This window comes from Nocardia sp. NPDC051990 (assembly GCF_040680755.1).
In the GTDB taxonomy this organism is placed as follows: domain Bacteria; phylum Actinomycetota; class Actinomycetes; order Mycobacteriales; family Mycobacteriaceae; genus Nocardia.
Window position 1 is genome coordinate 114,088 of record NZ_JBFAXH010000014.1, and the last position, 57,671, is coordinate 171,758.

Genomic DNA, 57,671 nt, shown 5'->3' on the forward strand with positions numbered 1-57,671 from the left:
TTGCCGCGGAGTGGGACTTCACCAGGAACGCGCCGCTGACGCCTAGGCAGGTTGCCGCACGATCGGATCGCACGGTGTTTTGGCTGTGCCCGAACGGACACAGCTACCAGATGCGGGTCGAATGGCGGACAAAAGCGGTACGGCCGTTGGGCTGCCACTGCGAGGCGAGGGTCTGGAGCGCTCGACGCCTTCAAGGATTCGTCGCAGATCTCATAGACCACACCGGTGCGATGACCCCGGCCATGCTGTACGTGGTTTGTCAGCAGGCCGGGGTATTGCAGTCCTCGAAAGCCGATGTGATCAGTGAGGTGTTGTCAGATCCTGTCGTTCTGAAGGAGCTGATCGATCAGCGCAGGACCCAACTTGAGCAGGACACACCAGCTATTGAAGAGCCTGAAGAACCGAGTGATTCGTCGGCGCTACCTGAGGATCAGAGCCTCGTTGTCCTGGATCCCACCGGGCAGATTCCAAGCGCGGCGCAGATCGCAACCGCAACGACGGGTGCAGCTGAAGACGCTACTCACGGTGAACAATCGGTAGATGGAACCGTGTCCCTTCCCCGCCTGAGCGTCGAGGATGTTCTGGGGGTCGGGGACAGGTTCTTCGCCAGTTTGGATGCCGAGGCCGCGGACTTCTTGACCGCTGCGGCGGCTGCCCAGATCTGGCGTATTGCGTACCGGCTGGACTCGGCGAGCATTTCCGATGGTGAACGGTGCCGGTTGCAGGCGGAGTTGGATAAGACGATCGCACCGCGCGAGGGGGAATACGCCGAGCGTATTCGTGAGAGGTTCCGCTCGGAGTATGAACAGGCGATCGCGCTTGCGGTGCCTGAGGATTGGTCGTTCCGTCCTGCCGGTGCCCGCGCGATCACTGCACCCAATCTGATGCAACGACACGTTGCCGCCCAGGTTCTGGCCCGTAAGCGTGTAGGCAACTGGTCCGGGCCGGGTGCGGGCAAGACCGTGTCGGCGATCCTGGCAGCAAGGTTATTGGAAGCGGGCCGAGGTGACGGACTCGTGCTGGTGATTTGCCCGAACAATGTAGTGGCCGGCTGGACGGCTGCGATCAGCAACTGCAACCCGCACGCGCGCATCGCAGCCAAGACACTCACTCCAGTGTGGGGCGAAGGTGCGGGTCCTCGGTGGCTGGTGCTGAACTTCGACCGACTGCCGGGCCACGAGGGCACCATCCGGGAACTGATAGCGGATCATCGCGTGGACATGCTGATCATCGACGAGGTGCATTACGTCAAGGAACGCGAGAACGTCGCTCCGTCGCTCCGTCGCGCGGTGCTGACCGGGATCGCTGTACACGCAGCGCAATCCAACCCCAATCTGGCCGTGTTGGGGATGTCTGCCACTCCGGTGGTCAACGACCTGCACGAAGCTCGCAGCTTGCTGGAATTGATTGAGGGGGTGAAGCTCGAGGATCTACCAACGACGAAGAATGTGCCGAACGCGATGCGCATTCATCAGTTTCTGGTGCGGGTTGGCTCGCGGTGGATACCTGACTACGCTGCCCATCTCGAGGCGATCACCGTACCCATCGACGTGAGCGAACGTCTCGAACAAGTACTCGCACTGGGCAATACACCCACTCCGGCGGCACTGGATCAGCTGCTGTTGACCGACAAGCTGGACGTCATTGTCGAAAGCTGCGATCGTAGTCGCAAGAGCTTGATCTACACCCAATTCGTCACCGATGTCGTGGAGCCATTGACGGACGCGTTGGAGAAGGCTGGACTGCGAGTCGGGCTGTTCACTGGTCACGAAAAGAACGGGTATCACCGATTTGTGGGCACGTGGCCCAACGGTGACCCGGTCGCCGCCGAGGATCAGGTCGATGTGCTCATCGGCTCCGAAGCCGTCGCCACCGGCGTAGACGGTCTGCAGCACGTGTGCGACACACTGATTTTCGCGACATTGCCGTGGACACATGCGAATTTCCAGCAGATCGTCGGTCGTATCCACCGGCAAGGGCAGAGCGCCGAGACTGTGAAAGTCATCATTCCCACAACATTCGCGACCCTCACCACGCCAGAAGGAGAATTCCAGCAATGGTCGTGGTGTGCTCAGCGTTGGGCGCGGGTTGAGATGAAAGAGACGTTGTCGGACTGCGCGGTCGATGGGGTGTTGCCCAAAGGTGTGCTGATCTCCCCGACCCAGGCCGCGCGGGCCTCGGTCCAATGGCTACGACGGCTCACCGAGTCAGGCCCCCGTTCCGCTGCGCGTGAACCTCTCGATCAGTTGTTGGGCGAGGACGTCGACCGCTTGAGCACGCCGGCGAAGCTCAGCCGCTTCAGTGATCTGTCAATGGTGCACGGCGCGTGGGCGTCGACGAATTCCACTGTCACACACAGCAGATTGACTGACAACCCGTCAGAGTGGCAGCGATATCACGACCTTTACACCCAAGCGCGCCGAAGTTGGGAGATTGTGCCCGCCTACATATTTGCCAACTGGCTCGACCAACGCCGCCGGCCGTGCATAGTCGCTGATCTCGGGTGCGGGCAAATGCTGCTCGCAGATCGGATCACGGTCGATCACACGATATTGCCGTTCGACCATGTGGCATTCGATGAGCGTGTGACCATCTGCGATATTGCTGAGGTCCCGCTGGATGACGCGTCGGTGGACATTGCGGTGTTGTGCCTGGCACTCATGGGAAAGAACCACCTCGACTATTTGCGCGAGGCCCACCGGATCCTGCCGGTCGATGGATACCTGTGGTTGTGTGAACCGACATCGAGCATCGGTGATGACCAACATCGACTCGGAAACGTTCTGGCGGAGTACGGTTTCGACCTGCATCGGATGCACATCGCAGGGCAGTTCACGTTTATACGCGCGATCAAGTCCGACCGCGCATCTGGGGATACGACCGCGAAGATCAAGTTGGGTTCCGCCTAATCTCGCAGTTCTCCGCAGCGCGAGGGCTTGCGTTCTATTTGCAGCGTATGGGCGATCGGATTCGGTCGCCCACACGCTTCCCATTCAGTAGTTAGCTGACTCTGCCTTCTTCGGTGCCACCATAGAACCACTGTATCGGCAACTAGGCATCTAGTATCGCGAGAACAGTCTTATGAGTACATCTGTGCGGCATTGCGTTGATCCAGAGTGGGACCAAAAACCGACGTGACCGCAGCGGCTCTGGGAGAAATACTTCCGCATCCTGCCACGATAGGTCCACGAGCTCTCGCCACGATTGAGTTGCATTTGGGAATACATCCAACACGTGACCCCCCTTGTCAATATTCCACAAGAGCAAGTCGTTAGTGACATCCGCTATCACCTCTTGATTGGAGATATAGCTGATCAGGAGCCAGTGATGTTCTAGGAGCTCACGAAGATTGCACCGCGCGGCAAGCAGGATTGCAGCCCACAAACAGTACGAACGATTCTGAAAACTCTCGGTTATCGTTTCCCTGTCTAATCCAATTAGCCATTCCGCCGTCTGCTGGATAGTATAGTACGGACTGGGGAGGCCAGAACCTTCGTCGGCATACATGGACAATAGACCATTGAGTAGACCAACGACCTCAGCTTCAGAAACCTGCTGCTGCTCTGACCGAAGCAAAGACGCAATGTAGTTGTACAGTAAAGGAGCGGAGACTTCACCAAAAATAGCCTTGTAACCTGATAGCTGCCCACTTTTTTCATCGAGAGCCACAGGATAGTTCGGTGTCACGTCCCGGATTCCGCAGTAGTTCAAGTATGCAGACATGTGACCGAGCAGTTCAGTACAGCGAAGCTTGTGCGTGAGCACGCCTTCAGAGAAGAACCCGTATTTGGATTCAACGAAATTGCCCGAGTCTGCCGCCACCTCATTGATGAGTTTGTTGTATACGACCTCTATCTCACCCAGAATCGTGGACTCAAGTGGCGCAATACGTCGATCGGATATTTCCCATTTGTGAGCAAAATGCAGGATGGTTACGAGCGTTAGTACCCATGCGTTCACTATCTCTATATAGTTCTGAGCTACGTACTTGTTCGTAAGGAGGTAGCCGCAAAGAACGCCCGCCGCCTGCAGCGCTTCGAACCTTTTCTGTTTCGACTTCTCTTTCGAATACGAGTCAAGCCAATTCTCCAGAAAAAGTTTGAATTCTTCCCTATTTAGAGTACTGTCACCGTTACGGCAGTAGATGTTGAGAAAGAGATTGAGGTCCTGAGGGTCGGCCGGGAAGAAGCTTCCATAGCCGTCAACAAATCGCGCAACCAACTCTTCTTTGTCGATGGTCTGAACAGCCATATGGCCGGATCGCTGCTGTACGTTCGAGTAGTCAACAATGGTCTGGGGGACCGTCCCGAGGAACGCGCCATTCGTAACTATATAGCATTTCCATTCTTTGGGAGGAGTGCGGAACGAGGAGTGGACAGGCGGCAGTTGAGTGAGATCGTTCACTTGGCCATTAATCTCGGCCCATTCTTTAGCCTTTACGTTTCCGCATTTCAATTGGAAGCAGCAGATCTCACCTTCGCGGTTCCGTGCAATTACATCCTTCCCCTGCTCATTGAGTCCACCCTGTGCACGCAGGACGGTGTAGCCTTCCTTAATGAGCAGCTGCACGAAGGGAGTGGTAAAGCTGAGTTCTTTGCAGCTAATCAACCAGCTTTCGACGAGCCTGTTCTGCATCATACTCCCCCTTCTTCTGGGCAAGAATTTCGTTCAATCGCCGCTCGATATCCTCATCATTATTAGCTTCTTCGATCAAAGCTCGATACTTCTCCGCCATACTCGGGTGTATGACAATAGTAGGCATCTGCGGGTTGCCAAACTTGTCAAACGTCAAGCTAATCTTGCTGATTGTTTCCAAAAATAGATCAACAGTCAGCGGCTTGCCGCCAGCATCGATAACGTTTCCCGTCTCTGTGGTGACCCGATCCAGCGCCATGTAACTCTGCTGCGCCTGCTGCGCGCCGAACTCCTTGGCCTTCTCTTCCAGAAGAGCACGCACATCATCCACTGTCATCTCGGCCATTTCCTCATGGGATATGGCGAATTCAACTGAGCCAACTTCATAGGCCATATGCCCGCGGTCTTCTTGGTTGTCCAGCGTGTTGTGAACGAGCTTCCGGCCCTCGTGCACGGAAAATCTTCGGACATCCCTGAGCGGACCGAGCTCCTCACGGGCTTTCTGCTCAAAGAACTTTAGTAGCATTTTTTCTACTTTGCTCTTCAGCTCGGGGTACAACGGAAATGCCACTACCGCAACCTCCAATCTTCTCTGCGCTACACCGGCCATGCGTACTTCACTATAAACCGAAGGTCTGACACAGTTTAGAAGCTAGTCTATGGATTGAAGTCAGGGCGCAAGCGTCCGAAAAATGCTAGAAGCTGGTTTCGAACAACATCGAACGGGTGCTGGCGCACCGGCACCCTCATCCGGCAAAGGTGAGCACTAACCGGTCTGCCGCTGTATCGAGAACTTCATGGCTCACTCGCAGACCGACAAGTCTCGATCATTCCCCCGCCCGGCATTCAGCCTTCAGTTTTACTTCCACCTGTTTGACGGTCAGGACCTCGCTCGCGAAGCCACTGTTGAGAAATGATCAAGAACTGTGGATGATGGGAAGGAAGCACCTTCCCGGATGATCTATCAGTCCGAAGTCTTGATCATGCCGGCGCGCCAACGCCGGTCGGGAAGGTACGTCCGTGCTTACGGTAGTTCAGAACGTCGTCGCTGCCGACGAGGAGGCCGGTTCGCCCCGGTCGGTGCTCGATGAGATTGTCCGCGACGGTGCCCGCCAGATGCTCGCCGCCGCGTTGAAGGCCGAGGTCGCCGCCTATATCGCCCAGTTCGCCGACCAGGTCGATGAGAACGGCCACCGCCTGGTGGTACGCAACGGTTATCACGCCGAACGGGAAATCGTCACCGCGGCGGGCGCGGTGACGGTGCGGGCGCCCCGGGTGAACGACAAGCGGGTCGATCCCGAATCCGGTGCGCGGCAACGGTTTTCCTCCGCGATCCTGCCAGCCTGGGCACGCAAGTCACCGGAGGTCACCGAGGTGTTGCCGCTGCTGTACCTGCATGGGCTGTCCACTGGCGATTTCGGTCCCGCCCTGGAACAGTTCCTCGGCTCCGGTGCCGGGTTGTCGGCGGCGTCGATCACCCGGCTCACCGCGTCGTGGCAGGACGAAGCCCGCGCCTTCTCCCAGCGAGATCTGTCGGGCACCGATTACGTGTACTTATGGGTCGACGGAATCCACACCAACGTGTGGCTCGAGCAGGAAAAACTGTGTCTGCTGGTGATGATCGGGGTGCGCGCCGACGGCCGCAAAGAACTCGTCGCGCTCACTGACGGCTACCGCGAGTCCACCGAATCATGGGCCGATCTGTTGCGCGATTGCCGCCGCCGCGGCATGACCGCTCCTGTGCTGGCGGTCGGGGACGGCGCGCTCGGGTTCTGGAAAGTCCTGCGGGATGTGTTCCCCGAAACCCGGGAACAACGCTGCTGGTTCCACAAATCTGCGAATGTTCTTGCCGCGCTGCCGAAATCGGCTCATCCCGGGGCAATCGCGGCCATGAAGGACATCTACATGGCCGAGGATATCGACAAAGCGCAGCTGGAAAAGCGTTCGAAATCGACTACGGCGCGAAGTATCCCAAGGTCGTTGCCAAAATCGCCGACGACCTCGACGTGCTGCTGGAGTTCTACAAATATCCGGCCGAGCACTGGATCCACCTGCGCACTACCAACCCGATCGAGTCGACCTTCGCGTCGGTTCGGCTGCGGACGAAAGTCACCAAGGGACCCGGCTCCCGCGCGGCCGGAATTGCCATGGCCTACAAGCTGATCGAAGCCGCCCAGGCCCGCTGGCGCAAGGTCAACGCCCCCGAACTGGTCGCGCTCGTCCGCAACGGCGCCCTGTTCCACAAGGGCAAACTGCTCGAACGCCCCCGCGATATCACACCCGAATCATCGCCCGACTCAGCCGAAACCACCGGAACGGAGGTCGCCTGAGACACAGGATCCAAGTAGTTGACAATTGCGGGCACAAGAAACCGAAAGACGAACGAACGAACGAACAAAAGAGTGAGCCGTCATGCCTTACACCTGGGTCGGGTCCGCCGGAGGCCCCCTGCTGATCGCCCCCGAATCAGAACTTGGTCACTGGGGCGGCGCATCCGACATGGACGGACCCGTAGAAACATGGGGTGACTACGGCCGAGCCTGCTCGGTCGAGGGATACATCGGGCTGGTCACGATCGGCTCTCAGCTGGCACTGGTCCTTGGAGACGAACCCGCCCGCACGACATATCTCCCAGCTGAGCGGACGTTCCTGCGATGGGCAGCGGCAGACTCCGAAGAAGAACTCGTCGCCGCAGCGCGGCAAGCACTACAAGAACACATCACATGGGATCAAGACGAAGACCTCGTCTGGGAAATACGAGAACCCGTCATGCTTTTCGACTCGGCCTGGCCGGGAGCTGAGATCGAACTCGACAACCAGCTCCGCATCGCCCTCGGTCCAGGGCGTTACCGAGTCCGGGCAACCAACATCAAGAACCCGAGCAACTGGATGATCCTCGTTCAGCTCCAGCCAACCGTCGGCAAGCACCTCAACGACACCACCCCGACGGAGGTCGCCTGAAACTTGCCGATCCACAGATTTTGACAATATCTCCCGCGCTGAATCTGGAGATTCCAATGGTGCCCCAGATCGACAGCGACGGACGCCTCACCACGACCGCCGCCGAACCAAAGGTAGGAAGTGAGCCGAGAATTGACGACTCGACCATAACTCGTTGAACTCCGATGCAGTCCCATCGTCCGGCCATGATGCATGGCGTGACCAAGCCGGCCAGTGTGGAGCGACCGAAGGCCAACTGCCCCAGCTGATCTGAGGCCGACAGTAACCGCGGCTCGCAGGTTATGGGCATCGCGGCGTTGTCAGAAATCGAGTCCGAGTATCGATGCGAGCTGTTCGGCGTCGGCTCGGACCGTCGCGCCTCCGCCTTCGACGAGGTCGGGTATCGCGGAGCGGCGAAGAGGGAGAATCCGAAGGTGTCGGGTGATTCCCGGTTTGCCTTCGACAGCAGGGTGACGGTAGCGAGAGGTTCGTCGCGCATGTGGTGTGCGCGTGCGGTTTCGGAGGTGTGGAAGCTGCGGCGGGTGGCGGAGGGCATCTTGTCCAGGTCGACCCGCGCGGCTTGTTGGATGGCGTAGCCGCTGTGCATGAGGTCGGCCTGGATGGTGATCATGTAGGCGTCGACCATCGCGCGACCGAAAATGAGCCACGGATGCACGTAGTCATCGCCCAGTGCCCGCGCGGCCCGGTCGGCCTCATCCCAAAGGCGAAGGGCGTCGCCCTCGCGGCCGATCTTGGCGTAGGACAGCGCCATTGCCAGGTGCAGCAGTCCCCACAGGGCCAGGTCCGGCCCTGCTTTGTCGGGGCTCAGGAGCGCGCACATCTGGTTGGCCAGTGCGACGCGGGCTTCGTGTTCCTCGCCCGCGTCGCGGTAGACGTGGTTGACGTACCAGGCCGCGGCGGCCATCGCGTGCGGGTCGTCGGCGTCCTGCGCCGCGGTCATGGCGCGATCGCCGGACATCAGCACCAGGGCCGCTGGCGGCTGGAACGACAGATACAGCTGGGTGAGGTGGTAGACCTGCGCCAGCAACGCCTGCACCCGGCGGCGATCCTTACCGTCGAGCTGCCGCACCGCAACACGGGTGTCGCACAACAAATTCGGCAGCAACGTCGCGACAGCCGAACGCTGGTGGGCCGCACCGTGCCACAGAACCCACGCCTGCTGCACACGCGCGGCGAGCGCCTCGGGTGACAGGTCGGCGTCGTCAGTGCTGGGCGTGACCGGGTAGGAGGCGAGGGCCTCGGTGACTTTGGGCAGGGCGGGGTGGGTCGCCTTCGCGTAGACCGAGCGGGCCAGGGGCTGTTCGCCCGTGAGCTGTGTCAGGTCGTTGAGGTCGAGGATTTCGGCCAGGCGGATGAGCATGGGCAGACGGGGCAGTTTCAGTCGGCCGGTCTCGAGGGATTTGACCCAGCTGCCCGAGCGGCCGGCGAGTTCGCCGAGCATGGGGCGGGTCATGCCTGCTTGGCGGCGCAGGCGCATCAGTCGGGGGCCGAATTCGTTGTCTTGCACCATGGCGATATCTCCGCACGGACCGCAATGGGATAGGGGGACAGTTTGTGCCCCTGGTCAATTGTGGCACGTGTCACGGTCATGGTGCACCGGCCGCCGGGATCGGAATTCCCGTGGGGCCGGGTGCACTCCAGAACCGTTCCAGGGAGCAGGAGCACACCCGACATGTCGATCATCCTCGTCGCCACACTGATTTCGCTACTGCTGTTCGTCATCGCTGTCCTCGGCCGCGTTGCCGAGGGCGGCGTCACCGACAGCGCTCGGCACATGAAGGCGCGGCTGACCGTCGCCGACATTCAGGCCAGACTCGCCGCCGAGCCACCACACACCTACGTCCCGATAAGCCGGGGGTGGTGAGCATGGGCCTGCTGCCATCCGCTCTGGGGTTCCTGCGCAGTGATGTCTCAGGGCTCAACCAGCCCCGCGATGAGTTGCGAATCCTCGCCGCCGCCAAGCGAACTGGTTACGACCTGCGGAAGACAATTGTGTTCAGCGAACACACCGAAGATCGCGTCCACCGCCTGCGGGTGGCCATCGCCCGCCTGGACGTCGATACCGTAATCGTGCCCAGCACCGAGCATTTCGACGACCATACGATCCCCGATGAACTGCTCGAGGTCGCCACCGTGATCACCGTGTCACCCGGGAACACCTGGGCCCGAACCCCTCGCCTCATGAGTTAGGCACCGCGATGTCTACTGAAGGCGTGACAGCGCTGCTGAACGGGGACCGCCCCGCCGGGTGGCTGCAATATCACGACGGGTCCTGGGCACCGGTCGGGCACGACGGCAGGGTCGGCCCTACGATCACAACCGACGACCTGCTCGCGGTCGCGCGAGAAGATCTGGCTGCACTCGAGGAAGCCGGACTGATCACAGAGGTTATCGACGTCGAGCCGCTCGAGGTCATCGACTTCGAGCACCAGAATCCGGGCGGAGGCGCACGAAGTACCCAACTCGCCTTGGATCGCGGGTCAACGGACCTCGCTCAGTGGCGGGATCGAGGTGGTCGGCCGAGGTTATCGGTATCAGCCGAGTAGGGCGGCAGGCGTAGCGAAACGCGCTCCGACGACTACAGGCGGGGCGCCTTTCACGCACCGCCGCGACCATATCCAGAGCGCCCCGGGGACAAGACAATTGCCCCTGGGGTGCACTCTTGTTGGCGACACCGATTGTTATCGAACCGTTTCGCACTGAAATGTCGAAATCGGGCCCCTTCTCGGCAGTTAACAGGCGCACGCAGCCAATAGGACGAAACCCAGCGGACCCCCGCGATCGACTCCAAGCCTTGACCACGGAACACGGAATTGCATCAATTCCCCTCCCGTACCGGGATAAACGCGGGTTCCCCTGCCAGTACATGGGTGACGCCACTCCAAACGCCGAACATCCCACAGGAGCCCCGATGGAACGCCCCGAACCCGGAAACCACGCCCCGACCAGCACCGAACCCGCCAAGCCGCCCGCCCGCGACCGCGCCCACCAACGCTGGCACATCGACCGAATCGACACCGAACCCCTCACCACCACCCAACACGACCACGCCGTCACCCTCCTCACCGACCTCATCACCGCATGGACCCACCGCCACCACACCGACAACGGCGAACGGAACGCCGCATGAAACACGCCGGCCGAAATACCCGCCACACCAATGCATTCGAAAAACGATCGAGGGACAATAGAACCGGCAATATACCAGACCGAATCCAGAACACGAATTCTGGTTCACCACAGGTTGTTTCAGACATCGGATTTTGCGAGAAGCGTGTATCGATGGGAAGGACCGGCAGCATGACAGGCAGCAAGAAATCCTCAACTTCGCGTAACTCCACCGACACAGCCGCGTGGGAACAGGACGTGCGGGTAGGGACTTACACTCGCCGTTCCACCACCGAGGACAACCAGCCCTACTCCATCGAAGCCCAGGACGCTCGCCTGGACTCTTACATCGATTCCCAACCCGGCTGGCGACACACGACGTCCTTCACCGACGACGCCTCCGGTGCCAGCACCGAGCGGCCCGGCCTGCAGCGCGCGCTACAAGGGGCGCGTGCCGGGGTCATCGATGTGCTCGTGGTCTACCGGGTTGATCGCTTCTCCCGCAACCTGCGTGACCTGGTCACCCTGCTCGACGAGCTGGACCGGGCCAAAGTCGTGTTCCGTTCCGCCACAGAACCATTCGACACTTCCACGCCCATGGGTCGCATGCTGGTGCAGATGCTGGGTATGTTCGCCCAGTTCGAACGCGACACCATCATCGACCGCGTCATCGCCGGGATGGAACGTAAAGCAGCCAAAGGACTGTGGAAGGGCGGCAAACGTCCCTACGGCTACCGAGTCGACAAGACCACCCAAACGCTCGCCGTTGACGAGGCTGAAGCCGTGGTTGTGCGCATGATCTTCGAGCTCTACTCCTGCCGTCGTCTCGGTGCCCGTGCGGTCGCCGGGGAGTTGAATACGCGGGGGCATCGCGCCAGCACTGGCCGCGAATGGTCCGGCCATCACGTGCTGCGGATTCTCAACAGCCGGATCTATCTCGGCGAGTTGACCTTCCGTGACACCACCGTCACTGATACCCACCCGGCCCTCATCGACACCGACATCTTCGACCACGCCCAAACAGTTCTCGAAGCGCGCGGGGAATCCCACGCCCACCGCGCCGCGAACTCCTCGGACTATCTCTTGACCGGTCGCCTGCGTTGCCCGCGGTGCGGGCGCGCCATGATCGGTACCAGAGCCACCGGACGCTCCCGCACCTACCGCTACTACACCTGCTTCAACCGTGCCCGCTACGACAGCGACAAGTGCGACTTCACCCGTCTCGACGCGGACTCTGTCGACGCCGCCGTCCTGGAAACTCTCGGCACGTTCTACCGCACCCGCCACGACCTGATCAGCCAAGCCATCCAAGCTCAGAAGCGCCACCACCGAGACACCAGCAGCGACACCCGCGCCGAACTGGCCACCGTCTCCGCTGAACTCACCAAGACCCAGCAAGCGATCGACCGGTATCTGAACGCCTTCGAAAACGGCACCCTCGACCCCGAACTCCTCGCCGGACGACTCAGCGAATTGCGCACCAAGACAACCCAGCTCGCCACCCGCCGCGACGAACTCACCGCCACCCTGGCCAGCGAACCCACCGCCCCGGAACCCGCCGCGCTGGACGGCATCTCCGACCACATCGCGGAAATCATCACCAACGGCACCCGCACTCAAGCCAAGGCGCTGATCGAGGCCCTGGTCGCCCAGGTCGCCATCACCGGCCCCGACCGCCTCGTCCCCACGTTCCGCATCCCCCAACCCGGAAACGACATTGGGGCTGGTACCGCTTCTGCGGTACCAGCCCCAATGGAGTCGGTTCGTGCAATGACACGATTGGTGGAGCTAAGGGGACTCGAACCCCTGACCCCCACACTGCCAGTGTGGTGCGCTACCAGCTGCGCCATAGCCCCGGATGGGTTGCCGTCGGGTTTCCCTGACTGCCTGAACGAAGTTACACCACCGGCGCATCGGCAACCAAATCGCCTCGATTCGGGGGGTGACGGAGGGGTTGTTCGAACATGGAATCGAACACATATTCGATCGCAATGATCTCGTGCGTCAGGCTTCCGGCAGCGGCCCGGAGTTTACGATCCGGGCACAACCTCAGGAACTTCAGACGATGTTCGGCATCGCGGCCGTAACGGCGGGATATCCCCGAACATCTACGCCATGATTAGTGCCGCAACGTGCATTCGCAGTACCGCCTGCACTGTTGCCGGGTCTACAGCTCCGTGTGCGGTGACGGCATTCAGCGACAGGCCGGAGACGAGAGCGGCCAGGCGAACCGCTTCCGCAACAGGATGCGCTACTCCAATCGCGATCAGCGCCTCAACCAAGACGGCGTGCAAGTCTGCCGCCATCTGCCTGGTCACAGGCACGAATGCGGGACTGGTCCGCGAGGCGGCAAAGACTTCCAGCAGGACAACCGCTTCGCGGCGCCTCTCATCATCCAACGGAACGATTTCCTCGAGCACGGCGATCAAATGGCGCCTCGCCGCTTCACCAACGGGACGGCGTGGCACCGCATGGCGGGCAAGCCGCTGCCCCATGCGGTCGCCTGCCGCGGTCACCGTCGCGACGACCAGAGACTCGTGATCGGCGAAGTAGTGGCGAACCGACCCGATGTTCAGACGAGCCTCCGCTGCGACCTTCCGAAAAGTGACAGCAGCCAACCCTTTCTCAACAACCAAGCGCAGAGCCGCCTCGGTGATATGGCGCCGACGCTCATCGGAATCAACCTGCACTGGCATCGCTACAGCATAAATCGACGGTGCTTAAATATCACACTCGTGATACAAAGGGTTGGCGATGCCGACACCGAGAGAGGAACACCATGCGCGAAGCAGAAGCTGTCGCCACCAATCGAGCCAACTGGGATGACCGAGCCGACGTCCACGCTCGTTCCAAGATGTACGACGTCGAAGGCTTCCTGGCCGACCGGACAGAGATCTCCACGGTCGTGCGCAACGACCTGTCGGTGCTCACGCCTCACTTGCCGGAATCCGGAATCCAGGGCCTCTCGCTGCTGCACCTCCAATGCCACATCGGCACAGACACCATCTCGTGGGCGCGCCTCGGCGCGGCCGATGTCCACGGCCTTGATTTCTCGCCCAACTCCCTGGCCCACGCAACCAGAATCGCGAAGACCGACGGCAGCGACATCACCTGGGTGGAAGGTGACGCGCGATACGCCTCGACCCTGATCGACCGGCACTTCGACATCGTCGTCACCAGCGCCGGGACGATCGTCTGGCTCCCAGACCTCACATCCTGGGCGCAGTCGATCCATGACCTTCTCGAACCGGGAGGGGTGTTCATGATCCGCGACGATCACCCGATCCTCGGAGCAATGGAGTTCGAACCTTGGGAGATCACCGACGACTACCTCGGCGGCGGAGGCGCCCGCACGTACGAAGACTCCGGCACCTACACGGACAACGCCGCCGGAGCAGAGATCGAGCACGTCACCAACCACGAATGGCGTCACGACCTGGGCGAGATCATCGGCTCACTACTGAACGCCGGACTCAGGATCGAGGCATTCACCGAGCTGCCCTACATGGACTGGCCGGCGTTCTCCGACCTCACCCCCTGCCCGCAGGGATGGACCCTGACGGAAAAGTCGCACCGGATACCCCTGAATTTCGCCGTCGTCGCCAGACGTCCAAACCGGCCAAATTCTTGACGCGGATCGGAACGGAAGATCAGCATGCCCCGAGCCATAGCTGCTGTTGACGCGCAAAAGTGAGCCAATCGCACCCGGCGTGCCGACCAACCCGCGGTTCAACCCACACCGCCGTTCGTGATCACACATGTCCGATTCCTCGTGTGTCATCGCCGAGCTGCGTGTCGTCGCGCCGGGAGTGCAGACGATGGGGATGCGACTGCGCGATGTGAGTATGCCGGATGGATCCGCGGAGCATGCCGTAGTGGCGGGCGAGCGCCGCTCGGCCGGGCAAGAGCCACGCCAGCGGCTGCCCGCTGCGGCACAGGCCGATGCGTAGGCAGCGCCAGCGAGCACCGACACGCCACACGGCGCGATTTGTCGACCATGAATCGAGTCGGGCGGGATTCACAAATACCCCAGCGGATAACAAATTCATCATCCGCACCCGGCGGGACGTACATCGAACCGGCGGCAGAACCGGACATTCATCCCAGGATTCGGTCCGAACCGCGATGGACATCACTATTTCACAGTGATACCGAACACATAACGCAACTATCACGGACCGCCATATATCTACATTTTTACCCAGCCGAACTGGGGGAGTATCGAAAACCTCGGTCTGCCGCCGAATCAATTCGGCCGTTATTTCAATGTGATCTGGCGCGAATTCTTCGCTAGCGTCGTCGACAGCCCCGATCAACGCGATGGGCTCGAACTCGAACCGCCGAACGCCGGTAACCCTGCCCCGCGGTTTCGAGGGTCCCCGACATTGCTGGGGGCAGGGACACGGCGGAAGTCCACCGGGGCCGAGCGGGCGCAGCCAGGAATCCACATGACTCAGAAGCGCAAGTTCACCCGTGCCCTTGGTCTCGCCGCCGTCGCCGGCGCCATCGCCGCTGTTCCGTTCGGCCTGGCCACCGCCACCGCCTCGGCCTCCGGCCACAACTGGGACGCCGTCGCACAGTGCGAGAGCGGCGGCAACTGGGGCATCGAGACCGGTAACGGCTTCTCCGGCGGCCTGCAGTTCACGCACAGCACCTGGGCCGCCAACGGCGGCTCGGGTAACCCGAGCAACGCCAGCCGCGAGGAGCAGATCCGCGTCGCGGAGAATGTGCTCGCCACCCAGGGACCGGGCGCTTGGCCCGTGTGCGGCGCTTACCTGTAAGACCGGATAGACCTGACGGGGTCTGTGCCATCAGGCACGGGCCCCGTTGTCGTCAATAGGACATCAACGAAATCACCAGTGCCGGAGCTATTTCCCACAACCCAGCGAACAACCCCCATACAATTCCGGCGAACACCCATCCCACATCGGGGTCGAACCCTACCGCTGCGGCCGGATTCATAATTCCCATCGCAGCTCGAGGCGCCCGCGAAGTCAACGAATAGTCCCACTCATCGGTACCGCTTATTCCAATCGCATAAATCGATCGTTCTCATGGTCCGAAACGCCTGCGGGCAGTGATCCATCTCATTACCCTGTGTCCACCCGGCAACTCGTCCTGATCCAGGTACGGTTCAGATCCTTTACGAAATGCCGTGGCTAGAAAGGCATCTCGACCATGAGCTCGACCCAGATTGCGGATCCGCCGACCGTGCTCACAGGGCTGTGGCAACGCAAGCTACCGCACTATCCCGATACACCCGCGCGCTCCTGGTATCTGGCCGTCGTGGTCATCGCCTCGATCGCGCTCTACTACCAGGTATTCGTCACCGGCGCGGTGGGCAATGAACTCATCGCCTACTTCGACCTGTCCTTCGCCTACTTCGTCTGGATCTTCATCATCGGCGCCGCCTTCGGTGCGGTCGCCTCGGTACTCGCGGGCGTACTGGATCGATGGGGGCGGGCAAATATCGTCGCCTACGGCGTGGTGATCTGCTCACTGCTGACGCTGTTCGCGGTGCCCGCAACGACCACCAAGGAGCAGTACCTGTTCGTGTACTGCCTGGTGAGCATTGTCGAGGGCGCGGTGCTGGTGGCCACACCGGCGCTGATCCGCGACTTCTCCCCGCAGCTGGACCGAGCGTCGGCGATGGGCTTCTGGACGCTCGGACCGGTCATCGGCGCCTTGGTCACCACGCAGATCTCCACCCGCACGCTCGACGCGCATCCGGATTGGCAGTACCACTACCGGCTGTGTGGTGTGATCAGCGTCGTCATCGCGGTGGTCGCGATGGTCGGATTGCGTGAACTCAGTCCGCAATTGCGCGACCAGATCATGGTGACGTTGCGCGACCGTGCGTTGATCGAGGCCCGGGCCCGTGGTCTCGATGTCAAGGGACTCGAACGAGGCGTATGGCGACAGATGTTACGTCCCAACATCGTCGGCTCCGCCTTAGCGATCAGCCTGTTCCTCGCCTTCTTCTACACCATCGTGTCGTTCCTACCGGTGTATATGGCGACGAACTTCGGCTTCAGTTCGGCCAAGGCCAATGCGCTCGGCAATTGGTACTGGGGCGCGAATGCGATAGCCCTGGTGCTGGCCGGGATCGTGTCGGACAAAGTCAAGGTGCGCAAGCCGTTCATGATCGTCGGCGCGCTTATCAGCATCGTCGGAATGTACATCTTCATCGGCTACACCGATCAGCCCGACACCGATTACTACGCGTTCGCGACGGTCTTCGTGGTGATCGCGATCGGCACCGGCATCGCCTATTCCACCTGGATGGCGAGCTTCACCGAAACGGTCGAGGCCCGTAATCCGGCCGCGACCGCGGTGGGTCTCGCGGTGTGGGGCGGCACGCTGCGCGGGGTTGTCACCGTGGTGCTGTTCGGCTTGCTGATCATGGTGAACGCGGCAGGACCACTGGTCAACTACGGACCGCGGCTGTCGGAGATCACGCACAAATACGCCCAGCAACTCGCGACCATCCAGACCGTCGGCCCGGAGACCCTTGCCGCCCTGCAACAGAACCCCAATGATCAGGCCGCACAGGTCACCGCGCTGACCAAACTGACCGGCGCGACACCTGCCGATATCCAGACCACCGTCGGACTCAACACCCACTACCCGCAGGAGTTGGCAACCCTGGGGGCCATCGATTCGGCCACACTGGCCACACTGGCCACGAACCCAACCGATGCGAACGCCGGACTCGCGGCGGTCGGACAGGTCGCGAAGAAGTTCGGCATTCCGGTGGACCAGGCGATTTCGCGCCTACAAGCCGTGCAGCAGATTCCGACGGCCGATCTCGCGGTGGCGGCGACCGTCGGCCCCAAATTGGCGCAGGCGACTACGCAGTTACAGTCGGTTGGCACCATCCCTGCCGATGATCAGGCCTATCTGGCCGCACACGCCAAGCAAGTGCAGCAGGCGAAGGCCGATTCCCCCGAACAATGGAAACGCTGGTGGTGGATCTGCCTGGCCGCGCAGGTCGTGTTCCTACCGTTCGTCTTCCTGATGGCCGGACACTGGGACCCGAGGGAGGCGGCCGCACAGGCCAAGGCGCACGACGAAGCCGTCGAGCGCGAACTGGCCGCGATCGCGAAGGGGCGGCCGGAGCCGGAACCTGCCGGTTAGGTGCTTCGTGCCGGGCGGCGCCACCGCCCGGCACGATCACTTCGTCAGGTCGACGACCCATTGGTGGTTGTTCACGTCGATCTTGTTCTTGCCGTCGAAAACGGCGGGCGTAGCGACCTCGCCATTGGCATCGGTCAGTGCGGCGCGCGCCATTTGCGCGTGGATCTTCGCCGCGTCGAGTTTCGCGCCGGAGTTGATGCATTGCACTGCCTCCAGCGAGGCGCCCGATTCCTTGGCGGCGTTCGCGAGATCGTCATTGCTGAGATCCGCGCCGCCTTCCGTCGGCTGCTTGGAGGTGAACAGCAGCGCGTGGAATTTCGAATACACCGGACCCGAACCGTTATCCGCGACGCATTCGTTCGCGGCGACCGCACGAGTCGAAAAATCCTTGCTCTTCGACTTCGGGTCGAGGAATGTCACGAAGTGATAGCGGACGGCGAGCTTGCCCGCATCCATCTGCTGCGCGATCTCCTGACCGTAGAGCCGCTCCAGCACGCCGCAGGACGGGCACAGCGGATCCTCGTACATATCGACCGTCTTGGCCGCGTCCGGGCGGCCGAGGAGAATCGTGCCGTTGTTCTGGTCCAGGACCACGTGCACATCCGCGCTGTGCACCGGCCCGTATCCGTCATTGCGGATCTCGGCGTCATCGCGCCCCCACCGGAACGCCAGGATCACGATCAACACGATTAGCGCGAGCGCCACGCCACCCAGGGCATACGTGGTCGCGCTGGACATCGGCCGCGGCGTGTACTTCGATCCCGGTTCGCTCACGACTGCGCCTCGCTGACGCTCGGCTCCGTCGTGCGCGATTGCGCGCTGTGTTGATGGTTCACTCGCTGACGCTCGCTCACCCCGAACACTCTGCCCCAACCACCGCCCACTCGGTGCACGGGGTGCTCGTTCAGGCAAACCTCGAGGGCACACGCTACGGATAGACATCCAGTCAGCGAGAGGTGTATTTGTTGCCCAAGTGGTCGGGGTTCGGGCTTTCGACGCGGAGGGGCTCGGCGCCGTCGGGGCCGCAGATGTGGTCCGGTGGGCAATCCACGACCGGTTCCACCACCGATTCGACACCGCGTCGGTGCAGTGGTTCCGGAACGAGCGCCCAGATCGCGGCCGCGACGGCGAGTAGTGCACCGGTCAAGGCGAGAGCGATGCCGTAGGAGAAGTGTTGGGCCACCGCGCCCACCGCGACCGGGCCGATGACGGTGCCGAGGTCGGCCGCCATCTGGAAGCCGGCGAGCACCGGCCCGCCGCGGGCCTTCGGTCCGATGACGTCCGCGACCGTCGCCTGCTGTGCGGGAGTGAACATGCCCGAGCCCAGCCCGGCCACGAATGAGGTCGCAAGCAGCCAGGGCAGGTTCGACGCGATACCGAGTCCGGCGGTACCGGCCGCACAGATCAGGGATCCGGTGATCAGGAATGGCTTGCGCCCGAAGCGGTCCGAGAGCCTGCCTGATGCGAAAAGCACCGCCACATTGCCCGCGGCGAACATCGTGAGCGTCACCCCGGCCATGCCCGGTTTCTGATGCAGCACTTCGACGACAAGCAGCGGCACCAGCGCCATTCGCACGCCGAATACCGCCGCACCATTGGCGAAATTCGACAGCAGCACCGCCCGGTACTCCGACCGCGCCAATCCCTCCCGGAACGACATCAGCCGCAGCCCGCCCACCGGTTCGGGCGCGGCCAATGTCGAATGCCGCAGGTTCACGTAGACAACCGCGGTAGCGAGTAACAGCGCCGCCGCGTAGATCAGGAACGGCGCGCGCAATCCGAGCCCCGAGAGCGCACCGCCGACCAGCGGACCACTCACCGACCCGATCAGAAAACTCGTGGACCACAGTCCGGACACCCGCCCGCGCTGCGCCGGCGGCGACATCCGGATCACCAGTGCCAGTGACGACACCGTGAACATGGTTGAGCCGACCCCACCCGCCGACCGCAATATCAGCAGCTGCCAATAACTCTGCGCGAACGCACTCGCCCCGGTCGACACCGCGACAATCAACAGGCCGCCGAGGTACACCGACCGCTCCCCCAGCCGCTGCACCAACCGCCCACTGACCGGTGCGAACAGCAGCCGCATCAACGCAAACGCACTGACAATTGCCGACGCGGCCGCAACCCCGACCCCGAACCCCCGGGCAAACTGCGGCAATACCGGTGCCACCAGCCCAAACCCGACGGCGATGACGAACGAAGCACCGACCAATACCCAGATCTCGACAGGCACAGCCCTGGAGGCCGCCCCGCCCGATGCTGTCGAACCTGACGATGCTACTGATCCGGAAGCTCCAGGCGAATCCGACACCGCTGCCGTCCCCGTCGACCCCAACGCCGTCGCAGATCGCTCCGAAACCGCCCGAACCGGTCCCGCCAAACCTAGCGAACCCGCCGAATCCGCAGTCGATCTATCACTCACCGGACAGCGCCTGCCCCACCACTTCTTCCGCGGCCGCTTGGACCTGGGCCAGGTGTTCGGGGCCCTGGAAGGACTCCGCGTAGATCTTGTACTTGTCTTCGGTGCCGGAGGGGCGGGCGGCGAACCAGGCGTTTTCAGTGGTGACCTTCAGGCCGCCGAGGGGCGCGCCGTTGCCGCGGGCGCGGGTGAGGACCGCGGTGATGGGCTCACCGGCGATCTCCTTTGTGGTGATCATGTCCGGTATCAACCTCCCGAGCAGCGCTTTCTGTTCCGCGGTCGCCGGGGCGTCGATGCGGTCATAGGCCGGACTGCCGTAGCGCTTCTCGAGTTCGACATAGCGCGCGGACGGGCTCTGGCCCGTGACCGCGGCGATCTCGGTGGCCAGCAGGGCGAGCAGGATGCCGTCCTTATCGGTGGTCCACACCGTGCCGTCCATCCGCAGGAAGGATGCGCCCGCACTCTCCTCACCGCCGAAAGCCAGACTGCCGCTGAACAATCCGGGCACGAAGAATTTGAATCCGACCGGCACTTCGTACACATCGCGCCCGAGTACGCTGACCACTCGGTCGATCATCGACGAACTCACCGCCGTCTTGCCGATCTTGGTGAGCGCATCCCAGCCCATCCGATTCGCGACCAGATATTCGATGGCGACCGCGAGGAAGTGGTTCGGATTCATCAGGCCGCCATCGGGTGTGACGATGCCGTGCCGATCCGCGTCGGCATCGTTACCGGTGGAGATGTCGTAGTCGTCCTTGATGGCGATCAGCGAGGCCATCGCATAGCGCGAGGACGGATCCATCCGGAGCTTGCCGTCGGAATCCAGCGTCATGAACCGCCAGGTCGGATCGACGAACGGGTTGACAACCTCGAGTTCGAGGTCGTAGCGCTGCCCGATCTCCTCCCAGTAGTCGACGCTGGCACCACCCATCGGATCGGCGCCGAGTCGGATCCCGGCGCCACGAATGGCGTCCAGGTTGAGCACATTCGGCAGATCCGCGATGTACTGGTCGAGGTAGTCGTAGCGCTCGACGCAATTCTCCAGCGCATGCCGCAGCGTGGTCCGTCGCACCCCGGCCAAGCCGTTGCGCAACAGTTCGTTGGCGCGGGTGGCGATGGCGTCGGTGGCCTTGGTGTCGGCCGGACCACCGTGCGGCGGATTGTATTTGAAGCCACCGTCGCGCGGCGGGTTGTGCGACGGCGTAACGACGATGCCGTCGGCCTGATGTTTTGCGCCGCCGCGGTTGTGCCGCAACACCGCATGACTCAGCGCGGGTGTCGGGGTGTAGCGATCGCGGGCGTCGATCATCGCGGTCACATCATTGGCGGCCAGTACTTCGAGCGCGGTGGTCCACGCGGGTTCGGATAACGCGTGGGTATCGCGGGCCAGATAGACCGGACCGGTAATCCCCCGCGTGGCACGGTATTCCACGATCGACTGGGTAATGGCCAGGATATGCGCCTCGTTGAACGCGGTGTCCAGGCTGGAGCCTCGATGACCCGAGGTGCCGAATGCGACCTGCTGTGCGGGCTCGGCCGGATCCGGGATGCGGCTGTAGTAGGCCGTCACCAGACGCGCGATGTCCTCGAGGTCGGTGGGACGCGCGGGTCGCCCGGCTCGATCATGGGCCATGCTCGGGTCTCCCTTCCATGTCGGCTGCGCCCGGCTCGTCATCAAAATCATGTCCACAACCACTGCGTCGTGGCCGCGGCGACGAACACCGCGGTCAGGCTGGTCACGACGCTGAGCACCACATTGCCCAGCGCATAGGCGTAGGCGCCCTCGGCCGCGAGCCTGATCGTCTCGTAGCCGAACGTGCTGAATGTGGTCAGCGCACCGCAGAAACCTGTCCCCGCGGCGGCCAACAGCCAGTTGTTCGTGCCGGCGCCGATCAGTCCACCGAGCAACGCCGAACCGACAATATTAACGGTCAATGTGCCCAGCGGTAGCAGAGATTCGAATCGCGCGGCAATCGCACGGTCGATGAGATACCGCGCCGGGGCGCCGAGCATGCCGCCGGCCAGGACGAGCACCACCATCATCGGGCGACCCCCAGCGTCGGCTGCCAGATCTCGACTTCGGACAATGCGACATTCACCGCGGCGAGCACCTCGGAATTCTGTGCGACGAAGGTACGCAACCGCTCGGCCTCGTCGATGATCATCACCAGCACGGGTAGGTGTTCGGCCAGATCGAGGATCCGACTGGTGTGGATGCGCGAGGACGCGCCGTAACCCTCCACCCCGCGCCACACGCTGGCACCGGCCAGTCCGGCGTCGCGGGCTCGCCGCACGATCTCATGGAACAGGGGCCCATGCCGCCACTTGTCGTCCTCGTCGAGCAGTAGCGTCAGCCGCGCCGCCGGGTGCCACTGTCCAGCCGCCGGACCAGTGCCCATCGGTGAATCTTCCATCGCCTGACCCCCTTCCGTCGCGCTCTCCACTGTCAACTCGTCCGCCGTGCCGTACCAGTAGCCCACCGCGCCAAAATCATGCCGAGCACGACGGCCCCCAGTCCCGCCACCACTGTCCCCCCGAGATAGCCGAGCGCCTCGACTACGGCACCCGATTCGAGCAGTCTACGAACCTCGAGGCTGTAGGTGGAAAAAGTGGTGAAGCCGCCGAGCACACCGATACCGACAAATGGGCGGAGCAGTCTGTGGGCTACCCATACCTCGGTGATCAGAACCATCAGAATTCCGATCGCAAAGCATCCCACGACATTGATCGTGAAGGTTGCCCAGGGGACCTGGTGCGGTCGCGCCGGCCACCATACGCCGATGCCGTAGCGCGCCAGCGCGCCGAGACCACCGCCGAGGGAGATCACCGCAAGCACCGACGGCTCGACAGCAGGGATGCGGGCCCGCTGCCCCATGCGCTGACCTCCTGCCGAGCCGAATGTCACCGGCGCAATGCTAATGGTCGGGTCGGCCGGGCCGAACATCCGGGACGGCGGCACGTACCATGACCAGCGCCGTTCGTCGACATGGCGGCGCACGGAAGCTACGAACGCCTGAAGGTTCGGCCGAAGTTCCCACCCACCCCCAACGGACATAGGTCGGGAGCGATGATGGCGACACCAATGGCGGTGCCCGAAGCGCCTCGGAAGGCGGCGAAAAGCGGGCGCCAGCAACTATTCGGCAGATCGATTCGCCGCAACTGGGGCCCCTCGGTCCGGCGACTCGGCATCGCGGCTTTGGCGGTCGCGCTGGCCGGACTCGGCCATGCACCGCCCAGCATGGCAGAGCCGATCTATCCGATTCCGGAGCCGGACGGTTTCTATTGGGCGCCACCGGATGTGGCCAACTTCCAGCCCGGTGATGTGATCCGCAGTCGGCCGGTGGGCGCGCCGGGCTTTCCCGGTGCGACGGTATGGCAGTTGCTGTACCGGTCGATCGATTCGGCGGGCAATCCCATCGCGGCCATGACCACCCTGCTGCTGCCCGTGGGCGGCGGACGCAACCGGCCGCTGGTCTCGTATCAGCCGTTCGTCAATTCGCTTGGCATGCAGTGCGCGCCGTCGCACAGCCTCTTCGACGGCCGCATGCAGGAAGCGCCCGCGCTGAATCTGCTGCTGGCTCGCGGCTGGGCGGTCGCGGTTCCCGACCACCTCGGGCCGACCAGCGCCTATGGCACGGCCCGTCTCGGCGGCCAGCTCACCCTGGACGGGATACGCGCGGTAAAGCGTTTCGTACCAGCCGATCTCGCGGATAGTCCGGTCGGTATGGCCGGATACTCGGGCGGCGCCATGGCGACCGGGTTCGCGGCGGCGATGGCACCGGAGTATGCGCCGGAGCTGCCGATCGTCGGGGTCGCACAGGGCGGGGTCGCGGTGAATATCGACAAGCTGGCCCGTGATGTCGGCGTGCAGCCGAACCCCCTGTTCGGCCTCGGATTCGCGGCGATGATCGGTCTCGAGCGCGAATATCCTGCCCAGCTGTCGATGGAGCGGTTCCTCAAACCCGAGGGTTGGGCACTGCGCAACCAGGTCGCCAATGCCTGCACCTCCGAAATCATCGCGGCAGGCGAGAACAAGGACTTCGACGATGTCTTCAACGGCTCGATGTTCGACGCCGACGACGCCACGATCCGGATCCTGCAGGAGAACAGCCTGGAGACATATCCCGGTGTACCACGCGCTCCGATCTACGAATGGCACGGCGCCAACGATCACCGGGTGGATCCATGGCTGGCCCGCGAGGTGGTTGGCCGCTATTGCGCGGCGGGCACGCCGGTACTGTTCGACCTGATTCCGGGCACCGACCACAATGCGGCGGCACTCGCCGGTGCGCCACGGGCATTCAACTATCTGTCCGACCGGTTCGCGGGACTTCCAGCCCCGAGCAACTGCTGACGCGAACACAACACAGCGCCCACGTCGATGCTGACGAGGACGCTGTGCCAGTTCGGACAGACGTGAGTGACCTCCTTGTTCGGCCACCACGGAGCGAGTTTTACGAGCGAGGAGTTCGCGGCCCGTCTCGCGTCCGAGTCGTCGAAGCGCAAACGACGAAGTCCTGAGCCCCGACCGCCCGGCACCTTTGCAATAGGTACCGAACGACCAGCTCAGGCGACCACAACGGAGCGAGTCTTACGAGCGAGGAGTTCGCGGCCCGTCTCGCGTCCGAGTCGTCGAAGCGCATGCGACGAAGTCGCGAGTCTCGACGGCTCGGACGCGAGACGGGCCGCGAACGGGTCGGTCCGAGTCGTCGAAGCGCATGCGACGAAGTCGCGAGTCTCGACGACTCGGACGCGAGACAGCAGGGGGCCGCGAACACGCCGCGCCCGCGCAGCCAAAAACACAGCCATTCGACACAGCTACGATCGTGGGCGGGCCGCATCGGGCGGTCATTCGCTTGTCGCATCGGAGCGAGGGTGAGAACTTTGTGAAAGCCGGAGGACATCACTTGATCGGGCAAATCCTCGAGGGGCGCTACCGCATCGACGCACCGATCGCGCGGGGCGGGATGTCGATGGTCTTCCGAGGTGTGGATACCCGCCTGGACCGTCCGGTCGCCATCAAGGTGATGGACCCCAAGTTCGCCGCCGATCCCCAGTTCCTGTCCCGGTTCGAATTCGAGGCGCGCTCGGTCGCCAAGCTCAAGCATCCCTCCCTGGTCGCGGTATACGACCAAGGCGTGGATGGCGAATATCCGTTCCTGATCATGGAGTTGGTCGAGGGCGGCACGCTGCGCGAACTCCTGCGCGAACGCGGTCCGATGCCGCCGCACGCGGTGCGCGCGGTCGCCGAGCCGTTACTGGCCGCGATCGGCGTCGCGCATTCGGCGGGCCTGATCCATCGCGATATCAAACCGGAGAATGTGCTGATCTCCGATTCCGGCGATGTCAAGATCGCCGATTTCGGGCTGGTTCGAGCCGTCGCGGCCGCGAACACCACCTCAGCGAGCGTGATCCTCGGCACCGCCGCCTACCTGTCACCCGAACAGGTGACCGCGGGCAGCGCCGATTCCCGCAGCGACGTCTACTCCTTCGGCATCCTGATCTTCGAACTACTCACCGGCCAGGTCCCGTTCATCGGCGACACGTCACTATCGGTGGCATATCAGCGCATAGAGAATGATGTGCCCAGCCCGAGCGCATTCATCGCCGGAATCCCGCCGGAGTTCGACGAGCTGATCGCGCGGGCCACCAACCGCGAACCCACACATCGCTTCGCCGATGCCAACGAGATGGCGGCCGAACTGCATTCGATCGGGGTCGCGCTGAATCTGCCGCCATATCGGGTACCCGCGCCACAGGAATCGGCCGAACATCTCAGCGCCAGCTACCATGCCGCCGCGCCGACCCCGCAGCAAGCCAGGGCCGCGGCACCACCGCCACCGTCCGCACAGCACACCAAGGTCGTCACCGCGGCGCGGCCGCGCGTGCCCGATTACGGTCCGCCCGACAACTACGGACCGCCGGACACTTACGGGCCACACGATCACTACGCGCCATCACATTCGCCGCAGCCGTCACCCTTCGCCGAAGACCGGGCCAAGTCGCGTCGCATGGTACTGATCTGGGTCGCCATCGTCGCGATCCTTACCCTGCTCGTCGGGATCGGTGGCTGGTGGTTGGGCATCGGGCGCTACTCGGCCGTCCCATCGGTCGCCGGAAAAGATCAGGCAAGCGCGATTTCGGCGCTGGCGGATGCCGGTTTCGACACCGAGACCAGACCGAAGACCTCCGACACCATCCCGGTCGGCGGGGTGGTCGGCACCGATCCCTCGGCCGGCTCCAAGGTCACCAAGGGCTCGACGGTGGCCGTGCTGATCTCCAGCGGCAAACCCCGGGTACCGGATGTCAAAGCGGGCGACGACATTTCGAAGGTCAACCAGCTCATCCGCGATGCCGGACTGCAACCGGTGGACGCTGGCGAAACCGGCAGCACCGCACCCAAAGGCACCTTCGCGAAAGTGGACCCGGCGCCCGGCACCGTCCTTCCGCTGGCCGCGCAGGTAAAGGTGTACCGCAGCAAGGGATCTCAGCCGGTGAAGATGCCCGATCTGCGCGGCAAGACCACCGAGGAAGCGAACAAGGTGCTCGCCGCGGCCGGAATCACGGTGCGCGAGACCCGAACTCAGTACGACCGCACGATCGACGCGGATAAGGTCATCGCCACCGAACCGGCTGCGGGCGCCACGATCGAGTCCGGCGACGGTATCACCCTGATCGTCTCGAATGCCGTGAAGGTGCCGCTGCTGGTCGGCTCGAGCGTCGCCGACGCCCGCTCCAAGCTACAGGCACTCGGCTTGGTGGTGGCGGTGCGTCAGCTCACGCCGTCCGAGAGTTCCCTGGTGATCGGCCAAGTTCCGGGCGTTGGTTCCAATGTCGAGGCGGGCAGCACCGTCTCGCTGACGGCACTGCCCTGACGACAAAGGAGCGCCGCATGTCGCGGCGCTCCTGTCGGAAAGCCTTGGTCAGCGCAGCATTTCGGCGACCAGGAAGGCGAGTTCCAGCGATTGCTGGGTGTTCAATCTAGGGTCACACGCGGTCTCGTAGCGACCGGACAGATCCAGATCGGAAATGTCCTGGGCACCGCCGAGGCATTCGGTGACATCCTCACCGGTGAGTTCGATGTGCAGACCACCGGGATGCGTGCCGAGCGCATGGTGCACCTCGAAGAAGCCCTGCACCTCGTCGATGATCCGGTCGAAGTGCCGCGTCTTGTAGCCGGTGGAGGCCTCGTGGGTGTTGCCGTGCATGGGGTCGCACTGCCAGATGACCTGGTGTCCGGTCGCCTGGACCTTCTCGATAATGGGCGGCAGCACATCGCGAACCTTGGTATTGCCCATGCGCGATACGATGGTCAACCGGCCCGGCTCGTTATTGGGATCGAGCCGCTCGACGTACTCCACGGCCTGATCCGGCGTGGTTTTCGGGCCGATCTTCAGGCCGATCGGGTTGGCCAGCAGTTCCGCGAAGGCGATATGCGCGCCCTCGAGCTGACGGGTGCGCTCGCCGATCCACAGGAAGTGCGCGGATAGGTCATAGAGCACCGGCTCGCCCGCCGGGCGCTCGCCGAGGCGCAGCATGGCGCGCTCGTAGTCCAGCACCAGCGCCTCATGACTGGCGTAGATGCGGGCCGACTGCAGGCTCGGATCGTTCACCCGACAGGCGGTCATGAAGGCCAAACCGCGGTCGATCTCCTCGGCCAGTGCCTCGTAGCGCGCACCGGCCGGCGACTGGGCGACGAAGTCGCGGTTCCAATCATGGACGCGGTGCAGATCTGCCATCCCCGCGCTGGTCAGGGCGCGTACCAGGTTCATGGCCGCGCTGGCGTTGGCGTAGGCGCGCACCAGTCGCGAGGGGTCGTGCTCACGCAGCTTCGCATCGGCGACGAGCGAGTTCACCATGTCACCGCGGTAGGACTTGAGGCCGCGCGCGTCGGTATCCGAGGAACGCGGCTTGGCGTACTGGCCCGCGATGCGCGCGACCTTGACCACCGGCAGACTGGCGCCGTAGGTCAGCACGACGGCCATCTGCAGCAGGGTGCGGATATTGCCCCGGATATGCGGTTCGGTGTTATCGGCGAAGGTCTCCGCGCAATCACCGCCCTGCATCAGGAATGCCTCGCCGCGCGCGACCTCGGCGAGCTGCCCGCGCAGCTCCTCCACCTCGGCCGGCACGCAGATCGGCGGCACGCTCTCCAGCACGGTGCGCATCATCGCCGCCTGCTCCGGATCCCACGCCGGCTGCTGCAGCGCCGGACGCGCCAACGCGTCGTCCAGCCGCCTACGCAGCTCCGCGGGCAGCGGTGGCAGTTCCGGCAGGCGATCGATAGGTACATCGACGGTCCAGTTCACTTGTTCAGAATACGGATTCCTCAGCGCGCTGGTACCCGGAGGTAGGGGTCGATCACGCACCAAGGTGTTACAAATCCATACCCTCGGTAGATCCCGTTGCACAGCCCACGAAACACGCCACATATGGTTGACGGCTGTGGGTACCTCGAAGGCGACCGAATGATCGCAATGGCGTCCCGACTTCCGCCCATCACCATCGGAAAACCAGTAGTCGTCGCTATATTGTTCGATAGTCTCCCGATCCCACTTCACCAGATCTTCCGCACGGGCATCGGCCGGCTGCCGGGTGAGCCAGAGCCCCGAATTCTCCGGCCGACTATCGAATTCATCCCCATTGCTGTGATGAATTCACCCGGCCGCAGCTTTCGGTCGAGTCGGGCTTTTATTATCAATCGATGCCACGATTTCCAGCGAGTCGCGGTATTCAGTATCCACACGACGAAATATGGCCACCATCGTGCGAACTCTTCCACCGACGCCCCGGTGCACCACATCCCGGTGCCGCTTCGATCGCACCCCGGCGCCTCAACTCATGCACGTGCGCGCTATAGATACCGTGTTCGAGAATGGCTGGGCGAGAACAACTTTCGACCGAGTATCGCAGATATCTCCGACCGGGATCATCATCGTCATGCTTATTACACAATCCCCGAAGCCGCACAGGTCGAGAACAATCGGACACACTACAACGCAGCAGAATTTTTCATAAACCCCACATCCCCGAAATACGCGGGTTCATGGTATCAGGAAGGCGGGAAGTGATTGAGGTATTTTTATGACACAGAATTCATTGAAGATGGCAAAGTAATAGACTTGGTTTCAATCGGCGTTGTCTGCGAGGACGGGCGCGAATATTACGCGGTCTCCACAGAATTCGACCCCGATCGCGCAGGCCCCTGGGTACGCAAATACGTGTTACCGCAGCTTCCCCCGCCCGCATCGCCGTTGTGGCGCAGTCGCGAGCAGATCCGCGACGACCTCTATAAATTCTTGGTACCCCGACCGACGGTGCAACCCGAACTGTGGGCCTGGGTGGCCGCCTACGACCACGTCGCGCTGTGTCAGCTCTGGGGCTCCATGATCGACCTGCCCAACGCCCTCCCCCGCTACACCAATGAGCTGCGTCAGCATTGGGAGGCGCACGGCCGTCCCGAACTGCCCCCGGTCCCCCCGGACGCCCACGACGCCCTTGCCGACGCCCGCCACAACCTGGCCAAATTCGAGGCCATCGAGGCCGCTCGCCGCCGCGTTTCCCTTTGACAGCACAGGGCCCCGAGTCGAAGGAATTCGACTCGGGGCCCTGTGCTTATCGACTTTCGGTCAGTGCGGGTGCTTACCGTTGTGACCGTTCGCCTTCTCCTGGACCTTCTGCAGTACGGCGAGCTGCTTGTGCTCTTCCTCATGCTCGGCCTCGAAGGCCTGTTCGATCTCGTGCGTCGGGTCGGGGCGCAAGAAGCTACCGGTGCCCGGCTTACCGGCCGAACCCAGCTTGTTCATCTTCTTGGGCACTGGCGCGCCCTGGTACTCCAGCGGGATCGGGTGGCCGTGATCGTCGACCGGTCCCAGCGGCTGGTGCACCTCGATGTATTCACCGTGCGGCAGGCGCTTGATCACACCGGTCTCGATGCCGTGCTCGAGCACCGCGCGGTCGCTGCGCTGCAGACCGATGCAGAACCGGTAGGTGAAGAAGTACGCCACCGGCGGCACGACCAGCAGGCCGATGCGGCCCATCCAGGTGGTGGCGTTCAACGAGATGTCGAACTTCAGCGCCAGGATGTCGTTGACGCACGAGAGCGTCAGCACCACGTAGAAACCGATCGACATCGCACCGATCGCAGTGCGCACGGGCACGTCGCGCGGGCGCTGCAGCAGGTTGTGGTGCACATCGTCGCCGGTCATGCGCTTCTCGATCCACGGGTACAGGATCAGCACCATGAACACCAGACCCATGATCAGCGCCACCCAGAACACGGCGGGAACCGTGTAGCGACCCAGGTAGAGCTCCCACGGCGGCATCAGACGTGCCAGACCGTCGGTCCACATCATGTAGAAGTCGGGCTGCGAACCAGCCGACACCTGCGATGGGTTGTACGGCCCGATGTTCCAGATCGGGTTGATCTGCAGCACACCGGCCAGGATCGCCACGATGCCGAGGGTGAAGGCGAAGAACGCACCCTGATCCGAGGCGAACACCGGCACGATGCGCGCGCCGACGACATTGTTCTCGGTGCGGCCCGGACCGGGGAACTGCGTGTGCTTCTGGTACCAGACCAGTGCCACATGCGCGGCGATCAGCGCCAGGATGATGCCGGGGAACAGCAGCACGTGGGCGATGTACAGGCGCGGAATGATGATGTCGCCGGGGAAGTCACCGCCGAAGATCATCCAGTGCATCCAGGTGCCGACGATCGGGATGCTCATCGTGATACCACCGAACGCAGCCCGCAGACCGGTACCCGAGAGCAGGTCGTCGGGCAGCGAGTAACCGAAGAAGCCCTCGAACATGGCCAGGATCAGCAGCAGGCAGCCGATGACCCAGTTCGCCTCGCGCGGCTTGCGGAACGCGCCGGTGAAGAAGATGCGGAACAGGTGCACGATGATCGAGGCCGCGAAAAGCAGTGCGGCCCAGTGGTGCACCTGGCGCACGAACAGACCGCCGCGCACCTCGAAGGAGATGTTCAGCGCCGTCTCGTAGGCCCGCGACATGGTCACACCACGCAGCGGCTGGTAGGCGCCGTTGTAGACGACCTCGCTCATCGACGGATCGAAGAACAGGGTCAGATACACACCCGACAGCAGCAGGATGATGAAGCTGTAGAGCGCGATCTCGCCGAGCAGGAACGACCAGTGGGTCGGGAAGACCTTGTTGATCGACCGCTTCACGAACGCCGCGGCGCGGTACCGCTCGTCCGCCTCATTGGCTTGGGCTGCAACCCGACTCATGAACGACGCTCCCAGTAGGCCGGTCCGAGCGGCTCGATGAAGTCGCCGGCTGCGACCAGGTAGCCCTCGGAGTTGACGGTGATCGGCAGCTGCGGCAGTGCGCGAGCGGCGGGACCGAAGACCGGCTTACCCCATTCGGTCGCCAGGAACTGCGACTGGTGGCAGGGGCACAGGATCCTATTGGTCTGCTGCTCGAACAGCGACGTCGGGCAACCGAGGTGGGTGCAGATCTTCGAGTAGGCGAAGTAGTCGCCGTAGTTGAAGCTCTCCTGCCCCTTGCGCTTGATGGCCTTCTGCGCGTCTTCGGTGCGCAGCCGGATCAGCATGACGGCGTTGCGGATACCGCGCAGGGACTGCAGCGTCGCGTGCTCGTCACCGCGCCACTTGTCCTTCCACGGGAACACCGTCTCCATGGCACCCGCGTCCAGATCCTCCGGACGCACCAGCACGATGTCCTCGGGGCGACCGGTATCGCGACGGATGTAGATCGTCTCGCCGGGGAAGTCCGGGGTCCAACCCGAAACCCACAGCGGCGACTTGTCGCCCTTGGCCCACGGGTTCTTGATCATGCCGCCGACGAAGACAAGCAGCGCGCCGATGCCGAGCACGCCGACACCGGCACCTGCGGTCCGGGTGATCATCTTGCGGCGACCCAGCGTGGAGGTATCCAGCGCGTCCTGCAGCTCGGCGACCAGGGTGCGGCGCTCGACCTCGGGCGAGGGCCCGTCGTGGCGCTGCTGAATGGACAGCTCGGCCGGGATGAACTTCTTGCGGATCAGCACCACCGCGATGCCGATGACCAGCACCGAGATACCGAAGCTGAGGCCGACCAGCGGGGTGAACAGCGAGTAGGCGGCGTGGCCGTCCTCGTTCTTGCCCTTGAACTCCCAGGGCCAGAACAGGAAGACCCCGACCAGGACCGCGGCCGCGATACCGGAGACCGCGAACCAGAACGTGACCTGCCGCTCGGCGCGCTTCTCGGCGCGGGTGCCCGGTACCGGGAATCGCTCGCGCCGGTAGGCGACGTCGACGTCGTCGCGCTCGGTACCGAGCTTGACCAGCTCGTCCCGCGACATCGCGTCGAGTTCTTCCTCGGTGGGCTCCGCGGGCGTGACGTTCACCTGCGCGTTCGACGGTTCCACACCGTCGTGGCCCTCATCCGGCCGACCCATGTCAGTTGGCTCCTTGCTATCGCTCATGAACGTGATCCGATCCACATCGCGGCGCCGACGACGAGCGTGATGCCGACCACCCACATGGCCAGACCCTCGGTCGCGGGACCGAACCCACCGAGATCCCAGCCGCCGGGGCTCTTCTCCTCGGTGGCGTTCTTGACGTAGGCGACGATGTCGCGCTTCTCTTCCGGGCTCAGCTGCCGATCGGAGAACTTCGGCATGTTCTGCGGGCCGGTCAGCATCGCATCGTAGATCTGCTGCTCGCTCGCTGGCTCCAGCGGCGGTGCGAACTTACCGGAGGACAGTGCGCCGCCGCGGCCGGTGAAGTTGTGGCACGACGCGCAGTTCATCCGGAACAGCTCCGAACCGCGGGCGACATCCGGACCGCGCAGCGATTCCTGGGCGATCTCGCCATTGGCGTCGCGGACCACGCTCGGGCCGCCGCCATTGGCCGCGACGTACGCGCCGAGCGCGTCGATCTGGTGCGCGTCGAACTTCGGTGGCTTGCGCTGGGCCTGGGCCTCGTTGCGCGCCATCGGCATACGACCGGAGGAGACCTGGAAGTAGACGGCCGCCTCGCCGACGCCGATCAGGCTCGGACCGCGGTCGGGCACGCCCTGCAGGTTGGCGCCGTGGCAGGTGATACAGGAGGTCTCGTAGAGCTGCTTGCCGTCGCGGATCAGCGCGGACTGGTCCTCGTTCGCGGTCGCGATCTGCGGGTCCGGCGTGATCGCGGTGGCGAGGAATCCGGCTCCGACGAGGCCCACCAGCAGCGCGAGCCCACCCGCGATGCGACGCCGCATGCGGCGCTGCCTGCGCGTCTTGCTGGCCTGGCCGGCCGCGACGTCGTGGCGGCTGATCGCCGCGCTGGGGCTCGCGGGCTCTGGCGCTGACGGGGGAGATGAACTCATCTGTGTCCCTTTGGAGTAGACGGAACCGACTTGTGCAAAAGATTTGGGGTACTGGCCCGGCTCAGCGGACGAAGTAGATCGTGGCGAACAGCCCGATCCAGACGATGTCGACGAAGTGCCAGTAGTACGAGACGACGATCGCGGCGGTGGCCTGTGCCGGGGTGAACTTACTGACCTTGGTGCGGACCAGCAGGAATACGAAGGCGATCAGACCGGCGATGACGTGCAGACCATGGAAGCCGGTGGTGATGTAGAACACCGAGCCGTAGGCGCTGCTCGAGATCGAGGTGCCTTCCTTGACCAGGGTGCTGTATTCGTAGCCCTGACCGGCCACGAACATCGCACCCATGATCAGGGTGATGACGTACCAGCGGCGCAGGCCGAATACATCGCCCTTCTCCGCCGCGAACACACCCATCTGGCAGGTGAAGGACGAGGCGACCAGCACGGTGGTGACCGGCACGGCAAGCTTCAGGTTCAGCTCGGTCGGTTCCGGCGGCCAGTTGCCGTGGGCCTGGGCGCGCGCGACGAAGTACATCGCGAAGAGCCCGGCAAAGAACATCAGCTCGCTAGACAGCCAGATGATGGTACCGACGCTCACCATGTTGGGCCGGTTCAGCGAATGCACACGCTGAGTAATGGCCGATCCTGGGGTCCCTACTGCGGTCGTCACGGGGGTAAGTATGACTCGTCGTAGTACGACACAAGTACCCGGGTGCGAAACTTGTCCTCCCGTGTCGGAAAACGCACGGACAGACAGTCTCTGAACCAAGGTGTCGGCGGGTTGATCACGAGCGTGCGCGGCTGTGGCGCGGCAGATGCGACGATCGGTGTGACTCCCTTCCGAGCATGTCAGGCGTAGGTAAGGAAAAGCTGAGATCAGGAGGCGGATGTGACGCGGTGGTGGCGACGGCTGTTCGGCGGGCACGAACCCGAACCGCTCGATCCGACCCGTTCCGATCTAGCAGTCGTAGCGGAGTGCTTCGATGACTCCGAAGCGTGTTCGACAACACTCGCGCGCGCCTCGGCTCTCGACGCGGACGAGCTCGCACTGCTGCGCCATCACTTGCGTATTCCGCCCGATCGGATCGATGAGGTGTGTGCGATAGCAGCCCAGGACGGCTACGCCGCGGCCCCGCGCACCGCGGGGCCACACGAACTGGAATCACTGATCCTGCAACGGGTTCAATTGCTCGACGCGCTGCACTGTTCACAGGAACGGTCCAGGATGGTCGGTCTCGCCCAACGCCACGACGGCGTCGCGGACGGCTGGGATGCCCTGCAACCCGGTTCCGCGACCGCGCCGCGGTAATAACGTCTCGACCACTACGCTCTATCGCGACAGACTGGTGCGCGAACCAGTGGTGACAGGAGAAGTGGACATGCGCAGCTGGCCCCAAGTACTCGGGACCCTTGCCGATGGTGGCGATCTGGCAGCGGAGGACACGACCTGGGTGATCAACGAGATCTTCACCGACAATGCGACGCAGGCACAGATCGCCGCCTTCGGTGTCGCAATGAAGATCAAGGGCCCGACTCCTGCGGAACTGTCCGGCATGGCCGCCGGCATGCTCGGCCACGCTCGCCTGGTCCACGTCGACGGCGATGCGGTGGACATTGTCGGGACCGGAGGTGACCGTTCCGGTTCGGTGAATATCTCGACGATGTCCTCGATCGTGGTGGCCTCGGCCGGTGTGCCCGTGGTCAAGCACGGCAATCGCGCGGCCTCCTCGAGGAGCGGTGGCGCCGATGTGCTGGAGGCATTGGGCGTGAAGCTGGCCCTCGGTCCCGACGCCGTCGCTCGCTGCGTGCGCGAGGTCGGCATCGGCTTCTGCTTCGCGCCGCTGTTCCATCCTGCGCTGCGCTTCGCCGGTCCGGCCCGCAAGGAAATCGGCATACCCACCGTTTTCAATGTCCTCGGCCCGCTCACCAACCCCGCGCAACCGCGAGCCGGGCTGGTCGGCTGCGCGTTCCCCGAACTGTTGCCGGTCATCGCCGGGGTGTTCGCTGCGCGTGGCGCGAGCGCGCTCGTGGTGCGCGGCAATGACGGCCTGGACGAGATCACCACCTCCGATACCACCGACGCATGGGTGGTATCGGACGGAAAACTGCGGCAAACCACCATCGATCCGACCCGCATCGGCATCGCGCGCGTCGATCTGGACGCGTTGCGCGGCGGCGACGCCGAAGTCAACGCAGGTATCGCGCGCAGCGTATTCGCGGGTACCGCTGGCCCGGTGCGCGATGCGGTGCTGCTCAACTCCGCCGCCGCCATCGTCGCCTACGACCTGTCCCGAGGTGTCGGCGATCCGAATGCCGATATCCACGAGGCCATCGCCGCGGGCATCGATCGCGCCGTCGAAGCCATCGACACCGGCAAATCCGCCGCCCTGCTCGAGCGCTGGACCAAACTCACCAACACCCTCGGCGGCAACTGACTCCCGCGGCGCGATTCGTGCGCCGCGCCGTCGGCAAACCTCTTGTGGTGGTACAGGTTACAGTGGCGGCGGCCATCCGGCGTTGCCCCGTTTCGCGTCGGGTGTACGCCGCCCGGCTCGACTGCTGAGGAGCACATTGATGAAGCGGGGCGTTTACGCGGCACTAGGCGTATTGGCGATCGCGGCGGCGGTCGTCGGCGGACCCGCCGCACACGCGGCGCAGGGCACCCTGGTCGTCAACGGCACCGTCTACCGCGGACCGTCCGGCTGCCTGCGAATCGGCGGCAGCGCCGCCCCCTTGGCCATCGAGAACCACACCGACGCCACCGTCACCGTCTTCGCTATGGCCGGCTGCAAGGGAGAAGCCGGTGCCGCACTCCCCTCCGGCGCCTCGCGCACCTTCTCCGGCTCTTCCATCCTCGTTTCCTGAGCGGCTCATTCGCCGAGGGAGAACCCCGCTTCGACGTCGGCGCGAGAGTAGGACTTGAAGGCGATATGGGTGGTGGTGCGGGCGACACCGGGGGTCTTGTCGATCCGGCCGGTCACCACCTCGGCAATCTGCTCATGGTCGCGCACCCGCACGACCGCGATCAGGTCGACATCGCCCGCACAGGAGTAGACCTCGGTGACGCCCTCGGTGTCGGCGACCGCCTGTGCGGTCTCGGGAATGCGGGCGTTCTCGGCCTGGATCATCACGATCGCGGTAATCATGCCTGTCAGCCTAGGCGGTCGCTGCGGGCGTACCCCGAGAGTTCGGCGTCCTGCGGGTGGAGTCGGGCCCGCGCGGCCGCATCGGCGAGATCGGCCCACCCGGCCCAGCGTCCGGCACCGCGGATCGGTTCGCCGTATCCCGCACTCGTGCGCACAATCCGCACCCCCGACCGCCCCAGCCATCGCACCACCAGACCGACCTCTTCCGGCGATGCACCGCGCAACGGCGGCAGCGGATCCGGCAGTACCGTCTCCGATGTCGCGACGATGCGTTCGATCACCGGCATGGGCGGCACACCGCGCGCCGACGTACCCGCCCCCGCCAACCGCCCGTAGCGGATCACCGCGTACTCCCAACCGCCCGCGCCATCCGGATACGCCGCGATCAGTTCGGCGATCCGCGCCACCGCGGCCAGTCGTTGGGTGCGGTGCAGTGCCCGCAACACCGCGACGGTCCGGTCGCGCAATCGGGCGGCGGCCTCGAAATGTTCTGCGTGCGAATGAGTTTCGATGGCATCGAGCATCGCCCGCAGCGGCGCGTCGGAGTGTCCCGCGAACAGCGCCCGAACGGCCGCCGCGGCGGGTTCGTATTCCTCTCTATATATAGGAATGTCGCCGACGGCCGCCGGGCATCCGCCGACCACCGCGGGCGGACAATCGTGGCGACCGTCGCGCGGCAGTCGCGTGGTGCAGGTGCGCAGACCGCTGTGCTCCGCGATGGTCAGCGCGATATCGTTCGCGTCGATTCGAGAAGGGAAGGGCCCCAACGCATCCGCGGTCGGCGTGCGCGCGATCGCGAATCGGGGAAACGGTTCGTCGGTCAGCGTTATCCACCAACCGCGCTTGGGGAATTTCGAGCGCCGGTTATAGGGCGGGGTATGCGCGACGATCAGTCGCAACTCGCGCACCCCGGCCTCCAGGCCGTGCGCGCACACCACGTGGTCGACCCGAACGGCAAGGGAGACCATCTCTTTCATCCGGCCGCGGGTCTCGGATCCGGTGAAGTAATTGCGCACGCGGCGGCGCAGATTCACGGCCGTCCCTATATAGAGGACTTCGTCGGAGGGACCGCGGAAGAGATAGACGCCGGGACTCGCCGGCAGATCGTTGGCGAGAACCCGTTTGGCGCGTTGGCGCGATGTGACATTCGGCAGATAGTCGAGCAGTTCGGTCAGGCTGTGCACGCCCAGATTGCCGACCCGTCCGATGAGGGCGTGCAGCACGTCCACGGTGGCCCTGGCATCGTCGAGGGCGCGGTGGTTCGGCTGGGTGGTCGCACCGAGCAGCGGCGCGAGCACACCGAGCCGGACCGAGGGAGCTTCGTCGCGGGCAAGTACGCGCCGCGCCAGCTTCACCGTGCACACCACTGGCCCGCTCGGCCACGGCGTATCCAGGCGAGCCGCCGCGGCGCGCAGGAAGGCCATATCGAACCGGGCATTGTGCGCGACCAGCACAGCACCCTTGGCGAACTCGAGAAAACCCGGCAGCACCGCCTCGATCCGGGGTGCCTCGTAAACCATCGCGGTGGTAATGCCGGCGATCCGGACGATCGCGGGCGGGATGGCCCGTCCCGGATTCACCAGGGTCGCGAACTCCCCCAGCACCTCGCCGCCGCGCACCTTCACCGCGCCGATCTCGGTGATCGCATCGCTTTCGGGGCTGGTGCCCGTGGTCTCCAGGTCGACGACCACGAAGGTGGTGTCGTAGAGCGGCATCTCGAGCTCGTCGAAGGCCAACTGCACTGCGGCTTGGCGCGGTGTCGGATCGGGCACGGCGTGCAGCGTAGGGCCTGGGTCCGACAGGAACCGCCGGAAAACCCACTTGGGAATTCACCAGAGAAATGTCCGAATTACACCGTGAGGATTTCGCTCCCCTTCCCACAAAATGATCTAGAAAATCAAACAGTGATGCGCGTCACATTATTTATGAAATTGCATCAATCTGGCGGACGCACCCCGGCGTCCGGAGTCGAGGTCGTCAACACACCACCCGCACCCCGAGGAAGCAGACCAGTCGGTTCGATCCACCTGGCGACCAAGAGCAAGTACACCTTCACGACCTGGGCAAATGCCGCAGAACTCAGCGCCTGAGACGCATCGAGGCCGGAGACCATCCAGCTCGGCAACGGTGTCGACATCCGCGGATAAATACGCCCCGTTATCGTTTCGTGATTGATGTGACATAAATCGCATACACTCATCGGAGAATGTGTTGAGCGTCGCCTTTTCGGATGTCCCCCGCTTTACAAATCACCGTGATCTGTTCGTAATCTTTTCGAGACCTCACGGAGTCCGACGCACCACCCGACGGTGCTTCGACACGAAGTCCGTCACACCACCGGGTGCGGCGTCGTGGGGCAGATTGGAAGTACCGCATCATGGCGACCAACACCGTCAAGCGACATGCCAAGCGTGCCATCACGGCTGGAGCCGTCGGAGCTGCCACGCTCGGCGTCTTCCTCCTACCCGCCGCGCCCGCCTCGGCCCAGCCGATCACCATTCCCGGCGTCGGCACCTTCGACGTCCCGAACGAGATCCCGATCCCGCAGGGTACCCCGGGCGTCGAGGCGCCCGGACCGGCGCAGCGGCCGTTCCTGGCCCCCAAGAAGACCGTCGGCGATATCGCGCTCGACGCCGCGATGAGCAAGCTCGGCGCACCGTACGTCTACGGCGCCGCCGGCCCGAACGCCTTCGACTGCTCGGGCTTGGTCAAATGGTCCTACCGGCAGGCCGGCCTGGAGCTGCCGCGCACCAGCGGTGAGCAGCTGAACGCTGGTACCCCGGTCTCGCTCGACAACCTGCAGCCGGGCGATCTGGTGTCGTTCTACGGCGGTGGCCACTCCGGCCTGTACGCCGGTGACGGCAACGTCATCCACGCCTCTACCTCCGGCACCCCGGTGAAGCTCGCGCCGATCTCCTCCATGCCGGTCGCCGGCGCTCGCCGCTTCTGAGCAGCCCTTTCGATCACCCCGCCCGGCCGTACGGAACGGCCGGGCGTCGGGATGGCTCAAGTGATCATTTTGTGGCCCACTGGACACAGACCTACGCCGTTCCGTAACCTAATCGAGATCTTCCCAGGGGTTGCGAAGTTCGCCGCAGAAGTTCCGCAGCTTACGGAGGCGACAAGATCGCTTCACGAGAGAAACGGGGCCTGGCGCGCTGTGACAGCACATCATCGGAGACATCGCACGAAACGTCTGGTGGGAGGGGCATTAGCGGCCGGAGTACTGACCGCCGCCCTCTGCAGTGGCAGTCCAGCCGGCGCCGATCCGGCCGCCATTCCGACCACGGCCAGTGAGGCCGTGCAGCGGATGATCGACTTGTCGCGCGAATCCGAGCAGCTCAATCAGCAGGCGCTCGGTGCACAGGCCGATCTCGACACCAAACTCGCCGCCCTGCACGATGCCGACGCCAAACTCGCGGCGGTAACGCAGACCGCCGATGCGGCGCGTGAGGAAGTCCGCAAGTTCCAGCCGATCATCGATCGCACCGTGGTCGCCGCCTATCAGGGCGCGCGCACGAACCGGCTCTCCGCCGTCCTGCTCAGCGACTCACCGCAGCGTCTGCTCGACCAGATGTCCACCATCGACATGATCTCGGCCAAGAACTCGGAGCAACTCACTCTCTACAAGCAAGCGACCGCCGTCGCGACCGAGGCGGAAAAGGCCGCACGCGCCGCCGCCGATACCGCACGCGCAGCCTCCGATAAGGCCGACCGGGTGCGCGCGGATCTCGAACGCAAGCGGGCCACCCTGTCCGGGTCCATCGCGCAGGTGGTCGAGGCGTGGGGGCAGTTGTCCACCAAGGACAAATCGGCATTGGCCGGATCGCCCTTCCCACCCGGTTTCGATATCGACACCCTGCTGCGCGGACTGGTTCCCGGCAGCGGCACCAGCGCATTGGCCGCCGGACTCACCCGCATCGGCGACCCCTATGTCTGGGGCGCGACCGGACCGCACCAGTTCGACTGCTCCGGCCTGGTGCAATGGGCTTTCAAACAGGTCGGCAAGGATGTGCCGCGAACAAGTTCGCAGCAGGCCACCTACGGCACGCCGGTGGATCAGAAGGATCTGCAACCCGGCGATGTCGTGTTCTTCTACTCCGATATCTCCCATGTCGGTATCTATGCCGGCAATGGATTGATGGTGCACGCCTCCACATTCGGGGTTCCGGTAGCCGTTGCGCCGATGGGGTCGACGCCCTATCACTCAGCACGGCGATACTGATCAGCTATGAGTAGCATTCGGCGGGCCCGCGCCTGGTTGTTCGTGCGGCGCCGCTTCCAGTTCGTCGCCACCGTCGCGATGGTGACCGTACTGACTGGCACCTGCGGTGCACTGCTGATGGTGCCGAATTCGGTACTGCCGAAACTGCATGCGGCCGAGCCGACTTCGATCGGCAGCTTGCGCGCCGCCGAGGACGATCCGCGCCTCGCCGCGGTGCGGCGGACGCTGGAACCCTTCGGACAGCTCGTCACAGAGCGGGTGCCGACCGGGAACGGCCAGGAGTCCCTGGTTGTCGGTCATCCGGCCCAGCAGGCCGAAATCGACACGCTCGCGGGCGAACTTGGCACCGCGATCACGGCCGTCACCGAAGTATGGGGTCCGGGCTGGGCCCAGTCCGCGACGGTGGTCGTCGCGTCGAATCCGTCGGAGTTCGCCGCGCTGGTGCGCTCGGATGCGAGCATGCCCGCCGATGTCGCCGCGGCCTCGGTCGCCGATCCGTTCGTGCCGGGCACTCAGCCAACCGGCCAGCGCGTCATCTTCAGTTCCGATGCTGGACGTCGCCTCGACGCCGACGGTCTGCGCACTCTGTTGCGCCATGAACTCACCCATATCGGCACCCGAGCCCAGACCGTCGACGGAGCACCGCAGTGGATGGTCGAGGGTTTCGCCGAATTCGTGGCACACCTCGGCACCGGACATCATTTCGCTGATATCGCGCCAACGGTCGCCACCCGCATCCGCGCCGGAGAGGTCCCGCGTGCTCTCCCGTCGGCCACCGATTTCGCGGGCAGCGGTGCCGTCGTCGCGTATGAGCAAGCCTGGTCGGCTTGCGCGTTCGTCGCCGAGAAGTTCGACCAGCCGCGGCTGGTCGAGCTCTACCGCCGGATCGCCGCGGGCAAACAGGACCCCGCGAGCGAGGACAGCATCATGCGCGATGTCCTCGGCACCGGCCGAGATGATCTGGTCGCCGACTGGCGCGCTTGGTTGTCGGCCCGAGCCACCTGAGCCGAGCATCGCTGCCCTCCGTCCCCGGCGAAGCGAGCCGGACCCGACCGAGGAGTTCACGGCCTTATCCATCTTGCGGCCGACCGACCGCAGTGCGTGAAGCGTCAAGTTCCACTACTAACCCAACCTGCACGGAGCGAGATGCTTACGAGGGACCCGTTCGCGGCCAGTCTCGCGTCCGCGCCGCAGGCGCGGCCATCGAACACAGCCGAGTCGTCGAAGCGCATGCGCCGCAGCCGCGAGTCTCGACGGCGCCGCTAGCGACTGCTTGCAGGTCGCTCGAAAGGGGCAGTCGCGAGACAGCAGGGGGCCGCGAACACGCCGCGCCGCAGGCGCGGCACATCAAGCACAGTAGTTTGTTCGCATGGCTCGAACTCTGCTGGTTACCAATGATTTCCCGCCGCGGCCGGGTGGTATCCAGTCGTATCTGGAGGCGTTGGCCGGTGAGCTGCCGCCCGATGATCTGGTCGTTTATGCGCCGCGGTGGCGTGGCGACAGTCATCTGAAATTCGATGCCAAGCAGAAGTTCCAGGTGGTGCGCCACCCGACCACGCTGATGCTGCCCACCCCGCTGGTTTTGCGGCGGGCGGCGCGCCTGCTGCGCAGCGAGAACTGCGACACGGTGTGGTTCGGTGCGGCGGCGCCGCTGGCACTGCTGTCGCCGATGCTACGGCGCGCGGGCGCCACCCGGATTCTGGCCAGCACCCATGGCCACGAGGTCGGCTGGTCCATGCTGCCGGGTTCGCGGCAGGCACTGCGCGTGATCGGCGAAAACACCGATGCCGTCACCTATGTCAGCCGCTATACGCGCGGCCGGTTCGCCTCGGCATTCGGGCCGAATGCCGCGCTCGAATATCTGCCGCCCGGGGTCGATACCGAGGTGTTCCGGCCGGATCCGGCCGCACGCACGGAATTGCGCGACCGCTACGGCCTCGGCGATCGCCCGACCATTCTGTGCCTGTCGCGGCTGGTTCCGCGCAAGGGACAGGACGCGTTGATCGTCGCCATGCTCGAGATTCGCGCGCGGATTCCCGGTGCGGTGCTTGTGGTCGCGGGCGGTGGCCCGTACGAGGACAAGTTGCACGGGCTCGCAGCGGCCCTCGGTCTCACCGATGACGTGGTCTTCACCGGCCGGGTCCCGTCCAGCGAACTGGCGGCCCACCACACCCTGGCCGACGTGTTCGCCATGCCGAGCCGCACCCGCGGGGCCGGACTCGATGTCGAAGGTCTCGGCATCGTGTACCTGGAGGCATCGGCGTCCGGAGTGCCGGTGGTCGCCGGTCGTTCGGGCGGTGCGCCGGAAACCGTGCTCGAGGGCAAGACCGGCCGCGTCGTCGACGGACGCAAGACCACCGAGATCGCCGACGCCATTGTCGACATCCTGTCCGATCGCGATGCCGCCGCCGAGATGGGCGCGGCGGGACGCGCGTGGGCCGAGGAGCAGTGGCGCTGGGACAGCCTGGGCGCTCGGCTACGTCAGCTGCTGCAATAAGGCGACGGCGGCTCACAGTTCGGGGGTGTGATCTACTACGCTCGGGCTGTGAGTGAGCGCCAGCGAATGAACAAACGGCACAGCGCGCCATGGCGCACGGCGGAGCCGAGCGTCAGCGAGGCGCGGCCGTGAGCGAGCGAAGCGAGCGAACCATGTGCCAGCGCGCTCTGCGCACGGCGGAGCCGAGCGTCAGCGAGGCGCAGCCGTGAGCGAGCGAAGCGAGCGAACCATGTGCCAGCGCGCTCTGCGCACGGCGGAGCCGAGCGTCAGCGAGGCGCAGCCGTGAGCAGTATTCAGGTCGCTGATCAGACGTTCGTCGCCGCCCCCGGGGCCGCGGTCGCCGAGATCCTGGTCGGGGAGAGCAATTGGCGCCGCTGGTGGCCCGATCTGACCCTCGGTGTCCGGGAAGACCGGGCCGACAAGGGTATTCGCTGGTCGGTCACCGGTGCGCTGACCGGAACCATGGAAGTATGGCTGGAGCCCGCACTGGACGGGGTGATCCTGCACTACTTCCTGCACGCCGATCCGCAGGCGCCGACCCGGGATCTCGCCGCTGCCAATCGGGCGCGGCGGGTCGCGGGCAAGAATATGTCGTTCGAGATCAAGGCCAGGCTGGAGGCGGGCCGCGCGGCCGGTGTCGCACCGGCACACGCCGCCCCGACCGCCCGCTGACGCACACGAGCGTAGGCACAGCAGCTGAAAGGAATCGTTGTCCGCCATGGCCGACAGGACCCAGAGGTCGATCATCATCGACGCACCATCGCAGCGGGTGATGTCCGTCATCGCCGATCTGGAGTCCTACCCGGAGTGGGTCTCGGCGGCGAAAACCGTTGAGGTGCTGGAGAAGAGCGCCGGCGGCCGAGCCAGGACCGCGCGCTTCGTCCTGGACGCCGGAGTCGTCAAGGACACCTACGTGCTGTCCTACACCTGGCGGCCCGACGATAAATCGGTCAGCTGGACGCTGATCAGCGGCGAACTGCAGAAGGCGCAGGACGGCACCTACGAACTCATCGACCGGCCCGACGGCACCACCGAGGTGACCTATGAGCTGACCGTCGACCTGAATATCCCGATGATCGGCATGTTCAAGCGCAAGGCCGAGAAGGTGATCACCGATACCGCGCTCAAAGAACTGAAGAAACGGGTCGAAGGCTGATCGCGCACAAGCCCGCGGCGGCCGGGACTCGGGTCGAACTATTCATCGGCAAAGGCGGGGTCGGCAAAACGACAGTGGCCTGCGCTACCGCCATGGCTTATGCCCGGACAGGGCAGCGGGTGCTGGTGGCCTCGCTGGATCAGGCGCATTCGCTCGGCGACGCGCTCGGCTTCCGTTTTCCGCACGATCCCGGCACCGTGCCCGGGATCGCGAGCGTGCAGACCGGACTCGATGTGATCGAGGTCGATTCTCTTGCGCTGCTGGAGGATCGGTTCCGCGAGGTGGTGCGGGTGCTCGCGACCGGAACCGACCACGATCACGGTATCGATCCGACCGCACTGGATCCGGCGGAGCTGACCGGACTGCCCGGCGTGCAGGAACTGCTGATGCTGGTGGAGATCACCCAGTTCGCCGCCGAGGACGACTGGGATGTGATCGTGGTGGATTGCCCGCCCTCGGCGGATATGTTGCGCATCATCTCCGCACCGGAAACCCTGCTCGGATATGTGGAGCGGATGTGGCCGCCGCACGTGCGAGCGATGAGTGCGGTCGGCACCGATCTGCGGCGCGCGGTGCTGGCCAGCACGGTGGAGCGGATCGTCGAGGCGGTGACCGAAGTGCGCGATCTGCTCGCCGATCACGGCCGCACCGGTGCGCGGCTGGTCACCGTCGCCGAACAGGTCGCCATCGCTGAATCGGAGCGGGTGCGGTCGGCGGCGGCGCTGCTCGGTCTGCGGTTGGACGCGGTGGTGGTGAACAAGGTGCTGCCCGCCGTGCCCCCGCCGACCGCACTCGAGGTGGCCTCCCATCCCGCGGTGCAGTGGTATCTGAATCGCCGCGCCGAACAATTGGATGTGGTGAACCGGCTGCAACGGGGTATGAACGGGACACGGGTGCTGATCGCGCAGCACACCGGGCCCGAACCGGTCGGACTCACGTCGCTGTCCGCGCTGTCGGATGCGATGGACCCGGATGCGCGGTTGAATGCCGAGTCCACGCCGAGCGACAATCCCGTGGAGGTTCGCACAGGTTCCGGCGAGCCGGTGGTTCGATTGGAATCAGGCACCGGTCTGCATTCGGTGTACGCATTGCGGATGCACGTGCCCGTCGCCGATCCGGCGACGCTGCGACTGGGACGAGTGGAGGACGATTTGATCGTGGGAGCGGACGGGGTCCGACGCCGGGTGCGCTTGGCGCCGGTATTGCGGCGGTGCACGGTCGACGGCGCCGAACTCGATGATGGCTATCTGATCGTGCGTTTCCACCCGGACCCGGAAGTGTGGCCGGTATGACCGAATCGAACGGCCGCCCCGGCGCCGCCGAGCCCGGTGACGGTCTCGGTGAACTCGCCGCGGAATTGCGGCTGCTGGCCGAGGCGGTGCTCGAACGGGTCGAACCCGTGCTGCGCCGCGCCGCCGACGGACAACCGGACTGGTCGAGTTGCAGTTGGTGCCCGCTCTGCGCGGCCGCGGCACTGGTGCGCGGTGAGCATCACGATGTGCTCGCGGCGGTGGCCGATCACGGGACGGCTTTCGTCACGGTGTTGCGCGAGGCGCTGGCCGGGGTGCCGGTCGATCCTGTGATGCCCGAAGACGGTGTCCCGCATGATCATTCGGTCGCCGCCGAATCGCGAGACGATGCACCCAACACGGAATCCACACCCGCCGAGGCGGATACCCGCACCCTGCGGTCGACCCCGGTCGGGCGCAAGCGATCCCGCTATGTCGGCATTCCCGTGACGATCAAGGCATGACGGCGCGCGTAGCGGATGCGCGACCGCTGACCGTCGGTATCGACGTCGGCGGCACCAATATTCGCGCATCGGTGGTCGACGGCGACGGCGAGGTGCTCGACACCGTGGTGGCGCCGACACCGCATTCGGCGCGGGCGCTGGAGAATGCGCTGGACCGCGCGGTCCGGGAACTGTGCCGCCGACATCCGATCGGCGCGGTCGGCCTCGCGGTGGCGGGATTCATCAACGCAGATCGCTCGACGGTGCGCTTCGCACCGCACCTACCCTGGCAGGACGCCCCGGTCGCGGAGCGGCTCACCGAACGCCTCGAACTGCCGGTGATCCTCGAGCACGACGCCAATGCCGCCATGTGGGCCGAGTACCGATTCGGTGCCGCGGCTGGCGGGCACAATTCGGTGCTCGTCGCGATCGGAACCGGCATCGGCGCGGCTCTGCTCATCGACGGCGAACTGTATCGGGGCACACACGGTGTAGCGCCGGAGCTGGGCCATCTGCAGGTGGTGCCGCAGGGCCGGTCCTGTCCGTGCGGCAAGCGCGGCTGCTGGGAAAGGTATTGCAGCGGAACGGCTCTGGTCGATACCGCGATCGAAATGCTGGCCACCGATCCGGTGCATTCGACGGTGCTTGCGCGCGAGGTGCTGCGTGATCCCGGTTCGCTGACCGGACGCCGGGTGGCCGGGGCCGCCCAGGACGGCGACCCGTTGGCCGTGGCGGTCATGGCCGATTTCGCCCGCTGGCTCGGGCTCGGGCTGGCCTTCGTCAGCGATATCTTCGATCCCGGGCTGATCGTGATCGCCGGTGGCGTAAGCAGTTCGGCGCCGCTGTTCCTGGATGAGGCGCGCGAGGAATACGCGCGGGGGATCACCGGTGCCGGGCATCGGCCGCTCGCCCGGATTCGGACCACACAGCTCGGTGAGGCGGCCGGGATGATCGGCGCGGCGGAGCTCGCCAGGGCCACCCTCGCCGAGACCGGCCGCGGCCGTTCCTGGGTGGCTCGTTCCACCCACTGAGTTCACCCCGTCGCTCGCGCCGCGGGCGGTCGGTTATCAGTACTCGAGAACATGTGGTGAGATACACCGCTCCGCTTGGATGTGATCTGTACCCAGCGGTAAAGTCGGCAACTGACGGTTGTATCCGTAAACGATCCCGGCCGCGGGGGTTAGGACGCCATGCTCTACTGGATGCTGAAGTACCTGTTCCCAGGACCGTTCATGCACCTCTACAACCGTCCGACGGTCGAAGGCGTGGAGCACATCCCCGCCAACGGACCGGCCATCGTGGCCGGGAACCACCTGTCCTTCTCGGACTGGTTGTTCGCGCCCCTGATGAGCCCGCGTCGCATCAGTTATCTCGCCAAAGCCGAGTACTTCAACACCCCCGGCTTCAAGGGACGGCTGCAGAAGTTCTTCTTCACCGCCACCGGCCAGTACCCGATCGACCGCAGCGGCGCCGACGCGGCCGAGGACGCGCTCAATGCCGCACGCAAACTGCTCGACAAGGGGCACCTCGTCGGCCTTTACCCGGAGGGCACCCGCTCCCCCGACGGTCGCCTTTACAAGGGGAAGACCGGCCTGGCTCGCCTCGCGCTCGAGACCGGCGTTCCCGTCATCCCGGTCGCTGTCATCGGCACCTTCGAGGTCTGCCCGCCCGGCCCGTTCCGCTGGCGCCGCCACAAGGTCACCGTCAAATTCGGCGCCCCCATCGACTTCTCCCGCTACGAAGGCATGGGCGGCAACCGCTTCGTCGAACGCGCCGTCACCGATGAGGTCATGTACGAACTCATGCAACTCGGCGGCCAAGAGTATGTCGACGTGTATGCCGCCAGCCTGAAGAAGGGCGTCCCCAGCGACTCCGCCCCCGAAGCCCCCCGCATCCCGGAAACAGCCGCCAGCTAGGCCTCCCAACCTCCACGAGCCCGGTGCCAACCGCACCGGGCTCGTTTGGTTTCCCGCGATTCCATAGCCCGGCCCGCAGCACCGCACGGATATCGTCGAGTCGTGACGGTGCGCGCAAAGATTTGCGGGATCAGGTCCGAAGACGATCTGCGGATCGCGGTTGCCGCCGGCGCCGACGCCATCGGATTCATCTCCGGGATCACCCATTTCAGCGAAGATGCCCTCGACGCCGAGCACGCGGCTGCGCTGTCGCGGCTCGCTCCGCCTTTCGTCACCCGGGTCCTGGTCACCCACCTGGAGGACGCGGCCACTATCGTGGATCTGGCCGACCGAGTCGGCGTGGATGCAATCCAGGTCCACGGGCTCGTCACCATCGACACCGTCCGTGAAGTCCTAAGGACCGCGGGTGGCCGGAAGGTCATCAAGGCGGTGCATGTCACCGGACCGGAGGCCGTCGAGACCGCACGTCAGGCCGCCGCGGACTGCGATGCGGTACTTCTCGATTCGCGCACCGCGGACCGGTTGGGCGGTACCGGACGCGCCCACGACTGGTCGGTCAGTGCGGCCGTCGTGACAGCGCTTCACGAACTGGGCTGCCCGGTCATCCTCGCCGGTGGTCTCGGTTCGGACAATGTCGCCGATGCCATCGCACGGGTACGTCCGTTCGCGGTGGATGTCAATAGTGGAGTCGAAACAGCCAGCGGGGATAAACATCCCGACGCGTGTGCAGCGTTCGTGGCAGCGGCGCATCGGACGCCCAGGTCGTTCGCACCTCGAGTCCCGGCGCCATGAGCACCAGTGCTCCGCGCGCATGGCGACCTGAGCCGGCCGAGCCGCCGGCCCGTGGCATCTCGTGGGTGGGCGATCTCGCCCAACATCCGGGTGCGGGTCGCGTCGGCGAGGCACAATCACAGGGTACGTGTTCCGGGTGCGGCAACTGCGGGGTTCTTGGTGAAAGCTGGTGCACCGCGAGATGGGCGAGGGGGTCACGGTGTCGGAGGTAGCGCCGGATCTGTTGTTGTCTCTCACGGTGGCGGCGGCACAGCAGCTGGGGTATTCGTGCCGGGTGGCGGCGGCCGACGACGTGGTGTTGTCCGGGCCCGCGGGGGATGTGATGGTCGGGCTGACGAATTTGCGGCGGATGGCCGCAGATGAACCGCCGGATCAGTGGCCGGCATTGGTGGCGGATTATCTGAGTACCGGGCTGGTCGATCTGGAGCTCGACAGCGATCCGCTCGATACCGGTGACTTCGCGATGGTGCAGGGGCTCATCAGGACTCGGCTCTATTCCGAACACGGCGGCGCGCCGGATGTGGTGCGTCGCCAGGTCGCACCGGGCCTGATCCAACGAGTGCTGATCGATCAGGTGCACACCATGGCTCCGGTCACCTACGCGATGGCGCGGCAGTGGCCGATCGACGAATACGACCTGTTCGCCCTCGCTGAGCAGAACACCCGCGGTGATGGTCCGCTGGACGTGCTCACCCATCGGATCGATGTGCCCAATCGGATCGATATGCCCAGCGCCGACGGTGTCGAAATCACCACGCTGTGCGGTATCTCCGACTACATCACCGCGCACGCGTGCTGGCTCGACGAGTATCCGGTGATCGGACCGGCCGGCGCGGTATTCGTGGTGCCGTCCCAGCGCCATATCTACGCGCATCCGGTGGCGGATCTCGAAGTCGTCCAGGCGACCACGCTACTGGCCCAGGTCGCGATGCTCGATTACACGCAGCGCCCGTGGCCGGTCAGCCAGGATGTCTACTGGTGGCACAGTGGCACCATCGAGCTGGCCGCCGCCACCCAGCACACCGGCGACTCGCTCCGGATCTACCCATCGGACGACTTCCTCACCGCATTGAACGAACTCCCCTAACCCTGACGAGATCTCCGTCACATCGCCGTGTCATCACGGCTCGAGTTCAGGGCATTCGCCCGATTGCCCCGCAGTCCGGCAAGTACCTCTCGCATCCAGGCCGTCACGTTTCGGACCGCTCGCGCGTCTTATGCGTAGCCGGCTTCCGATCGAGAAGGAGATGACAATGCCTGTGCTGTTCATTTGTTACGAGGTGGGACTGCTCGGCTCCGACGGGATCGGGCGATGAGTTCGAAGGCGGCACACCATGCAAACGCCGCGGACGAGCGGTACCGCGCCGCGGCCTTCGTGAAACGTTCGATCAATAAGGTCTTTCCGACACACTGGACCTTCCTGCTCGGCGAAATCGCCTTGTACAGCTTCATCATCCTGCTGATCTCGGGCATCTACCTGACGCTGTTCTTCGATCCATCGATGACCGAAGTGGTCTACGACGGTGCGTATCAACCGCTGCGCGGTATGCACATGTCGGCGGCCTATGCCAGCTCCCTCGATATTTCGTTCGAGGTGCGCGGCGGTCTGTTCGTCCGGCAGGTACATCATTGGGCCGCACTGATGTTCCTGGCCGCGATCATCGTGCATTGCCTGCGGATCTTCTTCACCGGCGCGTTCCGCAAACCGCGCGAGGCGAATTGGGTGATCGGCTCGACGCTGTTGATCCTGGCCATGTTCGAGGGCTACTTCGGCTACAGCTTGCCCGATGATCTGCTGTCGGGCACCGGTCTGCGGTCACCGCTCGGCGGCATCACGATGAGCATCCCGATCGTCGGAACCTGGATCCACTTTGCCCTTTTCGGCGGCGAATTTCCGGGCGAGGTACTGATTCCGCGTCTGTTCATCACGCATGTGTTGCTATTCCCCGGCATCATGCTCGCGCTGATCGCCGCGCATATCGCGCTGGTCTGGTATCAGAAACACACGCAATTCCCCGGACCGGGTCGGACCGAGCGCAATGTCATCGGTGCGCGTATCGTGCCGGTCTTCGCTGCGGACCAGGGTGCGTTCTTCATGTTCACCCTCGCCACGGTGGCGATCATGGGCGGTGTCTTCCAGATCAATCCGATCTGGAATCTCGGGCCCTACAACCCGGCGCAGGTGTCGGCGGGTTCGCAGCCGGACTTCTACATGATGTGGACCGACGGCCTGGCCCGGCTCATGCCGCCGTGGGAGATATACCTCGGCAACTACACCATTCCGGCGGCATTCTGGGTGGCCATGGTGATGGGTATTGTCCTGGTGATCCTGCCCGCCTACCCGTGGATCGAGAAGCGGCTCACCAAGGATTACGCGGCGCACAATCTCTTGCAGCGGCCGCGAGATGTGCCGGTGCGCACCGGAATCGGCGCGATGGCGATCACCTTCTACGTGGTGCTGACGCTCAGTTGCGTCAACGACATCATCGCGTTGAAGTTCGACATCTCGCTCAATGCCACCACCTGGATGGGCCGCATCGGTCTGTTGATCGCGCCGCCGATCGCGTACTTCATCACCTATCGGTTCTGCCTGGGTCTGCAGCGCAGTGACCGGGCGGTGCTGGAGCACGGCATCGAAACCGGCATAATCAAGCGACTGCCGCACGGTGAGTACATCGAGGTGCACCAGTCGCTCGGACCGGTCGACGAGGACGGCCATCCGGTGCCGCTGGCCTACCAGGGCGCGGCGATCCCGAAGAAGATGAACAAACTCGGTTCGGCGGGCAAACCGGGCACTGGCAGCTTCCTGCGACCCGATACCATTGCGGAATCCGAGCGACACTTCGAGATCGAGCATGCCGAGGAGCGCAAACAGCTCGCCGTGCTGCAGAGGTACCAGGACCGAGTCTCCGACGGCGAAAGGCACACCCCATGATGTGGCCGACGCGCTCGCATGAGCCGGCTACCGAGGACTACGGCCTGCTCGTCGCGGCCGCGACGGTGGCCACCGAAACCACCGCCCGCACGGTCCGCGACCTGCTGCGTGACAACGGGATCCGCGCCACCATCGGCCCGGCCCGTCCGACCCGCCACCGGGTATTGGTCTTCCCGGAAGACGCGGCCCGCGCATTCGAAATCCTCTGTGACAACACCCGCTGAGTAGACGACCAGCAGGCCCCGAACCGCCCCCGGTTCGGGCCTTCGGCCATTCGACATCCCGGTCGGCCCCGGAATGATCACCGAAGTGCCACGCTGTTGAGCAGACAGTTCCGAGCGGTACGGGAGCGAATCATGAGTTTTCAGAAGATTCCGGCCGGGACCCGAGGATCCCGACTGCCCGCACCCAATCCGGTGGACACCCTCACGAATTGCGCCTGGATGCCGTTGGAGCCCAAGGAGACGGTCGACGGCCGCCGCTACCGCAAGATCTCCTACGGTCCGCCGTCTACTCGACGGCACCGTCGGCTGGACAGCTTCCACCATTTCGGTGCGATGCTGATCGATGGCAAGTCAACGGAACTGACAGTCGATCTGTGCGATGCGACCGGATCCGTCCTGTTCGGCCAGCGGCTCACGCCGCCGGTCCGGTAACCGACAAGATCGAACGAGCATCGGAGCCCGCGCTGTGGTTAGCTTTCGATCCATGAGCACGCCGCACACTTTCGCCGCCGAAGAATATCTACCTCGTGACACCGCGGATGTCGTTCGTACGGTGCGGAATTCACGCGGCCGCGCGAAGAACCTCACGGTGCGTGGCGGCGAACCGATCGACGATGGTCTGTCGTTACCCGATCCGCGCACGGTGGTCTCGCTGCGCAAGATGAATGCGGTGCTCGATATCAATCTCGGCAGGCGCACCGTGCGCGTGCAGGCGGGCGCCAAACTCTCCGATATCGATCGTCGCCTCGGCGCGCACGGGCTCGGTCTGCCGATCATCGGCGACCACCGCGATATCACCGCGGGCGGTTTCGCATCGGTCGGCGGTGTCAGCACGGCATCGCACAAGTACGGCATGTTCATCGATCAGATCGTGGACTTGGAGTACGTCGATCCGGACGGACGCATCGGCACCTGCGGCCGCAACCACCACACCGAGCGCTTCCACCGGATCCTCGGCGCGGGCGGGCGCGCGGGCATCATCACCGCGCTCACCCTCGATGTGCGGGATATCGATAAGGACCACACCTGGCTCACCACCGACGCCGACCGCTTCCTGGACTTCGACTCCTTCGTCGAACACGCCTACGCCGAAATCGCCCGGCCGGGCAATGCCGCACTGCAGGTTGGTCGTTGGGTCGATACCGCGCCGCTGAAGGTGTCGCGTCCGGTCGGCACCGGCCATGTGCAGTTGGGCACCGTGCGATTCGGTCAGTGGTCGAGCCTGTACCCCACCACGCCCACCCGCTCGCTGCGTGCGCGCCGTGAGGTCGGCACCAAGACCAGGAAGTCACTGGGCGCCATCGCCTCTGCCGCGGGCGGCCGGGCGGGCGCACCGGTGCGCAATGCCGCGGCGGGCGCACTCATGTTCGCCCCGAAGGTGCTGACATTGCGCGATGCGGAGTATCTGGCCGATACGGTCATCAGCTCCTCCGAGCGCGGACCCGCGTACCGGGTCGCGATCTTCGCGCCGCTGTCGACCTACACCTCGGTTTTCTACCGACTGCACGATTTGTTCGCTGGGCACCGGGAGCGCACCGGATGCTTCACCGTCATCTCCGCGATGACCTACGGCGTGCGCTCGAAGTATCTGCGCGAGGAGGCGCAAGCGCGCGGACTCGCGGTCGAGGACCACGGGCTGATCACCTTCACCTGCCGTTTGCGGCCCTCGGCGCTGCCCTCAGAACTGTTGCGCGACATCGTTACCGGAATCGATGAGATCTGCGCATCCGAACACGCCCTGCGGTACGACTCCGCGGATTAGACTATTTCGCGCCGCAAGTAGTCGCCAACACATAGCTTCACCGCCCATCCGGCGGTTCGGCTATGTGTTGGCGGCCGCGGTCGACTTCGGCACTGTCGGCGGGGTGTCGATGCGTTGGTTCAGCCCATCGACGGTGAAGGTTGCTCTGATGCTCGAGTTCCGCACTGCCCCACCCCATTTGCCGGATCGTAAACGTCAGCGGCCCGAATCCATCGAGGGATTACACGTTCTCGTGACGGATGCGTGTTCCGAGATCGGTCGCGCCACCGCCACGCTGCTCGCCGAGCAGGGCGCGCAGTTATTGTTGGTCGCCCGGCGCGGGGATCAACTCGTCGCCACCTGCAATCAGATCGCCGCCGCGGGTGGTACGGCGAACTGGTTCCGCTGCGATATCTCCGCACTCGGTGATGTCGATCAGCTGGTCGAGTGGGTGCTCAGCGATTTCGGCCGCGTCGACGTACTGATCAACAATGCGGGCCGTCCGCTGCGCCGACCCGTCTCCCAATCGCTGGACCGCTTTCGCGACTACCAGCGCATGATGGCAACCAACTACTTCGGTCCGCTGCGCCTGACGCTCGGCCTGCTGCCCGCCATGCTGGAATCCGGCTCCGGCCAGGTGATCAATGTGGGCCCGTGGAGTCTGAAGACAGGCGCCACAGCGAATTTCGCCTCCTATGCCAGCTCCCAGGCCGCCTGGACCACGTTCGGTCAATGCGCGGACGCCGAACTAGCACCGCGCGGCATCCAGGTGACCGCCGTCCAATATCCGGCCGTCCAACCGGATACCGGGACCATCGCGCACTACGTCACCGAACCCGCGCTGGAACCGACCGAGGCCGCCCGCCTGATCGAAACGGCCATCCGCACCCGCCCGGCCCGGCTCGAGCCCCGCTTCGCGCGCACCCTGCGCGGACTGGCCGGTGTCGCACCGCGCTCCACCAACCGCATCCTCTCCCGCCTCGCCCGGGTAGACATGTCCGTGTGAACCTCGAAGGCTTCCCAGGCCCCCCGAAACGCCGCAGCGCTCCACCGGAATCCGGTGGAGCGCTGCGGAAAGAGCTCTTCGCTCAGTGCTTTTCGGGGCCCAGATAGTACTCGAAGACCAGTCCCGCGGACGCACCGAGGACGCAGACCACACCGATGCCGATCAGCCAGAACTGGAAGAACGCCAGGCCGAGGGCGGTGATGGAGCCCGCGGCGGCCAGGGTGATGGGCCAGAAGCTGCCGGGCGAGAAGAAGCCCAGATCGCCCGCGCCGTCCACGATCTCGGCATCCTCATAGTCCTCCGGACGCAGGTCGAGGCGACGTGCGACGAAACGGAAGTAGGTGCCGACGATCAGCGACAGACCGGCGCTCAGCACAATCGCCGTGGTGCCCGCCCACTCGACGCCGGTCCGCGACTGGCCGGTGAAGTAGCCGTACACAACCGCCACGACGATGAAGAACGCCGTGAGCAGTTCGAAAATCCGCGCTTCGATCTTCATATCAGATCAGTCCTCACTTGCTCTCTGCCGCGGACGCGCTCTTGACATCGCGCTTGGTGTTGAACGGCTTGGTGGAGGTCGCGACCGGGGATTCACCGATGGACTCGAGCGCCTCGGCGTTGGTCTTACCCGCCTTGCGCGCATCGATGTACTTGGTGAACTTCTCCGGCGATACCGCGCGGACCTCGAAGTTCATCATCGAGTGGAAGGTGCCGCACATCTCCGCGCAGCGGCCGACGAACGCGCCTTCCTTTTCGATCTTGGTGATCTGGAAGACGTTATCCGAATGGTTTTCCTTCGGGTTCGGCATCACGTCGCGCTTGAACAGGAACTCCGGCACCCAGAAGGAGTGCACCACATCGGCGGCGGCCAGCTGGAATTCGATGGTCTTGTTCGTCGGCAGCACGAGCACCGGAATCTCGGTGCTGGAGCCGACGGTCTCGACCTTGTCGTAGTGCAGGTAGGACAGGATGTCGTTCTCCGGCTTGCCGTGCACCGGGCCCGGCGCCGGGTGACCGTCCTTGGTCCGCTCCTTGTACTCCTCGAGCTGCTCCTGGTTGGCGTCCTCGCGGGCCTTATCGATGCCGTCGAAGCGGTAGCCGTCCTTGAAGTCGACATTGCGGTAGCCGAACTTCCAGTTCCACTGGAAGGCGGTCACGTCGACGGTCACATCCGGATTGTCGACCTTCTCGTGCACGTAGTTCTGCACAACCACGGTGAAGTAGAACAGCACCGCGATGATGACGAACGGCACGGCCGTGTAGGTCAGCTCCAGCGGCACGTTGTAACCGGTCTGACGCGGGAACTCCGGGGAGTCCTTCTTCTTGCGGTGGAAGGTGACGGTCCAGAAGGTCAGACCCCACACGAGCACACCCATCGCCAATGCCGCGATGATCGACCACGTCCACAGTTCCCGCATCCGGGTCGCCTGCGGCGTGACGCCCGAGGGCCAGCCGAATCGCAGCCAAACATTGTCGATCGAGCAGCCCGAGACGAGCATCGCGGTGATCCCCAGGGACACCGCCAGCCCGGCCCGCCGAAGGAGGCGGCTCGGGGGATGGTTAGCCGACGAAGTCGGTGGGGCGGGTAAACACCGCCGACCCTTCACGGGGCGTGCCCCGATCTCGTCGCTCGCCTTGTGCGCCACGCTCACGCCTTCCTGGTCGCCCACATTCCGACAGTGCACCGTTCGGGTTGCGATCGCCCGGCGGTGCGTCCTAAGCACGTTTCAGGGCATTCCGTCGACCGCTTGGTACACGCGCGATCCAACTGAGAATGTCCTGAGTACTACGCAGCGTAGACCAAACCGGCGCCCCCGCTGACGTCGGGTCGCATTCGACACTCCGCCGGTACGGGGGCTGATCCGCCGCACCTGAACATCGTCGCAGTACAAGCCGTGCAGCGCGACCGAATCGGGCAGGTGCGATGCACGCGGACAGAACATTTCGGAACACATCCGTCTGGTGCGCGCAACACACGAATCCGCCCGGTGCGGCATACTCGGACACTAGATTTCTCTTGTGCGCCCACCTATCGGGCGCAGCCACCCAATGAATCGGGCCTGTGCCCGTACCAAGTAGGAAACGAGGTTGCCGACGCCGTGTGTGGACTGCTCGGATTTCTGACATCTGATGCGGCAACCGACGAGATCGTGGAGCGGGTGTACGACGCCCTGCACTGCGTACGCCATCGCGGCCCGGACGAGCGCGGTACCTGGCACGACGATCATGTGATCTACGGCTTCAATCGGCTGTCGATCATCGATATCGAGCATTCGCACCAGCCGCTGCGTTGGGGTCCTGCGGAGAACCGGGAGCGCTACGCGCTGACCTTCAATGGTGAGATCTACAACTACATCGAGATCCGCGAGGAACTCGCGAAGGCCCATGCCGAGGAGTACCCGGACGGCAAGATCTTCGAGACCGAGGGCGATAGCGAGGCGATCGTCGCGGCCTTCCACTACTGGGGTCCGGAGGCAGTGCGCAAGCTGCGTGGCATGTTCGCGTTCGCGATCTGGGATACCGAAACCAAGGAGCTGTTCCTGGCTCGCGATCCATTCGGGATCAAACCGCTGTTCCTGGCGACCGGCCCCGGCGGAACGGCCTTCGGCAGTGAGAAGAAGAGCCTGCTCGAGCTGCTGCCCGCACTCGGGCTGTCCGATGCGCTGGATCCGCGGGCGCTGGAGCACTACA

53 protein-coding genes, 1 tRNA gene and 2 pseudogenes (2 of these 56 only partly in view) are annotated in these 57,671 nt (G+C 64.4%); 36 read left to right on the plus strand and 20 right to left on the minus strand.

The features are described 5' to 3' along the window. On the plus strand, positions 1-2,909 hold the 3' portion of the coding sequence (locus AB0L63_RS23615; RefSeq protein WP_364504783.1) for a zinc-ribbon domain-containing protein. Its footprint begins 1,330 nt before the window's first position; 2,909 of the gene's 4,239 nt are visible here — the last part of the coding sequence; its start codon lies beyond the left edge, outside the window; it ends in the stop codon at positions 2,907-2,909. 142 nt (positions 2,910-3,051) lie between these two features. Here AB0L63_RS23615 and AB0L63_RS23620 read toward each other — a convergent pair whose 3' ends face one another. After that, positions 3,052-4,638 (minus strand): hypothetical protein, encoded by a 1,587-nt coding sequence (locus AB0L63_RS23620; RefSeq protein WP_364504672.1) that lies wholly within the window; start codon positions 4,636-4,638, stop codon positions 3,052-3,054. Continuing rightward, a complete protein-coding gene (locus AB0L63_RS23625; protein WP_364504674.1) occupies positions 4,601-5,206 on the minus strand; it encodes a hypothetical protein in 606 nt (201 codons plus the stop codon). Before AB0L63_RS23625 ends, AB0L63_RS23620 begins: the two co-directional genes overlap by 38 nt. A 449-nt stretch (positions 5,207-5,655) precedes the next feature. Here AB0L63_RS23625 and AB0L63_RS23630 point away from each other — a divergent pair. Together AB0L63_RS23630 and AB0L63_RS23635 are read left to right on the plus strand one after the other, a co-directional pair. Beyond that, positions 5,656-6,965: pseudogene (locus tag AB0L63_RS23630) on the plus strand (IS256 family transposase). A gap of 82 nt (positions 6,966-7,047) precedes the next feature. Next, the gene (locus AB0L63_RS23635; RefSeq protein WP_364504676.1) at positions 7,048-7,596 is read left to right on the plus strand and encodes an Imm21 family immunity protein; all 549 of its coding nucleotides are present in this window, start codon (positions 7,048-7,050) and stop codon (positions 7,594-7,596) included. Here AB0L63_RS23635 and AB0L63_RS23640 read toward each other — a convergent pair. Then, positions 7,565-9,106 carry a helix-turn-helix transcriptional regulator gene (locus AB0L63_RS23640; protein WP_364504678.1) on the minus strand — a complete coding sequence of 514 codons (1,542 nt, stop codon included), beginning with the start codon at positions 9,104-9,106 and terminating at the stop codon, positions 7,565-7,567. The two genes, AB0L63_RS23635 and AB0L63_RS23640, sit on opposite strands and share 32 nt — an antisense overlap. 162 nt (positions 9,107-9,268) lie before the next feature. Between AB0L63_RS23640 and AB0L63_RS23645 the strand changes: the two genes are divergently transcribed. The 5 genes and pseudogenes from AB0L63_RS23645 to AB0L63_RS23665 form a co-directional block, all read left to right on the plus strand. Further along, positions 9,269-9,460 carry a hypothetical protein gene (locus AB0L63_RS23645; RefSeq protein WP_364504680.1) on the plus strand — a complete coding sequence of 64 codons (192 nt, stop codon included), beginning with the start codon at positions 9,269-9,271 and terminating at the stop codon, positions 9,458-9,460. Next, positions 9,457-9,786 (plus strand): hypothetical protein, encoded by a 330-nt coding sequence (locus AB0L63_RS23650; protein WP_364504682.1) that lies wholly within the window; start codon positions 9,457-9,459, stop codon positions 9,784-9,786. The genes AB0L63_RS23645 and AB0L63_RS23650 overlap by 4 nt, the downstream gene beginning before the upstream one ends. An 8-nt stretch (positions 9,787-9,794) precedes the next feature. Further along, positions 9,795-10,142, plus strand: coding sequence for a hypothetical protein (locus tag AB0L63_RS23655; protein ID WP_364504684.1), 348 nt, complete (start codon positions 9,795-9,797; stop codon positions 10,140-10,142). Between the two features lie 365 nt (positions 10,143-10,507). Next, the gene (locus AB0L63_RS23660) at positions 10,508-10,726 is read left to right on the plus strand and encodes a hypothetical protein (RefSeq protein ID WP_364504686.1); all 219 of its coding nucleotides are present in this window, start codon (positions 10,508-10,510) and stop codon (positions 10,724-10,726) included. Between the two features lie 170 nt (positions 10,727-10,896). After that, positions 10,897-11,907, plus strand: a pseudogene (locus tag AB0L63_RS23665) (recombinase family protein); the annotation flags it as partial. 577 nt (positions 11,908-12,484) lie between these two features. Here AB0L63_RS23665 and AB0L63_RS23670 read toward each other — a convergent pair. After that, a tRNA-Ala gene (locus tag AB0L63_RS23670) sits at positions 12,485-12,560 on the minus strand. Between the two features lie 252 nt (positions 12,561-12,812). Further along, complete coding sequence (locus tag AB0L63_RS23675; protein WP_364504688.1) at positions 12,813-13,400, minus strand: TetR family transcriptional regulator C-terminal domain-containing protein; 588 nt, start codon at positions 13,398-13,400, stop codon at positions 12,813-12,815. A gap of 83 nt (positions 13,401-13,483) precedes the next feature. On the opposite strand from AB0L63_RS23675, the gene AB0L63_RS23680 reads away from it, so the two are divergent. The 4 genes from AB0L63_RS23680 to AB0L63_RS23695 all read left to right on the plus strand — a co-directional run bounded on the left by AB0L63_RS23680 (position 13,484) and on the right by AB0L63_RS23695 (position 17,841). Continuing rightward, positions 13,484-14,335, plus strand: a complete 852-nt coding sequence (locus AB0L63_RS23680; RefSeq protein WP_364504691.1) for a class I SAM-dependent methyltransferase — start codon at positions 13,484-13,486, stop codon at positions 14,333-14,335. 127 nt (positions 14,336-14,462) lie between these two features. Next, positions 14,463-14,654, plus strand: a complete 192-nt coding sequence (locus AB0L63_RS23685) for a hypothetical protein (RefSeq protein ID WP_364504693.1) — start codon at positions 14,463-14,465, stop codon at positions 14,652-14,654. Positions 14,655-15,152: 498 nt separating this feature from the next. Beyond that, complete coding sequence (locus AB0L63_RS23690) at positions 15,153-15,485, plus strand: transglycosylase family protein (protein ID WP_364504695.1); 333 nt, start codon at positions 15,153-15,155, stop codon at positions 15,483-15,485. Positions 15,486-15,882: 397 nt separating this feature from the next. Continuing rightward, complete coding sequence (locus AB0L63_RS23695; RefSeq protein WP_364504697.1) at positions 15,883-17,841, plus strand: MFS transporter; 1,959 nt, start codon at positions 15,883-15,885, stop codon at positions 17,839-17,841. 36 nt (positions 17,842-17,877) lie between these two features. Here AB0L63_RS23695 and AB0L63_RS23700 read toward each other — a convergent pair whose 3' ends face one another. The 6 genes from AB0L63_RS23700 to crcB all read right to left on the minus strand — a co-directional run bounded on the left by AB0L63_RS23700 (position 17,878) and on the right by crcB (position 23,174). After that, positions 17,878-18,579: a thioredoxin domain-containing protein gene (locus tag AB0L63_RS23700; protein WP_364504785.1), complete on the minus strand. Its 702-nt coding sequence runs from the start codon at positions 18,577-18,579 to the stop codon at positions 17,878-17,880. A 208-nt stretch (positions 18,580-18,787) separates the two neighbouring features. Then, entirely contained in the window at positions 18,788-20,080 is a 1,293-nt protein-coding gene (locus tag AB0L63_RS23705; RefSeq protein WP_364504699.1) for an MFS transporter, read from the minus strand. Between the two features lie 181 nt (positions 20,081-20,261). Beyond that, positions 20,262-21,902, minus strand: coding sequence for a phosphoglucomutase (alpha-D-glucose-1,6-bisphosphate-dependent) (pgm, locus tag AB0L63_RS23710; protein ID WP_364504701.1), 1,641 nt, complete (start codon positions 21,900-21,902; stop codon positions 20,262-20,264). A 47-nt stretch (positions 21,903-21,949) separates the two neighbouring features. Continuing rightward, positions 21,950-22,312, minus strand: a complete 363-nt coding sequence (locus AB0L63_RS23715; RefSeq protein ID WP_364504703.1) for a CrcB family protein — start codon at positions 22,310-22,312, stop codon at positions 21,950-21,952. Next, complete coding sequence (locus AB0L63_RS23720) at positions 22,309-22,668, minus strand: DUF190 domain-containing protein (RefSeq protein WP_364504705.1); 360 nt, start codon at positions 22,666-22,668, stop codon at positions 22,309-22,311. The genes AB0L63_RS23715 and AB0L63_RS23720 overlap by 4 nt, the downstream gene beginning before the upstream one ends. A gap of 47 nt (positions 22,669-22,715) precedes the next feature. Next, positions 22,716-23,174: a fluoride efflux transporter CrcB gene (gene crcB / locus AB0L63_RS23725; protein ID WP_364504707.1), complete on the minus strand. Its 459-nt coding sequence runs from the start codon at positions 23,172-23,174 to the stop codon at positions 22,716-22,718. A 333-nt stretch (positions 23,175-23,507) separates the two neighbouring features. On the opposite strand from crcB, the gene AB0L63_RS23730 reads away from it, so the two are divergent. Next, positions 23,508-24,623, plus strand: coding sequence for a lipase family protein (locus tag AB0L63_RS23730; RefSeq protein WP_364504788.1), 1,116 nt, complete (start codon positions 23,508-23,510; stop codon positions 24,621-24,623). A gap of 553 nt (positions 24,624-25,176) precedes the next feature. Next, a complete protein-coding gene (gene pknB, locus AB0L63_RS23735; protein ID WP_364504709.1) occupies positions 25,177-27,144 on the plus strand; it encodes a Stk1 family PASTA domain-containing Ser/Thr kinase in 1,968 nt (655 codons plus the stop codon). 48 nt (positions 27,145-27,192) lie between these two features. Here pknB and AB0L63_RS23740 read toward each other — a convergent pair whose 3' ends face one another. Next, entirely contained in the window at positions 27,193-28,578 is a 1,386-nt protein-coding gene (locus AB0L63_RS23740; protein ID WP_364504711.1) for a class II 3-deoxy-7-phosphoheptulonate synthase, read from the minus strand. A gap of 762 nt (positions 28,579-29,340) precedes the next feature. Here AB0L63_RS23740 and AB0L63_RS23745 point away from each other — a divergent pair. Then, positions 29,341-29,838, plus strand: a complete 498-nt coding sequence (locus AB0L63_RS23745) for a polyadenylate-specific 3'-exoribonuclease AS (RefSeq protein ID WP_364504713.1) — start codon at positions 29,341-29,343, stop codon at positions 29,836-29,838. Between the two features lie 60 nt (positions 29,839-29,898). Here the strand turns inward: AB0L63_RS23745 and AB0L63_RS23750 are convergent, their stop codons facing one another. The 4 genes from AB0L63_RS23750 to AB0L63_RS23765 form a co-directional block, all read right to left on the minus strand. Beyond that, positions 29,899-31,521: a cytochrome bc complex cytochrome b subunit gene (locus AB0L63_RS23750; RefSeq protein ID WP_364504715.1), complete on the minus strand. Its 1,623-nt coding sequence runs from the start codon at positions 31,519-31,521 to the stop codon at positions 29,899-29,901. Then, positions 31,518-32,693 carry a ubiquinol-cytochrome c reductase iron-sulfur subunit gene (locus tag AB0L63_RS23755; protein WP_364504790.1) on the minus strand — a complete coding sequence of 392 codons (1,176 nt, stop codon included), beginning with the start codon at positions 32,691-32,693 and terminating at the stop codon, positions 31,518-31,520. The genes AB0L63_RS23750 and AB0L63_RS23755 overlap by 4 nt, the downstream gene beginning before the upstream one ends. Positions 32,694-32,716: 23 nt before the next feature. Beyond that, positions 32,717-33,499 (minus strand): cytochrome c, encoded by a 783-nt coding sequence (locus AB0L63_RS23760; protein ID WP_364504792.1) that lies wholly within the window; start codon positions 33,497-33,499, stop codon positions 32,717-32,719. 169 nt (positions 33,500-33,668) lie between these two features. After that, on the minus strand, positions 33,669-34,280 hold the full coding sequence (locus tag AB0L63_RS23765; protein ID WP_364504717.1) for a heme-copper oxidase subunit III: 612 nt from the start codon (positions 34,278-34,280) through the stop codon (positions 33,669-33,671). A gap of 219 nt (positions 34,281-34,499) precedes the next feature. Here AB0L63_RS23765 and AB0L63_RS23770 point away from each other — a divergent pair, with 219 nt between their 5' ends. The 3 genes from AB0L63_RS23770 (at position 34,500) to AB0L63_RS23780 (ending at position 36,475) form a co-directional block, all read left to right on the plus strand. Continuing rightward, on the plus strand, positions 34,500-34,919 hold the full coding sequence (locus AB0L63_RS23770; protein ID WP_364504719.1) for a hypothetical protein: 420 nt from the start codon (positions 34,500-34,502) through the stop codon (positions 34,917-34,919). 70 nt (positions 34,920-34,989) lie between these two features. Next, entirely contained in the window at positions 34,990-36,045 is a 1,056-nt protein-coding gene (gene trpD / locus AB0L63_RS23775) for an anthranilate phosphoribosyltransferase (protein ID WP_364504721.1), read from the plus strand. Between the two features lie 139 nt (positions 36,046-36,184). After that, complete coding sequence (locus AB0L63_RS23780; protein ID WP_364504723.1) at positions 36,185-36,475, plus strand: hypothetical protein; 291 nt, start codon at positions 36,185-36,187, stop codon at positions 36,473-36,475. Between the two features lie 5 nt (positions 36,476-36,480). Here the strand turns inward: AB0L63_RS23780 and AB0L63_RS23785 are convergent, their stop codons facing one another. Then, positions 36,481-36,756 carry an Lrp/AsnC ligand binding domain-containing protein gene (locus tag AB0L63_RS23785; protein WP_364504725.1) on the minus strand — a complete coding sequence of 92 codons (276 nt, stop codon included), beginning with the start codon at positions 36,754-36,756 and terminating at the stop codon, positions 36,481-36,483. Between the two features lie 5 nt (positions 36,757-36,761). Continuing rightward, entirely contained in the window at positions 36,762-38,471 is a 1,710-nt protein-coding gene (locus AB0L63_RS23790) for a DEDD exonuclease domain-containing protein (protein ID WP_364504794.1), read from the minus strand. A 662-nt stretch (positions 38,472-39,133) separates the two neighbouring features. Between AB0L63_RS23790 and AB0L63_RS23795 the strand changes: the two genes are divergently transcribed. The 17 genes from AB0L63_RS23795 (at position 39,134) to AB0L63_RS23875 (ending at position 54,980) form a co-directional block, all read left to right on the plus strand. Next, positions 39,134-39,706: a C40 family peptidase gene (locus AB0L63_RS23795; protein WP_364504727.1), complete on the plus strand. Its 573-nt coding sequence runs from the start codon at positions 39,134-39,136 to the stop codon at positions 39,704-39,706. Between the two features lie 249 nt (positions 39,707-39,955). Continuing rightward, the gene (locus AB0L63_RS23800) at positions 39,956-40,981 is read left to right on the plus strand and encodes an NlpC/P60 family protein (RefSeq protein WP_364504729.1); all 1,026 of its coding nucleotides are present in this window, start codon (positions 39,956-39,958) and stop codon (positions 40,979-40,981) included. 6 nt (positions 40,982-40,987) lie between these two features. Continuing rightward, complete coding sequence (locus tag AB0L63_RS23805) at positions 40,988-41,986, plus strand: hypothetical protein (RefSeq protein ID WP_364504731.1); 999 nt, start codon at positions 40,988-40,990, stop codon at positions 41,984-41,986. 364 nt (positions 41,987-42,350) lie between these two features. Continuing rightward, positions 42,351-43,478, plus strand: a complete 1,128-nt coding sequence (locus AB0L63_RS23810; RefSeq protein WP_364504733.1) for a glycosyltransferase family 4 protein — start codon at positions 42,351-42,353, stop codon at positions 43,476-43,478. A gap of 282 nt (positions 43,479-43,760) precedes the next feature. Further along, positions 43,761-44,150, plus strand: a complete 390-nt coding sequence (locus AB0L63_RS23815; protein ID WP_364504735.1) for a polyketide cyclase / dehydrase and lipid transport — start codon at positions 43,761-43,763, stop codon at positions 44,148-44,150. A 46-nt stretch (positions 44,151-44,196) separates the two neighbouring features. After that, on the plus strand, positions 44,197-44,634 hold the full coding sequence (locus AB0L63_RS23820; protein ID WP_364504737.1) for an SRPBCC family protein: 438 nt from the start codon (positions 44,197-44,199) through the stop codon (positions 44,632-44,634). Beyond that, on the plus strand, positions 44,634-45,926 hold the full coding sequence (locus tag AB0L63_RS23825; RefSeq protein WP_364504796.1) for an ArsA family ATPase: 1,293 nt from the start codon (positions 44,634-44,636) through the stop codon (positions 45,924-45,926). Before AB0L63_RS23820 ends, AB0L63_RS23825 begins: the two co-directional genes overlap by 1 nt. Continuing rightward, complete coding sequence (locus AB0L63_RS23830; RefSeq protein ID WP_364504739.1) at positions 45,923-46,387, plus strand: hypothetical protein; 465 nt, start codon at positions 45,923-45,925, stop codon at positions 46,385-46,387. The genes AB0L63_RS23825 and AB0L63_RS23830 overlap by 4 nt, the downstream gene beginning before the upstream one ends. Further along, positions 46,384-47,397, plus strand: a complete 1,014-nt coding sequence (locus AB0L63_RS23835) for an ROK family protein (RefSeq protein WP_364504741.1) — start codon at positions 46,384-46,386, stop codon at positions 47,395-47,397. The genes AB0L63_RS23830 and AB0L63_RS23835 overlap by 4 nt, the downstream gene beginning before the upstream one ends. Positions 47,398-47,556: 159 nt before the next feature. Next, the gene (locus AB0L63_RS23840) at positions 47,557-48,282 is read left to right on the plus strand and encodes a lysophospholipid acyltransferase family protein (protein WP_364504743.1); all 726 of its coding nucleotides are present in this window, start codon (positions 47,557-47,559) and stop codon (positions 48,280-48,282) included. Between the two features lie 102 nt (positions 48,283-48,384). Continuing rightward, entirely contained in the window at positions 48,385-49,074 is a 690-nt protein-coding gene (locus AB0L63_RS23845) for a phosphoribosylanthranilate isomerase (RefSeq protein WP_364504745.1), read from the plus strand. 199 nt (positions 49,075-49,273) lie between these two features. Then, complete coding sequence (locus AB0L63_RS23850; protein WP_364504747.1) at positions 49,274-50,161, plus strand: hypothetical protein; 888 nt, start codon at positions 49,274-49,276, stop codon at positions 50,159-50,161. A gap of 225 nt (positions 50,162-50,386) precedes the next feature. Further along, entirely contained in the window at positions 50,387-52,009 is a 1,623-nt protein-coding gene (locus AB0L63_RS23855) for a cytochrome bc complex cytochrome b subunit (protein WP_364504749.1), read from the plus strand. Then, positions 52,006-52,233, plus strand: coding sequence for a hypothetical protein (locus AB0L63_RS23860; RefSeq protein WP_364504751.1), 228 nt, complete (start codon positions 52,006-52,008; stop codon positions 52,231-52,233). The genes AB0L63_RS23855 and AB0L63_RS23860 overlap by 4 nt, the downstream gene beginning before the upstream one ends. A gap of 132 nt (positions 52,234-52,365) precedes the next feature. Continuing rightward, entirely contained in the window at positions 52,366-52,665 is a 300-nt protein-coding gene (locus tag AB0L63_RS23865; protein WP_364504753.1) for a hypothetical protein, read from the plus strand. Positions 52,666-52,717: 52 nt separating this feature from the next. Then, entirely contained in the window at positions 52,718-53,995 is a 1,278-nt protein-coding gene (locus tag AB0L63_RS23870; protein WP_364504755.1) for an FAD-binding oxidoreductase, read from the plus strand. 148 nt (positions 53,996-54,143) lie between these two features. After that, complete coding sequence (locus AB0L63_RS23875) at positions 54,144-54,980, plus strand: SDR family NAD(P)-dependent oxidoreductase (protein ID WP_364504757.1); 837 nt, start codon at positions 54,144-54,146, stop codon at positions 54,978-54,980. 82 nt (positions 54,981-55,062) lie between these two features. Here AB0L63_RS23875 and AB0L63_RS23880 read toward each other — a convergent pair whose 3' ends face one another. Together AB0L63_RS23880 and AB0L63_RS23885 are read right to left on the minus strand one after the other, a co-directional pair. Beyond that, entirely contained in the window at positions 55,063-55,479 is a 417-nt protein-coding gene (locus AB0L63_RS23880) for a cytochrome c oxidase subunit 4 (RefSeq protein ID WP_364504759.1), read from the minus strand. A 13-nt stretch (positions 55,480-55,492) separates the two neighbouring features. Continuing rightward, on the minus strand, positions 55,493-56,479 hold the full coding sequence (locus AB0L63_RS23885; protein ID WP_364504761.1) for a cytochrome c oxidase subunit II: 987 nt from the start codon (positions 56,477-56,479) through the stop codon (positions 55,493-55,495). A gap of 600 nt (positions 56,480-57,079) precedes the next feature. Between AB0L63_RS23885 and asnB the strand changes: the two genes are divergently transcribed. Further along, positions 57,080-57,671, plus strand: the beginning of a protein-coding gene (gene asnB / locus AB0L63_RS23890; protein WP_364504763.1) for an asparagine synthase (glutamine-hydrolyzing). Its footprint extends 1,352 nt past the window's final position; only the first 592 of its 1,944 coding nucleotides appear in the window; the start codon lies at positions 57,080-57,082; its stop codon lies off the right edge, out of view.

What these genes read in the sequence shown, in the direction of transcription:
- AB0L63_RS23620 (WP_364504672.1), bottom strand. Translation starts at nt 4,638, where the DNA reads ATGATGCAGAACAGGCTCGTCGAAAGCTGGTTGATTAGCTGCAAAGAA.
- AB0L63_RS23635 (WP_364504676.1), top strand. Translation starts at nt 7,048, where the DNA reads ATGCCTTACACCTGGGTCGGGTCCGCCGGAGGCCCCCTGCTGATCGCC.
- AB0L63_RS23640 (WP_364504678.1), bottom strand. Translation starts at nt 9,106, where the DNA reads ATGGTGCAAGACAACGAATTCGGCCCCCGACTGATGCGCCTGCGCCGC.
- AB0L63_RS23645 (WP_364504680.1), top strand. Translation starts at nt 9,269, where the DNA reads ATGTCGATCATCCTCGTCGCCACACTGATTTCGCTACTGCTGTTCGTC.
- AB0L63_RS23655 (WP_364504684.1), top strand. Translation starts at nt 9,795, where the DNA reads ATGTCTACTGAAGGCGTGACAGCGCTGCTGAACGGGGACCGCCCCGCC.
- AB0L63_RS23660 (WP_364504686.1), top strand. Translation starts at nt 10,508, where the DNA reads ATGGAACGCCCCGAACCCGGAAACCACGCCCCGACCAGCACCGAACCC.
- AB0L63_RS23675 (WP_364504688.1), bottom strand. Translation starts at nt 13,400, where the DNA reads ATGCCAGTGCAGGTTGATTCCGATGAGCGTCGGCGCCATATCACCGAG.
- AB0L63_RS23680 (WP_364504691.1), top strand. Translation starts at nt 13,484, where the DNA reads ATGCGCGAAGCAGAAGCTGTCGCCACCAATCGAGCCAACTGGGATGAC.
- AB0L63_RS23685 (WP_364504693.1), top strand. Translation starts at nt 14,463, where the DNA reads ATGTCCGATTCCTCGTGTGTCATCGCCGAGCTGCGTGTCGTCGCGCCG.
- AB0L63_RS23690 (WP_364504695.1), top strand. Translation starts at nt 15,153, where the DNA reads ATGACTCAGAAGCGCAAGTTCACCCGTGCCCTTGGTCTCGCCGCCGTC.
- AB0L63_RS23695 (WP_364504697.1), top strand. Translation starts at nt 15,883, where the DNA reads ATGAGCTCGACCCAGATTGCGGATCCGCCGACCGTGCTCACAGGGCTG.
- AB0L63_RS23700 (WP_364504785.1), bottom strand. Translation starts at nt 18,579, where the DNA reads ATGTCCAGCGCGACCACGTATGCCCTGGGTGGCGTGGCGCTCGCGCTA.
- pgm (WP_364504701.1), bottom strand. Translation starts at nt 21,902, where the DNA reads ATGGCCCATGATCGAGCCGGGCGACCCGCGCGTCCCACCGACCTCGAG.
- AB0L63_RS23715 (WP_364504703.1), bottom strand. Translation starts at nt 22,312, where the DNA reads ATGATGGTGGTGCTCGTCCTGGCCGGCGGCATGCTCGGCGCCCCGGCG.
- AB0L63_RS23720 (WP_364504705.1), bottom strand. Translation starts at nt 22,668, where the DNA reads ATGGGCACTGGTCCGGCGGCTGGACAGTGGCACCCGGCGGCGCGGCTG.
- AB0L63_RS23730 (WP_364504788.1), top strand. Translation starts at nt 23,508, where the DNA reads ATGGCAGAGCCGATCTATCCGATTCCGGAGCCGGACGGTTTCTATTGG.
- AB0L63_RS23750 (WP_364504715.1), bottom strand. Translation starts at nt 31,521, where the DNA reads ATGAGTCGGGTTGCAGCCCAAGCCAATGAGGCGGACGAGCGGTACCGC.
- AB0L63_RS23755 (WP_364504790.1), bottom strand. Translation starts at nt 32,693, where the DNA reads ATGGGTCGGCCGGATGAGGGCCACGACGGTGTGGAACCGTCGAACGCG.
- AB0L63_RS23760 (WP_364504792.1), bottom strand. Translation starts at nt 33,499, where the DNA reads ATGCGGCGTCGCATCGCGGGTGGGCTCGCGCTGCTGGTGGGCCTCGTC.
- trpD (WP_364504721.1), top strand. Translation starts at nt 34,990, where the DNA reads ATGCGCAGCTGGCCCCAAGTACTCGGGACCCTTGCCGATGGTGGCGAT.
- AB0L63_RS23780 (WP_364504723.1), top strand. Translation starts at nt 36,185, where the DNA reads ATGAAGCGGGGCGTTTACGCGGCACTAGGCGTATTGGCGATCGCGGCG.
- AB0L63_RS23785 (WP_364504725.1), bottom strand. Translation starts at nt 36,756, where the DNA reads ATGATTACCGCGATCGTGATGATCCAGGCCGAGAACGCCCGCATTCCC.
- AB0L63_RS23790 (WP_364504794.1), bottom strand. Translation starts at nt 38,471, where the DNA reads ATGCCGCTCTACGACACCACCTTCGTGGTCGTCGACCTGGAGACCACG.
- AB0L63_RS23795 (WP_364504727.1), top strand. Translation starts at nt 39,134, where the DNA reads ATGGCGACCAACACCGTCAAGCGACATGCCAAGCGTGCCATCACGGCT.
- AB0L63_RS23805 (WP_364504731.1), top strand. Translation starts at nt 40,988, where the DNA reads ATGAGTAGCATTCGGCGGGCCCGCGCCTGGTTGTTCGTGCGGCGCCGC.
- AB0L63_RS23810 (WP_364504733.1), top strand. Translation starts at nt 42,351, where the DNA reads ATGGCTCGAACTCTGCTGGTTACCAATGATTTCCCGCCGCGGCCGGGT.
- AB0L63_RS23820 (WP_364504737.1), top strand. Translation starts at nt 44,197, where the DNA reads ATGGCCGACAGGACCCAGAGGTCGATCATCATCGACGCACCATCGCAG.
- AB0L63_RS23830 (WP_364504739.1), top strand. Translation starts at nt 45,923, where the DNA reads ATGACCGAATCGAACGGCCGCCCCGGCGCCGCCGAGCCCGGTGACGGT.
- AB0L63_RS23835 (WP_364504741.1), top strand. Translation starts at nt 46,384, where the DNA reads ATGACGGCGCGCGTAGCGGATGCGCGACCGCTGACCGTCGGTATCGAC.
- AB0L63_RS23840 (WP_364504743.1), top strand. Translation starts at nt 47,557, where the DNA reads ATGCTCTACTGGATGCTGAAGTACCTGTTCCCAGGACCGTTCATGCAC.
- AB0L63_RS23855 (WP_364504749.1), top strand. Translation starts at nt 50,387, where the DNA reads ATGAGTTCGAAGGCGGCACACCATGCAAACGCCGCGGACGAGCGGTAC.
- AB0L63_RS23860 (WP_364504751.1), top strand. Translation starts at nt 52,006, where the DNA reads ATGATGTGGCCGACGCGCTCGCATGAGCCGGCTACCGAGGACTACGGC.
- AB0L63_RS23865 (WP_364504753.1), top strand. Translation starts at nt 52,366, where the DNA reads ATGAGTTTTCAGAAGATTCCGGCCGGGACCCGAGGATCCCGACTGCCC.
- AB0L63_RS23870 (WP_364504755.1), top strand. Translation starts at nt 52,718, where the DNA reads ATGAGCACGCCGCACACTTTCGCCGCCGAAGAATATCTACCTCGTGAC.
- AB0L63_RS23875 (WP_364504757.1), top strand. Translation starts at nt 54,144, where the DNA reads ATGCTCGAGTTCCGCACTGCCCCACCCCATTTGCCGGATCGTAAACGT.
- AB0L63_RS23880 (WP_364504759.1), bottom strand. Translation starts at nt 55,479, where the DNA reads ATGAAGATCGAAGCGCGGATTTTCGAACTGCTCACGGCGTTCTTCATC.
- AB0L63_RS23885 (WP_364504761.1), bottom strand. Translation starts at nt 56,479, where the DNA reads ATGCTCGTCTCGGGCTGCTCGATCGACAATGTTTGGCTGCGATTCGGC.